General features: G+C 69.8%; 48 protein-coding genes, 1 pseudogene and 1 riboswitch. Of the genes and pseudogenes, 28 read left to right on the top strand and 21 right to left on the bottom strand.

All coding sequences use genetic code 11. The features are described 5' to 3' along the window. Positions 1-333: 333 nt before the first annotated feature. Positions 334-1,512 carry an NAD(P)/FAD-dependent oxidoreductase gene (locus ID574_RS49040; protein ID WP_188195956.1) on the bottom strand — a complete coding sequence of 393 codons (1,179 nt, stop codon included), beginning with the start codon at positions 1,510-1,512 and terminating at the stop codon, positions 334-336. A gap of 222 nt (positions 1,513-1,734) precedes the next feature. Between ID574_RS49040 and ID574_RS49035 the strand changes: the two genes are divergently transcribed. Both ID574_RS49035 and ID574_RS49030 read left to right on the top strand, forming a co-directional pair. Next, positions 1,735-2,169: a DUF6153 family protein gene (locus ID574_RS49035; protein ID WP_188195955.1), complete on the top strand. Its 435-nt coding sequence runs from the start codon at positions 1,735-1,737 to the stop codon at positions 2,167-2,169. Positions 2,170-2,249: 80 nt separating this feature from the next. Then, entirely contained in the window at positions 2,250-2,858 is a 609-nt protein-coding gene (locus ID574_RS49030; protein WP_188195954.1) for a DUF305 domain-containing protein, read from the top strand. A 216-nt stretch (positions 2,859-3,074) separates the two neighbouring features. Here ID574_RS49030 and ID574_RS63150 read toward each other — a convergent pair. The 3 genes and pseudogenes from ID574_RS63150 to ID574_RS49015 all read right to left on the bottom strand — a co-directional run. Beyond that, positions 3,075-3,194 (bottom strand): annotated as a pseudogene (locus ID574_RS63150) (molybdopterin cofactor-binding domain-containing protein); the annotation flags it as partial. Positions 3,195-3,388: 194 nt separating this feature from the next. After that, the gene (locus ID574_RS49020) at positions 3,389-3,694 is read right to left on the bottom strand and encodes a molybdopterin cofactor-binding domain-containing protein (RefSeq protein WP_223167865.1); all 306 of its coding nucleotides are present in this window, start codon (positions 3,692-3,694) and stop codon (positions 3,389-3,391) included. A 658-nt stretch (positions 3,695-4,352) separates the two neighbouring features. Beyond that, positions 4,353-5,129: a glycoside hydrolase family 25 protein gene (locus tag ID574_RS49015; protein WP_188195952.1), complete on the bottom strand. Its 777-nt coding sequence runs from the start codon at positions 5,127-5,129 to the stop codon at positions 4,353-4,355. Between the two features lie 12 nt (positions 5,130-5,141). Beyond that, positions 5,142-5,286, bottom strand: a riboswitch (cyclic di-AMP (ydaO/yuaA leader). 613 nt (positions 5,287-5,899) lie between these two features. Between ID574_RS49015 and ID574_RS49010 the strand changes: the two genes are divergently transcribed. Beyond that, positions 5,900-9,613 (top strand): S8 family peptidase, encoded by a 3,714-nt coding sequence (locus ID574_RS49010; protein ID WP_188195951.1) that lies wholly within the window; start codon positions 5,900-5,902, stop codon positions 9,611-9,613. A 432-nt stretch (positions 9,614-10,045) separates the two neighbouring features. Here ID574_RS49010 and ID574_RS49005 read toward each other — a convergent pair whose 3' ends face one another. Then, the gene (locus ID574_RS49005) at positions 10,046-10,282 is read right to left on the bottom strand and encodes a hypothetical protein (protein WP_188195950.1); all 237 of its coding nucleotides are present in this window, start codon (positions 10,280-10,282) and stop codon (positions 10,046-10,048) included. 225 nt (positions 10,283-10,507) lie between these two features. On the opposite strand from ID574_RS49005, the gene ID574_RS49000 reads away from it, so the two are divergent. Then, a complete protein-coding gene (locus ID574_RS49000; RefSeq protein WP_188195949.1) occupies positions 10,508-11,152 on the top strand; it encodes a VOC family protein in 645 nt (214 codons plus the stop codon). A 609-nt stretch (positions 11,153-11,761) separates the two neighbouring features. Here the strand turns inward: ID574_RS49000 and ID574_RS48995 are convergent. The 3 genes from ID574_RS48995 to ID574_RS48985 form a co-directional block, all read right to left on the bottom strand. Further along, the gene (locus ID574_RS48995; RefSeq protein WP_188195948.1) at positions 11,762-11,947 is read right to left on the bottom strand and encodes a hypothetical protein; all 186 of its coding nucleotides are present in this window, start codon (positions 11,945-11,947) and stop codon (positions 11,762-11,764) included. Positions 11,948-12,637: 690 nt separating this feature from the next. Beyond that, positions 12,638-13,210: a flavin monoamine oxidase family protein gene (locus ID574_RS48990; RefSeq protein ID WP_188195947.1), complete on the bottom strand. Its 573-nt coding sequence runs from the start codon at positions 13,208-13,210 to the stop codon at positions 12,638-12,640. Positions 13,211-13,382: 172 nt separating this feature from the next. After that, on the bottom strand, positions 13,383-14,246 hold the full coding sequence (locus ID574_RS48985; RefSeq protein WP_188195946.1) for a CPBP family intramembrane glutamic endopeptidase: 864 nt from the start codon (positions 14,244-14,246) through the stop codon (positions 13,383-13,385). Between the two features lie 168 nt (positions 14,247-14,414). On the opposite strand from ID574_RS48985, the gene ID574_RS48980 reads away from it, so the two are divergent. Both ID574_RS48980 and ID574_RS48975 read left to right on the top strand, forming a co-directional pair. Continuing rightward, positions 14,415-15,065, top strand: a complete 651-nt coding sequence (locus ID574_RS48980; RefSeq protein ID WP_336245628.1) for a DUF6069 family protein — start codon at positions 14,415-14,417, stop codon at positions 15,063-15,065. 250 nt (positions 15,066-15,315) lie between these two features. Next, complete coding sequence (locus ID574_RS48975) at positions 15,316-16,419, top strand: cysteine desulfurase family protein (protein WP_223167877.1); 1,104 nt, start codon at positions 15,316-15,318, stop codon at positions 16,417-16,419. 6 nt (positions 16,420-16,425) lie between these two features. Here ID574_RS48975 and ID574_RS48970 read toward each other — a convergent pair whose 3' ends face one another. From ID574_RS48970 to ID574_RS48955, 4 genes are all read right to left on the bottom strand, one after another. After that, positions 16,426-16,611 carry a hypothetical protein gene (locus ID574_RS48970; RefSeq protein WP_188195944.1) on the bottom strand — a complete coding sequence of 62 codons (186 nt, stop codon included), beginning with the start codon at positions 16,609-16,611 and terminating at the stop codon, positions 16,426-16,428. A 35-nt stretch (positions 16,612-16,646) separates the two neighbouring features. Next, the gene (locus ID574_RS48965) at positions 16,647-17,087 is read right to left on the bottom strand and encodes a VOC family protein (RefSeq protein ID WP_223167876.1); all 441 of its coding nucleotides are present in this window, start codon (positions 17,085-17,087) and stop codon (positions 16,647-16,649) included. Between the two features lie 299 nt (positions 17,088-17,386). After that, positions 17,387-17,869 (bottom strand): quercetin 2,3-dioxygenase, encoded by a 483-nt coding sequence (locus ID574_RS48960; protein WP_188195942.1) that lies wholly within the window; start codon positions 17,867-17,869, stop codon positions 17,387-17,389. Beyond that, positions 17,866-18,276: a VOC family protein gene (locus ID574_RS48955; RefSeq protein WP_188195941.1), complete on the bottom strand. Its 411-nt coding sequence runs from the start codon at positions 18,274-18,276 to the stop codon at positions 17,866-17,868. The genes ID574_RS48960 and ID574_RS48955 overlap by 4 nt, the downstream gene beginning before the upstream one ends. Positions 18,277-18,341: 65 nt before the next feature. Here ID574_RS48955 and ID574_RS48950 point away from each other — a divergent pair, with 65 nt between their 5' ends. Continuing rightward, positions 18,342-18,986, top strand: a complete 645-nt coding sequence (locus ID574_RS48950; protein ID WP_188195940.1) for a TetR/AcrR family transcriptional regulator — start codon at positions 18,342-18,344, stop codon at positions 18,984-18,986. Positions 18,987-19,053: 67 nt separating this feature from the next. On the opposite strand, the gene ID574_RS48945 is transcribed toward ID574_RS48950, so the two are convergent. Next, positions 19,054-19,962 carry a LysR family transcriptional regulator gene (locus ID574_RS48945; protein WP_188195939.1) on the bottom strand — a complete coding sequence of 303 codons (909 nt, stop codon included), beginning with the start codon at positions 19,960-19,962 and terminating at the stop codon, positions 19,054-19,056. Positions 19,963-20,039: 77 nt separating this feature from the next. On the opposite strand from ID574_RS48945, the gene ID574_RS48940 reads away from it, so the two are divergent. Next, entirely contained in the window at positions 20,040-20,744 is a 705-nt protein-coding gene (locus ID574_RS48940) for an aspartate/glutamate racemase family protein (protein ID WP_223167863.1), read from the top strand. Positions 20,745-20,856: 112 nt separating this feature from the next. Here ID574_RS48940 and ID574_RS48935 read toward each other — a convergent pair whose 3' ends face one another. Beyond that, positions 20,857-22,260: an MFS transporter gene (locus ID574_RS48935; RefSeq protein ID WP_223167862.1), complete on the bottom strand. Its 1,404-nt coding sequence runs from the start codon at positions 22,258-22,260 to the stop codon at positions 20,857-20,859. 26 nt (positions 22,261-22,286) lie between these two features. Between ID574_RS48935 and ID574_RS48930 the strand changes: the two genes are divergently transcribed. The 5 genes from ID574_RS48930 (at position 22,287) to ID574_RS48910 (ending at position 27,599) form a co-directional block, all read left to right on the top strand. Beyond that, entirely contained in the window at positions 22,287-22,829 is a 543-nt protein-coding gene (locus ID574_RS48930) for a MarR family winged helix-turn-helix transcriptional regulator (protein ID WP_223167861.1), read from the top strand. A 47-nt stretch (positions 22,830-22,876) separates the two neighbouring features. Continuing rightward, a complete protein-coding gene (locus tag ID574_RS48925; RefSeq protein ID WP_188195938.1) occupies positions 22,877-23,653 on the top strand; it encodes a DinB family protein in 777 nt (258 codons plus the stop codon). A 126-nt stretch (positions 23,654-23,779) separates the two neighbouring features. Beyond that, complete coding sequence (locus ID574_RS48920) at positions 23,780-24,085, top strand: hypothetical protein (protein WP_188195937.1); 306 nt, start codon at positions 23,780-23,782, stop codon at positions 24,083-24,085. 362 nt (positions 24,086-24,447) lie between these two features. Next, positions 24,448-26,823, top strand: coding sequence for an ATP-binding protein (locus ID574_RS48915; RefSeq protein ID WP_188195936.1), 2,376 nt, complete (start codon positions 24,448-24,450; stop codon positions 26,821-26,823). Then, entirely contained in the window at positions 26,820-27,599 is a 780-nt protein-coding gene (locus ID574_RS48910) for an SDR family NAD(P)-dependent oxidoreductase (RefSeq protein WP_188195935.1), read from the top strand. Before ID574_RS48915 ends, ID574_RS48910 begins: the two co-directional genes overlap by 4 nt. A 30-nt stretch (positions 27,600-27,629) precedes the next feature. Here the strand turns inward: ID574_RS48910 and ID574_RS48905 are convergent, their stop codons facing one another. Then, positions 27,630-28,190 (bottom strand): GNAT family N-acetyltransferase, encoded by a 561-nt coding sequence (locus ID574_RS48905; protein ID WP_188196026.1) that lies wholly within the window; start codon positions 28,188-28,190, stop codon positions 27,630-27,632. Between the two features lie 206 nt (positions 28,191-28,396). Here ID574_RS48905 and ID574_RS48900 point away from each other — a divergent pair, with 206 nt between their 5' ends. Beyond that, positions 28,397-29,572: a cytochrome P450 family protein gene (locus tag ID574_RS48900; RefSeq protein ID WP_188195934.1), complete on the top strand. Its 1,176-nt coding sequence runs from the start codon at positions 28,397-28,399 to the stop codon at positions 29,570-29,572. A 16-nt stretch (positions 29,573-29,588) separates the two neighbouring features. On the opposite strand, the gene ID574_RS48895 is transcribed toward ID574_RS48900, so the two are convergent. Together ID574_RS48895 and ID574_RS48890 are read right to left on the bottom strand one after the other, a co-directional pair. After that, on the bottom strand, positions 29,589-31,052 hold the full coding sequence (locus ID574_RS48895; RefSeq protein ID WP_188195933.1) for a hypothetical protein: 1,464 nt from the start codon (positions 31,050-31,052) through the stop codon (positions 29,589-29,591). Positions 31,053-31,211: 159 nt separating this feature from the next. Further along, positions 31,212-32,012 (bottom strand): glycerophosphodiester phosphodiesterase, encoded by an 801-nt coding sequence (locus ID574_RS48890; RefSeq protein ID WP_223167860.1) that lies wholly within the window; start codon positions 32,010-32,012, stop codon positions 31,212-31,214. Between the two features lie 150 nt (positions 32,013-32,162). Between ID574_RS48890 and ID574_RS48885 the strand changes: the two genes are divergently transcribed. Next, the gene (locus ID574_RS48885) at positions 32,163-33,590 is read left to right on the top strand and encodes a glycoside hydrolase family 28 protein (RefSeq protein ID WP_188195932.1); all 1,428 of its coding nucleotides are present in this window, start codon (positions 32,163-32,165) and stop codon (positions 33,588-33,590) included. Beyond that, positions 33,587-35,335: a hypothetical protein gene (locus ID574_RS48880; RefSeq protein ID WP_188195931.1), complete on the top strand. Its 1,749-nt coding sequence runs from the start codon at positions 33,587-33,589 to the stop codon at positions 35,333-35,335. The genes ID574_RS48885 and ID574_RS48880 overlap by 4 nt, the downstream gene beginning before the upstream one ends. Before the next feature lie 36 nt (positions 35,336-35,371). On the opposite strand, the gene ID574_RS48875 is transcribed toward ID574_RS48880, so the two are convergent. Continuing rightward, on the bottom strand, positions 35,372-36,364 hold the full coding sequence (locus ID574_RS48875; RefSeq protein ID WP_223167859.1) for a hydroxyacid dehydrogenase: 993 nt from the start codon (positions 36,362-36,364) through the stop codon (positions 35,372-35,374). Between the two features lie 258 nt (positions 36,365-36,622). Here ID574_RS48875 and ID574_RS48870 point away from each other — a divergent pair, with 258 nt between their 5' ends. The 5 genes from ID574_RS48870 (at position 36,623) to ID574_RS48850 (ending at position 45,406) form a co-directional block, all read left to right on the top strand. After that, entirely contained in the window at positions 36,623-37,612 is a 990-nt protein-coding gene (locus tag ID574_RS48870) for an ABC transporter permease (protein WP_188195929.1), read from the top strand. Beyond that, complete coding sequence (locus tag ID574_RS48865) at positions 37,609-38,472, top strand: carbohydrate ABC transporter permease (protein WP_188195928.1); 864 nt, start codon at positions 37,609-37,611, stop codon at positions 38,470-38,472. Before ID574_RS48870 ends, ID574_RS48865 begins: the two co-directional genes overlap by 4 nt. Positions 38,473-38,505: 33 nt before the next feature. Continuing rightward, positions 38,506-40,074, top strand: coding sequence for an extracellular solute-binding protein (locus tag ID574_RS48860; RefSeq protein ID WP_188195927.1), 1,569 nt, complete (start codon positions 38,506-38,508; stop codon positions 40,072-40,074). 72 nt (positions 40,075-40,146) lie between these two features. Beyond that, positions 40,147-43,044, top strand: coding sequence for a carbohydrate binding domain-containing protein (locus ID574_RS48855; protein ID WP_188195926.1), 2,898 nt, complete (start codon positions 40,147-40,149; stop codon positions 43,042-43,044). A gap of 715 nt (positions 43,045-43,759) precedes the next feature. Next, on the top strand, positions 43,760-45,406 hold the full coding sequence (locus ID574_RS48850; RefSeq protein WP_188195925.1) for an AbfB domain-containing protein: 1,647 nt from the start codon (positions 43,760-43,762) through the stop codon (positions 45,404-45,406). Between the two features lie 297 nt (positions 45,407-45,703). Here ID574_RS48850 and ID574_RS48845 read toward each other — a convergent pair whose 3' ends face one another. Continuing rightward, positions 45,704-47,170 (bottom strand): extracellular solute-binding protein, encoded by a 1,467-nt coding sequence (locus ID574_RS48845; protein WP_188195924.1) that lies wholly within the window; start codon positions 47,168-47,170, stop codon positions 45,704-45,706. A gap of 124 nt (positions 47,171-47,294) precedes the next feature. Here ID574_RS48845 and ID574_RS48840 point away from each other — a divergent pair, with 124 nt between their 5' ends. The 6 genes from ID574_RS48840 (at position 47,295) to ID574_RS48815 (ending at position 54,385) form a co-directional block, all read left to right on the top strand. Then, on the top strand, positions 47,295-48,692 hold the full coding sequence (locus ID574_RS48840) for a hypothetical protein (RefSeq protein WP_188195923.1): 1,398 nt from the start codon (positions 47,295-47,297) through the stop codon (positions 48,690-48,692). Positions 48,693-48,915: 223 nt separating this feature from the next. Then, positions 48,916-50,610 carry a hypothetical protein gene (locus ID574_RS48835; protein WP_223167858.1) on the top strand — a complete coding sequence of 565 codons (1,695 nt, stop codon included), beginning with the start codon at positions 48,916-48,918 and terminating at the stop codon, positions 50,608-50,610. A gap of 136 nt (positions 50,611-50,746) precedes the next feature. Further along, on the top strand, positions 50,747-52,051 hold the full coding sequence (locus ID574_RS48830; protein WP_188195922.1) for an ABC transporter substrate-binding protein: 1,305 nt from the start codon (positions 50,747-50,749) through the stop codon (positions 52,049-52,051). 75 nt (positions 52,052-52,126) lie between these two features. Continuing rightward, the gene (locus tag ID574_RS48825) at positions 52,127-53,083 is read left to right on the top strand and encodes a carbohydrate ABC transporter permease (RefSeq protein ID WP_188195921.1); all 957 of its coding nucleotides are present in this window, start codon (positions 52,127-52,129) and stop codon (positions 53,081-53,083) included. A gap of 1 nt (position 53,084) precedes the next feature. Continuing rightward, positions 53,085-53,909 (top strand): carbohydrate ABC transporter permease, encoded by an 825-nt coding sequence (locus ID574_RS48820; RefSeq protein ID WP_188195920.1) that lies wholly within the window; start codon positions 53,085-53,087, stop codon positions 53,907-53,909. 260 nt (positions 53,910-54,169) lie between these two features. Beyond that, the gene (locus ID574_RS48815; RefSeq protein WP_223167857.1) at positions 54,170-54,385 is read left to right on the top strand and encodes a DUF427 domain-containing protein; all 216 of its coding nucleotides are present in this window, start codon (positions 54,170-54,172) and stop codon (positions 54,383-54,385) included. Between the two features lie 62 nt (positions 54,386-54,447). On the opposite strand, the gene ID574_RS48810 is transcribed toward ID574_RS48815, so the two are convergent. Then, on the bottom strand, positions 54,448-55,155 hold the full coding sequence (locus tag ID574_RS48810) for a DUF2267 domain-containing protein (protein ID WP_223167856.1): 708 nt from the start codon (positions 55,153-55,155) through the stop codon (positions 54,448-54,450). Positions 55,156-55,402: 247 nt separating this feature from the next. Continuing rightward, on the bottom strand, positions 55,403-56,824 hold the full coding sequence (locus tag ID574_RS48805; protein WP_188195917.1) for an MFS transporter: 1,422 nt from the start codon (positions 56,822-56,824) through the stop codon (positions 55,403-55,405). Between the two features lie 176 nt (positions 56,825-57,000). Between ID574_RS48805 and ID574_RS48800 the strand changes: the two genes are divergently transcribed. Continuing rightward, positions 57,001-57,213, top strand: a complete 213-nt coding sequence (locus ID574_RS48800; protein ID WP_188195916.1) for a heavy-metal-associated domain-containing protein — start codon at positions 57,001-57,003, stop codon at positions 57,211-57,213. Positions 57,214-57,274: the final 61 nt, after the last annotated feature.

Genomic DNA, 57,274 nt, shown 5'->3' with positions numbered 1-57,274 from the left:
GCCAGGCGCTCCTCGTACCGGCCAGGCCATGCCCCATGCCCCACCACGGAGGCGGGCACGGCGACGGCGAACGCGGACAGCAGCGCCGAGGCGACCACCGTCACGCGCTGCGTCCCCTCGGCGGGCACCCCCGCAGCGCCGCCTCCAAGGCGCTCGTAGATGTAGGCCCGTCCGGATGTCCCTGACCGAGGTGGGGGCGTTGGTGGCCCACATGCGATCCATGATCGCGGACTCGAGCTCTCCCAAGCCACGCGCCATCTACCGGTCTCCTCTGCCCGCAGTTCACTCGCTGCTACCGGCGGTCGTAGGCGCGCGGGCAGAGGTGTCTTGACGTCACGCCAGGGCGTCCAGGCGGTCGCCGGCCAGGATGGCGCGCTTGACGCGGATCAGGTCCTTGGGCGAGTTCACCGCGACCGCGCCGACGAGCACCCCGTCCCGGGCGAAGGCGATCGCGAAGCGGCCCTCCTCCGGTGACCCGGTGACGACGCGGCTGGCGTCGGCGAGGTGGGGCAGGCCGGCGGTCTGGATGCGGGCACCGTGCACGTGGGTGGCGAAGGAGGGCAGATCGGCGTAGGGCTTGGCGTTGTCCGGCCCGGCGAGCAGGTTGAGCGCGGCGATGCCGCCCTGGTCATTGGCGTTCGACCAGTGCTCGATGCGGACGAGCGCGCCGCCGTACAGGCCATGTGGCCAGCGGGCGACGTCGCCGGCGGCCACCACGTCCGCCGTGCCGAGGGCGAAGAGGCGCTCGTCGCAGACCACGCCGTCGCTCACCGTCAGCCCGCTGCCCTCCAGCCATTCGGTGTTCGGCACCACTCCCATGCCCGCGATCACCAGGTCGGCGGGCAGCGTCCGGCCGTTGCTCAGCCGTACGCCCCTCACGCGGCCGGTCCCGTCGAATCCGGTCACGCGGGTCTCGCTGACCAGCTCGACGCCGTTGTTCCGGTGGTGGCGGGCGAGCCAGCGCGCCGCCTCGGCGCCAAGAACGTTCTTCATCGGGTACGGGGAGGCGTCGACGAGAGTGACCGGCAGGCCGAGGGAACGGGCGGTCGAGGCGACCTCGCCGCCGATGAACCCGCCGCCGATGACCACCACGCTGCCGGGTCCGGCGGCCAGCTCGGCGCGCAAGGCGAGGGAGTCCTCGATCGTGCGCAGGGTGTGCACGCCTTCCGGATGTTCGGGCAGCCGCCGAGGACGGGCGCCCGTGGCGATGACGAGGCCGTCGTAGCGGACCTCTGAGCCGTCGTCCAGGGTGAGTCGCCGCTCCGAGGCGTTCAGCCGTACCGCGTGACGAGCCTTCAGCCATTCGTCGCCGAGCTCCTCGGCGCCGGGGAGCGTGACCTCGTCGTCGCCCTTCAGCATGCTCTTCGACAGCGGCGGGCGGTTGTAGGGAAGATGCCGCTCCGCGCCGATCAGCGTGATCGTGCCGTCGAACCCTTCTCGTCGCAGCGCCTGGACGGCACGGAGACCGGCCAGCGACGCTCCGACGACCGCGATTGCGTTCAGCTCTCTCATGCGAGGCAGAATATACCCACTGGGGGTATATTACGGAGTGAAATGGATCACATATACCCTTAGGGGGTTAGGGTTGCCGGACCAGAGTTCGCGTGGCCACCGGCGAGAAAGCGCTTCTTGGGTGAACCGCCCAGGGCGGGCGCCGTACCTCCCCATGGGGACACCCGGCCGGCTTGGGCGGGTACTACGAGGCTCATTAGTACACTGATGGGGGCTCGTGACATGTCGATCGCCAAGAGAGTGCCGATGGGAGTGGCGCGGCGCCGCCTCGCGTTGCGAGCCGCGCGCGGCCTCCTGCTCGTCATCCTCGCCCTGGGCATATGCGGCATGCACACCCTGGGGCACGTCGATGGCGGGCATGGTGGCTCTCCATCGACTGCACACGGCATGGGCGTTACTCAAGAGCCCCTTGTGGCTGTTCCGCCGGGGCTCCGGGCATTCGTTCCCGAGCGTGAGGCGCCCGGGTTCGACCCGGCCGGCGTCTGCCTGGCCATCCTGACCTCGTTCATCGTCGTGCTGCTGATCGCCGCGTGGGTGAGAACGGGGCAACGATCCGATGGCGGCGGTGGGGCGCCGTCACCCGTCCAGCGGGTCGCCCGACCACCGCCGAAGCCCACGTCCCTGCGGCTGGCACGTCTCTCGATCTTGCGCATATAGGCCGATGACCCGTGCGGACGGGCCTTCGGGGACGTCCGCGAACCGGCCGATGATTCCGACGATTCGAGAGACCAGCAACCATGCGTATCAACCGCACGATCTCCCTCGCGGCCGCCACGAGCGCGCTCGCTCTGCTGACCGCCTGTGGCGGGGGCAACGGCGACTCCATGGCCGGGCATGAGGAGATGAGCAGCAGCGCGCCTACCGCCACCACTGCCGGCGCTTCGCCGTCGGCGACCTTCAACGACGGCGACGTCATGTTCGCGCAGATGATGATCCCGCACCACGAGCAGGCGGTCGAGATGGCCGACCTGGCGGCGACCCGCGCGAGCGACCCGGAGGTCAAGGAGCTCGCCACCAAGATCAAGGCGGCTCAGGCGCCGGAGATCCAGACCATGAAGGACTGGCTGACCGACTGGGGCGTGCACCCGGATTCCGGTGGGATGGGGCACAGCATGCCGGGTGTCATGTCCGACGAGGACATGAAGAAGCTCGAGGCCGCCAAGGGCAAGGCGTTCGACAAGCTGTTCGTCCAGCAGATGATCGCCCATCACAACGGGGCGATCGAGATGGCCGGGACCGAGCAGGCCAACGGCTCGAACCCCACGGTCAAGGAGCTGGCCAAGACCATCGAGACCACGCAGCAGGCCGAGGTGGAGCAGCTGCGGAGAATTCTCGACCGGCTCTGATGCCATGACTCGCCCGGGTGGGATTGCACCTGGGCGAGTCCCGCCTCGTTCGGCCGGACGATGCGGCGCGCGGCTCCCAGAGCGCGCGGCCTGGGCGGCTTCGGCGAGCATGCTGGTAGGCCGCTCGGCGGTGAGCAGCAGGCCGCATGTCGGCATGGGTGGGAATGTGGTACTCGGCCAGACTGGCGTTGACCACCCGGCCGAGCGCTCGTCGAGTAGCGTCTCCTCCAACAGCGCCATGCCGATGCCCTGGATGACACCGCCGCGCATCTGACTGGCGGCCTGCCTCGGCGACACGATCCGGCCGCCGTCGAACGCGCCGACCCAGCGCGAGACGCGTACTTCGCCTCGTCCATCCGCACCTCCACGAAGTGCACGCCGTAGGAGAAGGTGCCCCGCTTGATGGTCTGGTACGGCACCGCCGACCTGCCGGTCACCTCGACGTGGTCGCGTCCGGCGCGTTCAAGGATGTGTCGGTAGGTCTCCCCGCGGCCGCCCATGGTGAACAGCCCCTCGTCACGCGTCTCCACCTAGTCGGGTCGGCGGCCGGTCAGCGGGGACCCGGTGGCTTCGGCGAGCGTGAGCAGCTCGCGTACCAGCCGGTCGCGGGCGTTCCAGATGGCCGAGGCGAGGGTGGTGGTGGCCGAGGCGCCGGGGATGCGGGTCTTGGCCACGTCGGAGTCGCCCTGCAGGAAGCGGATCTTGTCCATCGGCACGCCCAGACGCTGGGCCGCCGCCTGGGTCGGGGCGTTCGAGGTGCCGGCGCCCAGCTCGTTCGTGCTGCTGCGGATGGTGATGGTGCCGTCGGCGCCGAGCCGGAGCCGGGTCCGCAGCACGACCGTGCGCGTCAGAATGAGCGACAGCGGAGGCGGGCCGCGAAGCGGCCGTCGTACGCGCCATCCGGGATGCGATCGCGGCCAGGCAACGGCCAGGCCTGCGATGCGCGAGCCCAGCGGTGCCAGGACGAGGAGAGCGGCCAAGATCGCCAGGCACATGGACGCCGCGTCGGATGTCCCGCTCGGCGCATCGCGCCACGCCCAGCACGAGGAGGACGAGGAGCAGCAGCCGCGGCAGCATGCCCGCCGGCCGTCTTCTGCCTGGCTGACGGCCGGCCAATACAGGTACGCGCCGTCGGTCCTCTGCCGATGGGAGCAGCCCGGCGCGGTTCAGGGGCTTTGAAGCCCAGACGGGTAGCGTGCTGCCTCCAGCTCGCCCAACCCTCTCACCAGACCGCCTCATGTAAGGGGTCCTATGAAACATAGTCGACCTTGTGTGCGATCCGGCCGTTCCGAAGGAGCTGAAAGGGCGGCCAGGACCGGCCGCGTCCTGTCCGCCGGCAGGCGATCGACCGGCAGGACGTGCCGGACTCACCATCGGGGACCGGCAAGGCAAGCGAAGGGAATTCGGTAGAGGTCGAAGGGGGTGAACTGCCTTCGACCTCTACCGATCCCACCATCGTTGAGTGATCGACTGGTGCTGTATCCGTCTCCTCGGTCAGACCGCGGGGCGACCCAGCTCGCGCAGCTGGTCAGGGGTCAGCACGGAGACGTTCTGGTCGACGGGGGAGTCGGTGTACTGGTGGATGGCCCAGGACTTCCAGTCGGCGGGCGGGGTGACCGTGCCCTTGGCCTTGCTGTAGTGGGCGACCCACAGCGGGTATTCGGCCAGTCCCTTGCCGTAGGTGTTGGCGAAGTTCCAGCCGCTGTAGAGCATCGGGGTGACCCCGGTCTTGGCCTTCACGTGCGACAGCCATGCCTTGGCCCACGCGTTGACCTCGGCGACGGACTCGCCGTCGGTGGTCTCCAGGTCGAGGACGAGCAGGTCGCCGGGCTTGGCGGGCTGGGAGTTCACCATGGACAGGAAGTGCTCGGCCTCGGCGATGGGGTCGTTGCTGGGGTGGCCGTAGTGGTAGGCGCCGCGCACGATTCCCTTCTTGTCCATCTCGCGCCAGTGCCGGGCGAACGAGGCGTCGCGGAAGCTCGTGCCCTCGGTGGCCTTGATGATGCCGAACTTGGCCGGGCTGGCGTTCCAGTCGTAGTCGGACTCGTATCGGGAGACGTCCACGCCGTAGGTGAGCGGTGCGGCTTCCGGGTGAACTGCGTGCACCGAGCTGTGCTGGGCGGACGAGGCGATCGCCGGGCCGGCTACGCCTGTGATGACGGTGGCTCCGGCCAGGATCACACCGCCGATCGCGAGGCTGAAGTGCTTGCTGAAGAGATCGAAATGGTTCTTGAAAGTATGGGCGATTGTGGCAAGCCGGGGCTTGGGCATGAGGGCATTGACTCCTTGCTTCCATGCCGCCTACCGGGTTAGCTGACGGGTTCGGGCCTGGAAGTGCCCTACGGGCGCAGCCTGAGCTGGCGTCCGATTCACCCCGAAGAGGATGGGTCCCCGGTTCCGCGAGGCGCGGATTCGGCGGCCGGGCGCTGCCCTGCAGATCTCCAGGACAACGCACGGTCCGGTCAACGATGCGGCAACGATGTGACGAGAAGCTCGCCAAAACGTGGGCCACGATTACGCAAAAGGTACATATATCCCAAAGGGTGCGCAAGATGGGCAAATCGGATCTCGGTATATCCAGCTGAGGGGAGGTCTGAAATGCCGTGCCGGCGGCGGGATCGGGGTTGGGTAAAGGTTTTGGCCGGCCGCTTCCACTCTCGGCTCCCATCGCGTACGAGAAGGCGATTCGACCCCGTCCTTTCGGTTCCGCGGTGCGAGGATCGCTTTCGGTTCCGCGGTGCGAGGATCAATTGCTGGGGCTGGTGACGCTCAGGTTGTGGCTGGACATCATGGGTGGATGACTTCATGCGTTGAGGCGATGCTGCCGGCCGCCGCCTCGCCCGGGGGATCGTGCGAGCTCACTGATCGAGCCGGGTGCTGACTGCGGTGCGCATGATGTGACGCGGTCACCCGGCGCCCGGATGAGCCGCCCGCTGACCGACGGCGATTTGAATATCGTTATCGTTTCGTCCAGGATGATCCATGCTGTCCGCGGTGGGGGATTTGGGCGGTTGTGGAGTCATCCGTGGAGAGGAACGTACGTGAAATCAGTCGCGCGAGCGGCTCAGTTAGGCATGGCGGGGATCACGCTCGCCGCCCTGCTCGCCAGCCCCGCGGCCGCGGAGGAGCTTGCGGCCCCCGCGAAGAGCCAGGCCGCCGCGAAGAGCCAGGCCGCACCCGCCTCCACCCGCACGATCACCCTGGTCACCGGCGACGTCGTGCGGTTGACCACGTTCGCCGACGGCCGCCAGGGCGCGGTGGTCGACAACGACACCGACAGCTGGCAGATCACCGAGCAGGACGGTGCGGTCTACGCGATCCCGGGCAAGGCCCAGCCGTACTTGGCGGCCGGGGTGCTGGACGAGGAATTGTTCAACGTCACCGAGCTTGCCGCATCCCGCTACGACGACGCGTCCCGGCAGAGCCTGCCCGTCCTGGTGACGTACGGCAGGAGCGTCAAGGCGGCCACGGCGGACGAGCCCGCGGGCGCCGACAAGGAGCAGAGCCTGCCCAGCGTCAACGGCGCCGCCCTGGAAGTGGACAAGAAGCGGGCCGATGACTTCTGGGACTCGGTCGTCCGCGAGGGCACGGCCAGGCTCGACGGAGGCCTGTCGGGGATCTGGCTGGACGGCAAGGTGAAGGCAATCCTGGACCAGAGCGTGCCGCAGGTCGGGGCGCCGCAGGTCTGGGCCGCCGGCTTCGACGGCACCGGTGTGCAGGTCGCGGTCCTGGACACCGGCATCGACGACACTCATCCGGATCTGGCCGGGAGGGTGAAGAAGAGCAAGAACTTCACTGAGGATCCGGACGTCTACGACGATCACTTCCACGGCACGCATGTCGCCTCGACGATCGCCGGGAACGGCAACACGCACAAGGGCGTGGCGCCGAAGGCAGACCTGCTCATCGGCAAGGTGCTCAACCACGACGGAGACGGCACGGAATCCGACATCATCGCCGGGATGGAGTGGGCGGTCGCGGAGGGCGCCGACATCGTGAACATGAGCCTCGGTGGCGACCCGACCGACGGGACCGACCCCTTGGCGCAGGCCGTGAACCGGCTGTCGGCCTCCGGCACGCTGTTCGTCATCGCGGCGGGCAACAGCGGCAGGAATCAGACCGTCACCACGCCCGCCTCAGCCTCGGCCGCGCTGAGCGTGGGGGCCGTCGACGGGGCGGACGCGCTGGCCTCCTTCTCCAGCCGCGGCCCCAGGCTCGGCGACTACGCGATCAAGCCGGAGATCACGGCGCCGGGCGTGGACATCGACGCGGCCAATCCGCATCCCCGTGATGCGAGCCAGCCGTGGAACCCCTACCGCAGGTCCAGGGGGACCTCGATGGCGAGCCCGCATGTCGCCGGCGCCGCGGCGCTGCTGAAGCAGCAGCACCCGGAGTGGACCGGGGAGCGCCTCAAGGCGGCGCTGGTGAGCACCGCCCGGCCCAACGCCGCGAACTCGATCTACGAGCAGGGTGCCGGCCGCCTCGATGTGGAGCGGGCGCACCGGCAGAGCGTGCAGGTGTCGCACGGAGTGGTGGATTTCGGGTTCCTGCCCTGGCCGCACGAGGCGGTACAGCAGCCGGTTGAGAAGACGCTCACGTACACCAACACCGGCGCCCAGCCCGTGACCCTCACGCTCGCGCTGGACAAGGTCACCGGGCCCTTCACTCTGTCGGGGTCGTCTCTCGAGGTGCCGGCACAGGGCTCGGCGGAGGCGAAGGTCACCTACACCCCGGCAGGCGCCGACCCGGGAACCCTTGGCGGGTGGGTGACCGCGACTGCGGGCGACGGCACCGAGCTGCGTACCGCCATCGGCGCCACCAAGGAGCAGGAGATGTACGACCTCCGAGTCCCCGTGCTCGGCAGGGACGGCAAGCCGGCCGTCTCGGGGTCGGTGACGCTGTGGGGCATCGACTCCCGCTACACCAAAGAGGTGCGGCTGGCCGACGACCCGGAGCCGGTCTTCCACGTCCCGCCGGGCCGCTACAACCTGATGGCCATGGTCTCGACATCGGACGCCTCCGGTAAGTGGGTGCTCGAAGTGTCCGCGCTGGGCAACCCCGAGCTCAGCGTCACCGGCGACGCCACCGTGACGCTGGATGCCCGCCAGGCGAAGGAGATCAAGATATCCACGCCGCGAGAGAGTGCGGTGCAGGATTCCGTGCTGGGCTACCGGCGCGAGGCAGGCGGTCGCACCTTGACCCGCATGGTCGCGCCCCTAGGCTCCACCGAGCGGGTTTACGCCACCCCCACGCCCAAGGTCACCCAGGGCTTCTTCGAGTTCTTCACCCAGGTCGACCTGCTGGCCCCGAGGATTCGGGCCACCGACGCGGGCCGTCCCATCCCGATGCGGGTCATGGGCCTGGGCGAGCACGCCGGCTTCGACGGGAGGCATCTGCTGAGGGTCGTGGACGCCGGATCGGGCCAGCCCCAGGACTTCCCCGGCAGGAAGACCAAGGGCGCCATCGCGCTGATCAAACACACCGACGGTATCGAGTACGCCGACCAGATCGCAAGCGCCAAGAAGGCCGGGGCGGCGGTCGCGCTGATCTACAACGACCGCCCCGGGCAACTGGCGCAGACGGTCCCAGAGGCCGCGCTGCCCGCCTTCTCCACCAGCCAGGACGAGGGAGAACGCCTGCTCCAACGCGCCAGGATCGGGGCGCTGAGGCTGCAGTTGCGGGGTACGACGTACAGTCCGTACTCCTACGACGTCATGATCCCGATGCAGGGCGGCATCCCCGAAAACCTCGACTTCAAAGTCGACCGCACCAACGCCGCCAGGACGATCAGCCGCTACACCGCCTCCGGCACAGGGAATGACACCTACACCTCCACCCGCTTCTTCTTCCGCCCGTGGGATTTCCCGCTCTCCGTGGACAGCTCCGATCAGTTCCCGGCGCCCTTCGTCAGGGAGGAGTGGGTCTCCGCCGGCGACACCCGCTGGCAGCATGACGCCGCCGAAGGCGACTACTTCACCGAACCCTCCTACATGTACGAGGTCGACCGTGTCTACCGGCCAGGCCAGGAGCTCAGCCAGACCTTCTTCGGCGCCGTGCTGCATCCTGGCACGACCCGCGGCAGCGGCCATTCCATCTGCAACTGCACCGGCGCGTACTGGGACGGCGACGGCCTGTTCTTCACCATCGCCCCCGCGCTCGACGGAGACGCCAACCACGCCACGAACTATATGGATCACGGTTTGCAGGTGGACGAAAGCGAATACCAGGCACGCGTCTATCGCAACGGCCAACTGATCGCCGAGGAGTTCGGCTTGAACGGGGTGTATGCCCCGGCGCAGCCGGAACGGGCCACCTACCGAGCGGAGCTCGTCCAGGCCCGGAATCCGGCGTCGTGGGCGCTGTCGACGAAGACGAGCACCGCGTGGACGTTCACCACCGAGAAACCCGCCTCGGACGAGCAGCGCATGCTGCCGCTCGTCATGGTGGACTACGACCTCGACCTGGACCTGTACAACAGGGCACCGCGCGGGCGGTACTCGTTCGGGATCTCGCTTCGCCAGACCGATCCGCAGGGGCCGCGGATCGCGCAGGCGAAGGTGTGGACGTCCGTCGACGACGGGGCCACCTGGAAGGCGGCCGAGGTCTCCGGCGGGAACGGCTCGTATACGGTGCGGCCGCACCACCCGAGCCGGGGTGGGACCGGGTTCGTCTCGCTGCGCGTGCAGGGGCGTGACGCGGCGGGCAACGCCGTGGAGCAGACGATCACCCGCGCGTATGGCTTGACCGGACGATGATGAGGTCCGCGGGGCGGGAGCCGGTGGCGCCCGCCCCGCGAGGCCGGTCAACGGGGATCGTGGCGGGCACCCGTTCCGAATCGCCGAGCACCGGCTGCACTACCTGAACGGTCTCGCCCACGCAACCAGCATCGACCACGACGCCGCCCCCGGGCCCGGCGCCGACCACGACGCTGCTCCGTCCGGGACTGGTTCGACGCTGCGCGGTATTGGTGTGGAGGGCGTGCAACGGCAGCTGTTCACCGACAGCGTCGAGGCCGAACGCCTCGTCGTCGCGGCGGCCAGGCTCAGCGGCCGGCCCGGCCCTTCAAACTCTGTACGGCCTTCCATATCTAACCAACCAATATCGCAATTTATGGCGGTAACGTTAATGAGGACAGCGACCTCCGATAAGGGATCTTCGGTGACGAAGCCATAAGGAGTCTGGCCATGTCAGTGGCTGCCGAACACCGCCAGCACATCGATCACACGCACACCCATGGGCCCGCCTGCGGACATGTAGCGGTGCCGCATGACGATCACGTTGACTACGTCCATGACGGTTGCCTGCATCGCATCCACGACGATCACGTGGACGAATGTGAGCCGCAGTCCCATGCCGCGCACGACGCCCACGATCACCAGCACGGGCCGGAGTGCGGGCATGTGGCCGTGCCGCACGGCGATCATGTCGACTATGTGCACGACGGGCACCGCCACGCCTCCCATGAAGGGCACTGGGACGACCACTGAGCCGGTTCCCATCGATGATCTACGCCAACGGAGGCTGGTCCCGCCGTTGGCAGGCGGTCAGGTGATTTCCGCGCGAGTGACGTCCGCAGTGTGCTGATCGATGTGGTCTGGTTCCGCCTCCCTGGTGGAAAATGGTTATCATTTGACCTTTCAGGAGGCGGCGTGGAAATCGATCATGTGGTGCTCGCGGCCCGGACTCGGGAGCAAGCCGAGCAGGCGCTGCGGGAGCACGGGCTGGGGATCGCGCGGGGACGTGTGCTGCCCGGCTTCGGATTGTCGAACCTCGTCGTGCCGCTGGGCCGGTCGTTCTTGGAGATCCACTACCCGGACGGTGGTGAGACGGATCCGGCCCTTCCGCCGATCGGCGAAGTCCAGCGAAGGGCACTCGACAGGTGCCCGGCTCCGCTGGTCCCGGTCGCCTGGCTGGCAGGATGTGAGGACGCGGCGTTGCTGCGCAGGCTGGCCGCGGAAAACGATCTGGCGGTCAGCGAGGTGCCTGGGGAGGGGCCCGGATATGCACCGTACGTGCTGGCGGGCTTCGGTCCGAACCTCATCCGGCCGTGGTTGCCGGCTCTGATCCACTGGCCCGTCCCGTACGAGGAGAGGCCGGGCGCGCTCACGGCGCGGCACGCCCGTCGCCCGGCCGGCATCGTCGGCCTCGACGTGGCGGGCTCCGAAGAGGACGTCAAGCGTTGGTGCGGCGGGTTGCCCGAAGGGGCGCGCGTCGTGGAAGGCGACACGGGGCCGCTACGCGTACGGATCGGATTCGACGACGGCCCGCCGGTCACCCTGGGTGACGTGGAGTGAGGGCAGGGCCATCCGAGCCCCGCACCGCCCGGCAGGGCAGGCGCCGGCATTGACCTGGTGGCCTTCCTGCTCTCTCCCTGCCTGCCGGAACCCGTAACGGCTGATGCGGAACAGTGGCGTGGACATCAGATGGTGGAGCAGACCGCTCGCTGGCGAAAGCAACCAAAAGTGCGGCGGCCAAGCGCCGGCTTAGTTGAGGCGTGCCGCTCTGAACCCGTCCTGTAGCGCAGACGGGGGTTGGGAGAGGTGCCCTTGCCTCAGCCATCTGCACAGCGTTTCCACCTGCTCCTCGCTGTGGATCGGGCCGATGGGGATCGCGGCGCCGGACGGTTGGCGGTTGTCGCCGCATGGCTGCACCACGAGAAAGGCGCCGCCCTTTTCGCCGCTTCCCCCGCAGGAGAGCGGCCCTCGCAGGCAGCCTGTCGCCACCAGGACTCCGCCGGGACTCTTACGCACCGTCTCCCGGAGTCGGTCGAGCAGGTCGTCGGCACACTGACCGGCGCAGCCGTCCGCCCGGCATAGGGCGACGGTGAAGGGTGATCGAGATGTCACCGTCGCACCTCCGCACAAATGATAACGATATTCATCGTCGCCACGATAGAGCGGTCTTCAGGTCGCCCACAAGGTCTGGATGGTGACAGACCGCTTCGCAAGGGCCGTGCGGCCGCGGCGCTCGGCCGCGCCACCACAGGCGGGGTGCTCGATCTGCTCGACGAGCTGCGTCATGGAACCGGCCTGGCCGTCACCCACGACCCGTCGCTGACCGACCGGGCCCAGCGCGTCCTTACCGTCCATGACCCCCTGACTCCCCATGACCGGAGGCGATCTGCGGATGTCCGATGAACCCGGACGTCGCCCACCCTTGGATCGCGCGTGCGGACCGTGCCGGCACCGGACTCACCCCTCGCGATGGGGCGCCGCACCCGCTGGCGGTCCGCCAGTACGCGGCAACCGCCCGAGCTGGGAGGCCTCGTACGGGAGCACCTGGAGCACTGGGGCTGCCGTTCAGGAAACGGGGCGCACGTGGCCGGAGTATGTCTGCCGGCTCCTGAGCGCCGAAGTGTGGGCGCGAGTGTGAAGCCAATCAGGCGACATCGATCGCCAAGCAGGTGATACTGCCATCGCGGGTGGCGACCACCAGGTGATGCGTGTCCGGCCACGCCAGAGCGGTGATCTCTGATTCCCCTGCCCAGGTGCGCAGGGGAGAGGCGGACTCGCCGGGGCGTCCGGCGGCCGGCCGCCACAGGCGGACGCCGCCCTCGAGCCCACCCGTGGCCAGGATCGCCGAGCCGCCCGGGCGCCAGGCCAGGGGGGCGATGCCGTCATGGCCGGGAAGGAGCCGGGGGTGCTGCCCCCGCGAGCGTGCACTCGAAGCCGGTAGAAGCCCTTCCCCCGCCAGGCGAGGTTCGGCAGGCGGGGGAGGTCCCCATCGAGCCCGCACACGATGGGTGATCCGCTCGTGGATTCGATGGAGACCTCGACGATTCACGTGAACAGTGCGGGCAACAGCGACAGCTCGCTCGGTTCGCAGGCCCAGATCGCCCGGCAGGCGAGGGCGAGGAACCGGCGCCCGCCTCGGGTCTTGAGCGTGCTGTTGATCCAGGACTCCATCGTTTGCCCGTCGAGGGCAGCCGCGTCAGGGCTGCGCCATGGGGCTTCGGCGTCGACGGTGCGGGCGAGCCGGTCGAGGCGGAACTGGGCGTGGGCCACATCCGCGAGAGTCAGCGGTCCGAGTCTCGGCACTGTGCCGTGAAACCGGCGCAGCCGTCCTGGGGCGGTCTCGAGCACGCTCGCGCCCACGGTGTGCGTCGGGACGGTGTCCACGCCGCATTCGGCGGCCAGCGCGTACATCCGGTCCTGGCCCGGTCCGACGAACTGGCCACCGAGGTCGACGGTCTCGCCGTCGACCTCGATGCCGACCGTACGGCCACCGACCCGGTCGCGGGCCTCGATGAGAAGGACTTCGGCCCCGTGGTGACGGAGGTGGTCCGCGCAGACAAGGCCGGCCATGCCGGCACCGACCACGATGACGTCAACGTGGGGATGTTGGTGGGACATGTGGTCTCCTGGGGTGTTGGTCGTGCTCGCGACATGCGCGAACACGCCAGCGCACCCACCAACCACCACGGCGCTGACTTCTTGGGTTCACTTGTGTGCGTAGATCATTTCCTGGGTGCCGCCGGGGCGTCAACCGGACGAGAGCGCCCGTCGCCACGGCGTTCGTCGACGGTCAGAGCCGGCCGAGGAGCATCGGGACGTAGACGAGGTTGATGATCACGTGCATGAAGATGATCATCCAGACGTTCCGGTAGCGGGCCCACAGGTAGCCCTGCATCAGCCCGAACATCCCCTGGAACGCGACGATCGTCGCCATGCCCAGCAGCGGATCGCCGGCGTCTATCCGGGAGGAGTGCATGAACGCGAACAACAGCGCTGACGCCATGATCGCCGGCCCGCCGCCATACAGAACCTCCAGCCGGGTCTGCAGCCAGGCCCGGTAGAAGACCTCCTCCAGGACGCCGGCGGTCAGCAGCGTGACCAGCGAGGCGACGGCCAGGGTGAGGGGGTCGGGCAGGTCCTGCGTCAGCGGGACGGCCAGCGGGCTCACCTCCGAGAGCAGGAACCAGGCCAGGACCGCGGGCAGCGGAGCCAGCCAGGTCACAGGGGCGATGATGGTCCTGGCCCGGGGGCCGTCCCCTCGGATCAGGCGGAACGCCGCCAGCGGGAGGACGAGCAGTACCAGCACCTTCACGATCACGTGCAGTTCGCCCCGAGCCAGCGGGCCGATCATCGCCATGAGCACGGCCGCCGCCACCAGCGTCCACGCCTCCCGCCGCAACCGCGGTCTCGGCAGGTCCGCCGTGGGGAGTGGCACCTCAATCCTGGCGGGGACCAGGCGGGCCAGGACGATGGCGGCCAGCGGCGGCAGCGCCGCGGCCCAGAGGGATGCCGGCGTCGCGCCGGGGTCGGCCGATTGGGCGACCTCCGTGTTGCCTGTGACGATCAGCCATGCGTAGGCGAGTGCGAACACCGCCACGCCCGCACCCGTCATCAACAGGACCGACGGGGCGCGGCGGGAATCGGTAGGGGCCATGCACATCATGGTCTCGGCTGCTCGGCCCCGCCCAGTCGTCCGGTCGCATGATCCGGCCGTCGATCGTTCGGTGTATCCGGACCTCCTTCGCAGGTCGGGTGCCACGCGTGGCTCCGCTGCCGCTCTTGACAGCACCTGTAGGGTTCTGTAAATGCTTGATCAGCGTTCATGACAAAGGTGATTCGCATGTCATACCCCTCCCATGACCGCCACGGTCGCCGCCCAGGGTCGCCCCGAGTGAGGGTCAACCCGGCGCGAGTGTGGGGAGGCGGTGTGGCGGCAGCCGTGGTCGCGGCACTGGTCGTGGTGGTCGGAGTCATGATCAGCAGTCGGCTCCTGGGCATCCGCGTGCTCAGCCCGGGCGGCGCCTCCGTATACGGCAGCGCGGCGACGACGAGCTATGCGATCTCGGCCGCTGTCGCCGCTCTTGTCGCCACGCTCCTGCTCTACGTGCTCATGCTGTCGACGCCGGAGCCGGCCAAGTTCTTCGGCTGGATCGCCGGGCTCTTCACCGTCATCATCACGATCCTGCCGTTCATGTACTCCGCCGACATCATCCGGCAGATCGCCACAGCCGCCATCAACGTCGTCATCGGCATCGCCATCGCCTCTCTGCTGGCGTCGATCGGGCGCACGGCCATCGAGGAGGTGGCGGACTCCGAGCCGTACCCGTACGAACAGCCCCGCGGGTACGAGGCGCGAGGATACGAGCAGGCCCAAGGGTATGAGCCGCGAGGATACGAGCAGCAGCGCAGCTATGACCGTCCCCGTGGGTACGAGCAGCGCGGGTACGAGCGCCGGGAACACCCGTACGACTGACCTGGTTCAGGTGGCCACCGGCAGGCCGGCCGGCCGCCACTCCAGCATGCCGTCGGCCAGCTGGGCCGCTGAGCGGCCGCCGGCGGACCGCCGCTGCCTTTGCGTGAAATCCTGACCAGGACGACCATGACGAGCATGGCGCGATGATCGGCCAGGAGGACACCGTGACTCATCCCGCGCTCGCCGGTGGGCCGATTTACCTGGACTACAACGCCACCACGCCGGTCGACCCCGCCGCAGGGAGGCGGCGCTGCCGTACCTGAGCACGCACTTCGGCAATCCCTCCAGCGGTCACGCCTATGCCCGTGCCCCACGTGAGGCCCTCGACCGGGCGCGTGGTCAGGTGGCCGCGCTGCTCGGCGCCGCCCCGAGCGAGATCGTCTTCACCGGCGGCGGATCGGAGGCCGACACCCTGGCCATCCGCGGCGCGGCCCTCGCCGTACGGGAGCCGAGCAGGCGGCAGATCATCACGCTGGCCACCGAACACCCCGCCGTGCTGGAGTCCTGCCGCAGCCTGCGCGATCAAGGGTTCACCGTGCATCTGCTGCCGGTGGACCGCTTCGGCCGCGCCGACCTCGCCGACCTGCGCACCGCGCTGGCCGAGCGGCCGACCGCGCTGGTGTCGATCGCGTACGGCAACAGCGAGACCGGCACCCTCCAGCCGATCGCCGAACTGGCCGCCCTGGCGCGCGCCGCCGGGGCGTTGTTTCACACCGACGCCGCCCAGGCGGCCGGGAAGCTCCCGATCGATGTGGCCACGGTGGGGGTGGACCTGCTGACCGTGGCCGGCCACAAGATGTACGCCCCGAAAGGGGTGGGCGCGCTCTACGTGCGCGTCGGCACCCCGCTGGAGCCGGTCGTCCACGGCGGCGGCCAGGAGGCGGGGCTGCGGGCCGGGACGGAGAACGTCGCCTTCATCGCCGCCCTCGGCCGCGCCGCCGAACTCGCCCGGCGCGAGCTGCCCGAAAGCGCCACCCGGCTGGCAGGCCTACGTGACCTGCTGCAGACCGAGCTCGAGGCGCTGCTGCCGGGCAGGGTGCGGCTCAACGGCCATCCCACCGAACGCCTGCCCGGCACGCTGAACGTCAGCATCGACGGCATCACCGGCCGGGCGCTGCTCGCGGCCGTACCGGAGGTCGCCGCCTCCACCGGCTCGGCCTGCCACGAAGGCGACGACACCCCCTCGCCCGTGCTGACCGCCATGGGCCTGCCCGCACACCGGGCGCGCGCGGCGCTGCGGCTGTCGCTGGGCCGCTGGAGCACCGCAGCGGAGGTACGGCGCGCAGCCCGGCTCATCGCCCAGGCCGCTGCCGCTGCCGCAGCCCAGCCCTCGTCCTCGGCAGGAACGATGTGACGATCCTCAGCCGCTCGCTGCCGGGCGCTCCGGACCGGCGTCCCCGGCCTGCTCACGCGCCAAGTACTGCGCGTACCAGTCCGGCCAGTCGGGGTCGGGGTGGCCGATCTCCTGCTCGTACCGGCCGTGCGCGGCCTCCGCGCGGCGCAGGGCCTCGGCCAGGTCGGCCACGGAGTCGTAGGTCAGGTTCATCACGGTACTCCTGCCGCGAGGACGGTCATCCGGGCTCACACCCGTCCCGGGAGGCGGGTGGTGACCTCCTGGAGGATCCAGGTGTTGCCGTCGGGGTCGTTGAACGCGGCGAAAGAGCCGTAGCTCTTGCGGTCCGGAGCCGGGCCGGGCACCCGCCCCTCGGTCCCGGCGTGGTGCCACACCCCGCCCTCGTCATGGAACACCTCGCCGACGTCGGCCCCGCGGTCGATGAGCTCTGACCGCGCCGCCTCGATGTCGTCGACGATCAGGTACAGGCCCTGCATCGAGCCCGGCGCGGCCGAGGTGATCTCGCTGCCGAAGATGACCGAGCACCCTGAGCCGGGCGGAGTCACCTGCACCACCCGGAAGCCGTCACCGGCGGCGAAGTCGATGTCCTCCCGCCATCCGAGCGCCTTGTAGAAGTCCTTGGCCCGGTCCACGTCGGCGACCGGCACCACCACGACCTCGAGCTTCATGTCCACGGCCTTCGGCTCCTCCCCCTCCGATGCCGGTGGCCCGCATCGGCCACCGGGCTGCTGTTGTGGCATGGGGGGCGTCCCTTCCACACTCGGGCTCCCGGCCGCCTCCGTCCAGGAGGCGCAGATTCAAATGTCGGCAGGCGGTCGTCCATCAGGCGGTGGGGGTGGGTCAGGAAATGGCTCGAGATGGGACAAGGCACGGCCTGGATCGTCGACCGTTCCGGTCCGGCTGCGTCACGTGCCCGGGACCGGCGCCACGACGATCCCGGCGTCCGGTGTCGTTGGGCAGGTGGCCGTCAAGCGGTGGCGGGCGGGCCGAGGATCTCGTGGCCGTACCGCCGGCCCGTCTCGATCAGGCGCGGGATGTCGGGCGGGGTCGGGTCCGGCAGGCCGGGGCGCTCGGCGGGGCGGCCGAGCTCGGCGATGAACTGCTCGAATCCGGACGGGGTGGTGATCTGCAGGCCGCGTACCGGTCCTTCGGTGACGACGAAGGCGTGCGGGATGTCGCGGGGCAGGAACGCGAAGTCGCCCGGTCCGGCGGTCCAGCGGTGGTCGCCGCAGTTGATGTCGATCTTTCCGTCGAGGATGTAGAACGCCTCGTCCTCGCGGCCGTGGATGTGCATGGGCGGTCCGAAGCCGACGGGTGCCGACCATTCGATGAGGGTGAAGGCGCCGCCGGTCTGGTCGGCGCCGGCCTTGACGCTCATCCGGGTGTCCAGGAACCACAGGTGCGGGCCGTCGGCGGGAGTGAGCAGGTAGCCGGTGGGGTCGAAGCTCATCGGGTCTCCTCGGGCGTGCTCTGCGTGGGCTGGTAGAAGCGGATCTCGATGCCGTCGGGGTCGTGCAGGCCGACGAGCACCTGGCCGACGTGCCCGGTGACGATGCCGCCGTGGGGCTCGCCCAGATCCTCCAGTCGCTGCTGCCAGGCCTTCAGGGCCTCGCGGGTGGGCACGCATAAGGCCATCGGGTCGAATCCGGCCAGTGCGGCGGCCCGTACCGGATCGTGGCGCAGGGCCACGTCGAGGGTGTCGTCCGCGTCCCGTAGAGCGACCCCCATGAGCGTGCCTTCTTCGACGAACTCGATGAAGGTGCGCAGGCCCAGCACGCGCTGGTACCAGGCGCGGCTGCGTCCGACGTCGGTGACCGGGAGTTTGACGTGGTGAAAGCCGCTGAGGGCGGGATCCATGACTACCTCCAGAGCATCTCACTAGAGTCGACTCTAGTGACCTTCCCTAGAGTAGGCTCTAGCGAATGAGTGATCGTGTCAAGACCACAACCGGAGGCGGCACCCGCCGGGCCGCCCAGGCGCGCGCCACCCGGCGACGGATCCTCGACGCCGCGCTGGAGCTGTTTCTGCGGCAGGGGTACGCCTCGACCACTCTGGATCAGATCGCCGCTGCGGCCGGCGTCGCGGTGCAGACGGTGTACTTCCACTTCGGCAACAAGGCCACGGTCCTCAATGAGATCATCGACGTGCAGTCCGTCGGCGACGACGAGCCGATACCGATGCTGGAGCGCCCCTGGGTGAGGCAGGTACGCGAGGAGCCCGGCGGCCGCGAGGCCCTGGCGATCTGGCTGTCCAACAGCCGCGCCGTCTTCGCCCGCGTGGCCCCGATCATGAAGATCGTCCGCGACGCCGCGGGCGCCGACCCCGCGATGGCCGCCCAGTACGAGACCAACCAGCAGCAGCGCTTCCTCGCCCACCAGGTCCTCGCCCGGCAACTGGCCGAAAAGCAGGCCCTGCGCCCGGAGCTGACCGTCGAGGAGGCGGCCGACATCATCTTCACCCTGATCAGCTTCGAGGTGTACCTGCTGCTCACCGACGTCCGCGGATGGACTCCCGACCGGTGGGAACGCTGGGCCCACACGACCCTCGCCGAGACGATCCTGCGATGAGAACGCCGCCGGGCTCAGGCCTGCGGCGGTGGAATCCTTCCCGGCCGCCGGGGCGTGATGGCAGAGGTCAGAACGGGACGCGGCCGGCGGCGGTGTCCTGGAGGGCTCGTAGGGCGCTGCGGACGGCGGGGATCTGGTCGGCCTCCCGATGGTGGAGGACGTACAGCGCTCTGGGCCGTATCCCCGTGGCCGGGCGGACGGCGACGCCCGGGTCGCGGGCCGCGTCCAAGGCGAGCTGCGGGAGCAGGCCCACGGCCAGTCCGCGAGCGATGAGCGCCTGGGTCAGCACGTAGTCGTCCGTCCCGTGGCGGATGTCCGGTGCGAACCCGGCGGCCTCGCATGCCTGGCGCAGGTGGGCCGTGCACCGTTCGCACCCTCCGACCCATTTCTCGTGCGCCAGCGCCCGCAGGTCCAGCGGCGTGTCCGAGGGGTGCGCGGACGGGTGGGAGGAGGGCAGAACGAGCCGCAGCGGATCCCCGCCGATCGGCACCCGCGCCAGCTCCCCGGTGCCGGGCGGCTCCTCGCCGGCGTGGGCGAACGTCACGGCCACGTCCACGTCCCCGGCGGCGAGCAGGCCGAGGGCTTGCGGGGGCTCGGCCTCGCGCAGCCGTACGTCGAGACCGGGGTGACGGCGGGCGAGCAGGCTCATCGCGGCGGGGACGAGGGTGGCACCCGCCGAGGGGAATGCGGCCAGCCGTACGGTGCCCGCACGCAACTGGACCAGCGCGTCCAGGTCCGCGGTCGCGGCCTCCACGCGGGTGGCGATGGCGTCGGCGTGCCGCAGCAGCGCGCGTCCCGCCTCCGTGAGCTGGACACCGCGTGGCCGGCGCAGCACGAGAGGGGTGCCCGCCTGGCGCTCGAGGTGGCGCAGGTGCTGGCTGACCGCCGGCTGCGTCCAGCCGAGCGACCTTGCGGCGCTCGCGATCGATCCGGTACGGGCGATCTCACGGAAGATCAGCAACCGCTGCACGTCCATGCCATAAGTATTGCTTGGGGGTCGGCCAAGAAGGCCAGGCCTACCTATGAGCCCGGCGCCCCGGCACGCTGGAGGCCATGATGCGAACCATCGGACTGCTCGGCGGCATGAGCTGGGAATCCTCCGCCGAGTACTACCGGCTGCTGAACGAGGAGACGCGGCGGCGCCTGGGCGGGCACCACTGCGCCAGGAGCGTCCTGCTGACCGTCGACTTCGCCGAGATCGAGGCCATGCAGCGTGCGGGGGAGTGGCACGAGGCCGGCCGGCTCCTCGCCGAGGCTGCCACGACCCTGGAACGAGCGGGTGCCGACATGGTGCTGCTGTGCACCAACACCATGCACCGGGTGGCCGACGCGATCGAGGCGGCGATCGGTGTGCCGTTCGTGCATCTCGTCGACGCCACGGCGCGGCGCGTCGCCGCCGCGGGGCTCACCACGGTGGGCCTGCTGGCCACCCGGTTCACGATGGAGATGGACTTCTACCGCTCGCGCATGCGCCGGCACGGCGTGGAGGTCGTGGTGCCGGAAGAACCGGACCGTACGCTCGTCCACGACGTGATCTACCAGGAGCTCACCAGGAACCGGATCGAGAGCTCCTCACGGGAGGAGTACCGGCGGGTCATCGCCGGGCTCGCGGGGCGGGGCGCTCAGGGGGTGATCCTCGGATGCACCGAGATCACCCTGCTGGTCGGCCAGGAGGACAGTCCGGTCCCGGTGTTCGACTCCACCCGCATCCACGTCGAGACGGCCGTCGAGCTGGCTCTGCGCCCCGTCCGGTCGTAGCCGGCGACACGGCCGTGCTCAGCTCGTGCCGCACCGCTCCCCGCCGTGCCCCGCACGTCGGCGCCCGACGTTGACGTGCGCCAGCGGTGCGTCGAGCGGGGACGTCCGTCGGTCAGGTTTGTACGCCCGGGTCGTCCTTGGTGCGTGGTGCCACGACGAACGCCGCCGCGAGGCAGGCGGCGGCCGTGGCCAGGGCGACGGTCACGCCGCCGCGTGGGTCGGCCGCGCTGAGGAGGACCCACCCGAACGCCGCGGTGCCGAACGAACCGCCGAGCTGGCGGGCGAAGGTGAGTGTGCCCATGGTGGCGCCGATCTGGTCGGGTCGGGCGCGCCCCTGGGCGATGAGCGTGTAGGCCTGCATGGACAGTCCCAGAGCGGCACCTGCCAAGGCCATGCCGGCGATGGCCACCGCGACGCTGCCCGCGCGGGGAAGGTCGTGGAGAGCGGGCAGGCAGGCCAGGGCGGTCATGCCGGCGATGCCCATCACGAGTGCCAGGCGGCCCCAGCGGGGCAGGCCGGGAAAACGGCGGGCCAGGACGGAGAAGGCGGTGGTGGCGGCCAACTGGCCCCCGGTCAGCGCCAGCAGGAGCACGCCCGTCTGGCCGCTGCCGGCGCCGGTTCCCTGCTGGACGGCCAGCGGGATGAACGTGAACGTACCGAACAGGGCGATGCCGCTCAAGCCGGTGGAGATGACGCTCCGGGCCACCGCGCGGTCCTGGAACAGCGACAGCGGGATCAGCGGTGCGGTGGCACGCCGCGCGACGCGGATGAACAGCCAGGTGCCGGCGGCGGTGACCGCGAGCACGGCTGCCGTGGCGGGGAGGTCGCGGGCCAGGGGCCCTACGGCGCCGAGGGCCACCACGCCGCCGCCCACGACGGTGATGAGCAGGGCGCCGCGGATGTCAAAGGAGGCGCGGGCGCGCGGTTTCGGCCCGCGGGGCAGACCGCGCTGAGCGAGCAACGCGGCAATGGCGCACAGGGGCAGATTGACCAGGAAGATCCAGCGCCAGCCCGGGCCGGCGGCCAGCAGGCCGCCCAGGGGCGGTCCGGCCAGCGCGGACAGCGCGAAGACACCGGTGAGATGCCCTTGCCGCCTGATCAGCTCTTCGCGGGTGAACATCTGCGCCAGGGCGCTGATGGCGGTGACGACCAGGCCGCCACCGCCGACGCCCTGAACGGCTCGCGCCGCGACGAGCGCGGGCATCGACGGCGCGAGAGCGCAGGCGAGCGATCCGGCGGCGAAGACGGCCAGGGCGGCGTTGAACACCGTCCGGCGGCCCAGCAGGTCGCCGAGTGTGCCGGATACGGGGGTGGAAACGGTGACGGTGAGCAGGTAGGCGGCGGTGACGCCGGCGATGGCGCCGCCGGCCGCCATCCCCGTGGCGACGCTGGGCAGGGCGGCGACGACGACGGTGGTGTCGAGCTGGGCCATGAGCATGCCCAGGAGCAGGGCGGCGAAGGCCTGGCCGATGGCGCGGGAGGACATGGCGGGCTCCGCCGGCGTAGACGTGTGCATATCGCACACGTTAAGATGCTTGCGAAATGCACGCAAGTTTGGAGTCGCAGCTCATGATCGAAGAACCGCACGACCGGCACGAACCCGTCTCCGCTTCGGAGCAGGATCCGTCCCGGGCGCACCTCGCGGGGGCGGGAACGGCCTTGTTCCGGCTGGTGCGCTTCTGGTCACGCCGCTGGGTGATGGCCGCCGCCGGCGAGGTCACCGGGGACATGAGCCGCGTACAGGACATCCTGGTGCTGGAGGCGATCGACGCCGCCTCATCGAGGCTCGGCGAGGTGTCGGTCACCGACGTCGCCCACGAGCTCGGGCTCGACAGATCCGGCGCCAGCCGGATGATCGGCGAGGCGGTCAAGCACGGCTACGTCACCCGGGCCTCGTCCGAGCAGGACGGCAGACGGGCGACTCTCTCCATCACCCCGGCCGGCGCGGAGATCCTGACCGGCGCCCACGCCTTTCAGGAAGAGGTCTTCGCCCGCCTCACGGCCACCTGGGACGCCCAGGACGCCACCCGACTGGCGGCATACCTGCGCCGCCTGGCCACCGAGACCGGAACACACCCGTCATGAGGCCGAAGGGTGGACGGACTGACGGACCGTGACGTTACTGTCCCGGCATGGCTGATTTCATCGGTGATGACCTCAAGGGTTCGCGGTTCGAACGCGTCGACCTCAGCGGCGCGAAGTTCTTCGCCGGCGACCTGTCCGGTGCCGACTTCCGCGGCATGCGGATGAGCGGTGTCGTGATGCGCGGAGTCGAGCTGGTCGACGTCGACATCTACGGCGAGATCGTCCACCTGACGATCAACGGTGTCGACGTCGGGCCGCTCATCGACGCCGAGCTCGACCGGCGACACCCCGACCGGCCCAAGATGCGCCCGGCCACGCCCGCCGGCTTCCGGGAGGCCTGGGACACCGTCGAGCGGCTCTGGGACGGCACCGTCCAGCGGGCCCGCCGCCTGGATCCCGCGCTGCTGCACGAGTCCGTCGGCGGCGAGTGGTCCTTCATCGAAACCCTGCGTCACCTCGTGTTCGCCACCGACGCCTGGGTCAGGAGGGCCGTTCTCGGAGATCCGGCTCCGTGGCATCCGCTGGACCTGCCGTGGGACGAGATGCCGGACATCCCGGGGATACCCCGCGACCGCAGCGCACGACCGTCGCTGGACACGGTGCTCGAGCTCCGTCGTGACCGGATGTCCACCGTGCGGGAGGTCGTCGACGGCCTCACCGACGAGTCGCTGGACGCCCACACCGAACCGGTCGAGGGGCCGGGATGGCCGCCGTCGCGCAGTTTCCCGGTGCGTGAGTGCCTGCTGTGCATTCTCGGCGAGGAATGGGAACACCGGCTCTACGCCGAACGGGATCTTGCCGCTCTGGAGGCCCGCCGCCCATAGTGCCTCGCCGGCAGGGTTGGTGCTCATGAGCCGAAGGACGTTTATCCAGCTCGCTGGGGAAATTCTCCTTGGACGAGTCCGTGTCGGGAGGGTCGTTGCCGATCGGCTGTCACGCGAGGAGAAACCATGAAACCGATCTTGTTCCGCGCCCTTCTCACCCTTGACCCGTCGGCGTATCCCGCCACTGGCACGTCGGAGACGATCCGCACCGGGGTGATACGCGTGCCCGACGAGAGAGAGCGGCAGTTCCATGCCCTGGTCGCCACAGCGGACAACGAGCCCTTCCGCCCCGAGGAACACTCCCGGGAGGTGAGCATCAGCATCTCCGACGAAGCCGCACCCGACTACCTGGCCACCGGCGTCGGCTTCGAGTTGTGGACGAGTCACCGGCGGATCGGCCACGGTGTCATCACCCGCCGGGCGTTCGTCTGAGCCCGCGACCCTTCCGGGCGTGCCGGCGGCGGAAGCGAAGCGGCAGGTTGCGGCGGTCGGATGCTGCCGTACGCGGTCGCCGACGCCTTGCCGTGGACCATGGAGACCGGCCTTGAGCTGCGGTTACCGCTCGCCTTGAGCTCGGCCCGGATCATGCGGCGGGCGTTCAAGAACGGTTCGACCGGGCCTCGATAACGTCGCATGCAGGGCACACATCGCACCGTGACGAAAGGACGCCGCATCTTGATGCCAGCGGGGGCCGGCTCGTGGAGCCGTATCGGCAGCGCATTCCCGGAGATGGGGTGATGGCCTCAAGAACGCGAAACGATGGCCATGACGGGCCGCCCGGTGCGGAGCCGACCTTGGGGACGCTGGTACGGGCCTGGCGGGAGCGGGCGCTGCTGACCCAGGAGCAACTGGCCCAGCGGGCCGGGCTGAACGTCCGCACCATTCGCCGGATGGAGCTCGGCACGCTGCACCGCCCGCGCGGGACGTCCGTGTCCATGCTGGCCGAGGCGCTGAACCTGGACACCGGCGAACAGGAGCGACTGTTCGCGGCGGCTCGCGGGGTCCCGGCCCGCCCCGCCCGAGACGGTTCCGAGTCCGTCGCGAACGTGCCGCCGAACGTGCTGGCCGTGCCGCGGCAACTCCCGCCCGGCGCCGCCCATTTCGTGGGCCGCCGCAAGGAACTGTCCACGCTGGACGCCATCCTCTCGGTCGAGTCGCCGGACCCCAGGGTGATGGTCATCGTCGGATGCGCCGGAATCGGCAAGACGACGCTGGCCGTCCAGTGGTGCTCAGCGGTCGCCGGCGAGTTCCCCGACGGGCAGCTGTACGTCAACCTCAGAGGCTTCGGCACGCTCAATCCGGTCGAACCGGCGAGCGCGCTGAACACGCTGCTCCGCGGCATGGGCGTGGCGCCCGAAGAGATCCCGGAGGACCAGGCCGCCGCGTCGGCGCTGTTCCGGACCCGTACGGCGGGCCGCCGCCTGCTCATCCTGCTGGACAACGCGCTCAACAGCGAACAGGTCCGCCCGCTCCTGCCCGCCCGCGGCTGCGTCGCCGTGGTCACCAGCCGCGACCAGTTGCGGAGCCTGACCACGCACGAGGCCACCACCCGCATCAGCCTATCGCCGCTCGAACCGCCGGACTCCGCGGAACTGCTGAGCAGGATCTCCGGCCGGGCCGTGACAGGCCGCGAGGAGCCGGTACGCGACCTCATGAAGCTGTGCGACAACTCGCCCCTCGCGTTGCGGATCATCGGCGAACGTCTCGCCAGGCAACCGGACGTCCCGCTCCTCGACCTCGTCGACGAGCTCGCCGGCGGCCATGAAGGGCTCGACGCGTTCTCCGGCGGCGACGACGCCTACTCGGACCTGCGCACGGTGTTGTCGTGGTCGTACCGGAATCTCCCCCCGGAGACCGCGTGGGTGTTGCGCGCGGTGGGCGGCCTGTATCCCGGCGCGGACTTCTGCACGGCGGCGGCGAGCGCTCTCGCCGGGTTGCCCGTCCGGCGGACGCGACAGCACCTGGACCGGCTGGTCTCCACCCATCTGGTCGAACAGCACGGCGGCGACCGGTTCTCCCTGCACGATCTGGTCCGCGCCTACGCCGCGGAGGAGAGCCGCCGCAACGACACGCCGTCCGCCCGCGAAGCCGCCGTCTCACGGCTGCTGACCTGGTTCATCCACTGCCTGTACGCGGCCGACGCGGCCTTCGCGCCCGACCGCATGCGCGAACCGATGGTCCGCCTCGGCGAACTGGAGGAATCGATCGAACCGGTCGCCTTCTCCGACCTGTCCGCGGCCCTGCGCTGGTGTGAACGCGAACATCAGACCATCACCGCGCTGCCCGCCTGGGCCCACGCCCACGGGGCCGAGCGCGCCGCCTGCCAGATCGCCTACCTGCTGGAAAGCTTCCTGGCCCACTACAAGCACTACCACGAGCTCCTCGACAGCCACAAAGCCGTGCTCCAGATCGACGATCTCCAGCTGCGCGGCCATCTGCTCAGCGCGATGGGCAACGCCAGCGACGAACTCCTCCGCAGCGAGGACGCCGACCGCTACCTCCATCATGCGCTGCGGGCGTTCCGGGAGTGCGGCGACCGCCGCGGCGAGGCCAAGGTGCTGAGCAACCTCGCCGCGAACGCCATCAGGCGCGGGAAGTACCACATCGCCCGCACCCGATGCGAGCAGGCGCTGGCCGTGGCGGTGGAGGCGGGCTATCTCCGTGGCCGCGCCCACACCCTGGACACCCTCGGCGAGGCCCATTTCGGTCTCGGCGACTACGAGTCGGCCATCGAGTGCTGGCGTCTGGCACTCGACATCAACCGGCGAAGCGGCGCCCACTTCGTCCAGGCCACGAACCTCACCAACGTGGGACGCGCCTACTCCGCCTCCGGGCACCACGAAAGCGCGATCGAGCACCACCGGGAGGCGATCGCCATGTTCCGGGAGATCGAAAGCCTGCGGGGCGAGGCGATGGCCCTGCTCAACCTGGGCTCCGCCTACCACGCCCAAGGCGCCGCCGCCGAGGCCAAGGCGGCCTGGCTGCAGGCGTGGGCCATGCTCTCCGAGCTCGGCGACGCCAAGGCCGCGGAGGCATGGGCGCTGGGAACCCAAGATGAGCGCCAAGGGCACCCGACGTCCTGCGAGCGGCCCCATGCCTCGCACGGCGACGCCGGGCGCGTGCCCCGGCTCGCCTCGCCCCCGAGCGCCTGCCCTAGAGTGCGGCCATGAACCCACCGGCATATCTTTCCGAACTGTTCTCCCTCGAGGACCGGGTGGCCGTGGTGACGGGCGGCAGCTCCGGCATCGGCCGGGCCATCGCCGAGGCCCTCGCCCGGGCGGGAGCGGGCGTCGTGATCGTGGCGCGTAAGGAGGCGCAGCTGGCGGCCACGGTCGCCGAGCTGGAGGCGCACGGTTGCCGGGCGGCCTGGGTGAGCGCCGACCTCAGCAGTCGTGACGGCGTCCGCACCGCTGCCGAGGAGGCGGCGGCGGTGTTCGGGGAGCCCGACATCCTGGTCAACTCCGCGGGGGTCAACCTGCGGCCGCCTATGGGCGAGCTGACCGACGAGGTCTGGGACACGACGATGGCGGTGAATCTGGAGGCGCCCTACCTGCTGGGGCAGCGGTTCGGTCCCGGCATGGCCGAACGGGGCTTCGGACGGATCATCCACATCAGCTCCCAGCAGGCGCACCGGGCGTTCGTGCAGAGCGGCGCCTACGGCGTGTCCAAGGGAGGGCTGGAGTCGCTGGCGCGTTCGCAGGCCGAGGCGTGGTCGCCGCACGGCGTCACGTGCAACACGCTCGTCCCCGGGTTCGTGATGACGCCGCTGAACGCGCGGCTGTCATCGGATCCGGAGAGAGTGGCGGCGCTGGCGGCACGCACGATGATCGGGCGTAACGGGCTGGCCGAGGACTTCGCCGGTGCGGCGGTGTTCCTGGCCGGCCGCGCCTCCGCGTACATCACCGGGCAGTCGATCTTCGTCGACGGCGGTTTCTCCGTTCACTGAGCCGCCACGTCCATGTCTGGCGGGTGAGCCCTACGACGTCTGCCTGCGCGCTCGCCACTCCGGCGCCAGCACCGACCAGACCTCGAGGTCATGGCGCTTGCCCCGGTGCGGGTAGCTCTCGCGCAGCACGCCGTCCTTCGTCATCCCGAGCCGCCTGGCCACGGCGATGCTGGCCTCGTTCGCCGACGAGGCCAGCCACTCAACGCGGTGGATGCCCCGCTGCTCGACGGCCCAGTCGATCAGCACGCGCACGGCCCTGGTCACCAGGCCCCTTCCCACCGCCGACGGCTCCAGCCAGCAGCCCACCTCGGCGGTGCCGCGCTCGACGTCCATCGTCCGGAGGACGACTCCGCCGACCAGCTTGCCGTCCGTCCAGATGCCCTCCATCCGCCCGGTGTCGGCCGCCGCCTTCTCCGCGTACGACCGGAGGTAGAAGCGGCTCGACTCCAGGTCCGTGACGACGTCGGCGAGCGGGACGTGCCGCCCGATGAACTCCCTGGCCCGGTCGATGTGCGCCAGGAACTCCCCGGCCCGCCACGGCTCGAGCGGACGCAGCTCCGCGCCGTCGTCACCCAGGGATATTGCGTACATCATCGCCCTCCACGCTCCCAACCAGCGCAAAAACAGCGAACGGATCCTCTCATGTAGGGCCTTCGCCGTGCACACCTGGCACAGTATCTTCAGAAATTACTGAAGATTCGATATGTTGGTCGCGTTCGAGTGGCTCGCGGCGGCTCGATGGTGTGCCGGGAAGCCTGGTCGGCGGCGATGAAGGCAAGTATCTGGAGGACCCCTGTATGACCATCGATCTCATGGGCCTGTTCACCGCGCCCGACCGCGACGCCTTCCTGGCCGAGCTCGCCAAGGCGGGACCGGTCACCCGTGCGCGCTACCTCGACGGCACCCCAGTCTGGCTCGTCAGCGGCTACGAGGAGAGCCGGGCCGCGCTGACCGACCCCAGGCTGAGCAGCGACATCGCCCGCCAGTCCAGGGTGGACGTGGCCGCCGCCGCCGGGCTTCCCGAGGACGTGCGCCCGTACCTGATGAAGACGCTCGGCGCCTACGACCCGCCGGACCACACCCGCCTGCGCAGGCTGGTCTCCCGCGAGTTCACCGCCCGCAGGGTGGAGCTGCTGCGGCCGCGGATCCAGCAGATCGCCGACGAGCTGCTGGACGGCCTCGCCGGCCAGGAGGAGGCCGACCTCATCGCGTCGTTCGCCTACCCGCTGCCGGTCACGGTCATCTGCGAGCTGCTCGGCGTGCCCGAGGCCGACCACGACACCTGGGGCGCCTGGTCGCGGGCGCTGACCGCGCCCGATCCGGACGCCATCGCCACCGGCGCCCGGAACCTCATCGGCTACATGGCGAAGCTGATCGAGGCCAAGCGCGCCGACCCGGGGGAGGACCTGCTGTCCGCGCTGGTCCAGGCCCGGGACCGGCTCAGCGACGAGGAGCCGATTTCGGTCGCGATCACCATCCTGCTCGCCGGGCACGAGACCACCGTCAACCTGATCGGCAACGGCGCGCTGCATCTGCTCACCCACCCGGACCAGGCCGACCGCCTGCGCGGCGACGCCGCGGCCATGAGCGTGGCCGTGGAGGAGCTGCTGCGCCACAGCGGCCCGGCCGACATCGCCCCGATGCGCTACACCCTCGAACCCGTCGAGATCGCCGGCGTCGTCATCCCCGCGGGAGAGGCGGTGCAGATCGTCTACGCCACCGCCAACCGCGACCCACGCCGTTTCGCCGACCCGGACCGGCTGCAGTCCGACCGGCGGGACAACCCGCACCTCGGCTTCGGCCACGGCATCCACTACTGCCTGGGCGCGCCCCTGGCCAGGGCCGAGGCGCAGATCGCGCTGCACACCCTGCTCGTTCGCCTGCCGCGGCTGCGCCTGGCGGTCCGGGCCGAGCAGATCACCTGGCGGCCCGGCGTCATGCGGGCACTGGCCGCGCTGCCCGTCCGGCCGTGATCCCCGGCGCCCGCGATCAGGGGATCCGGCCGGCGGCGGGCCGGGCCGGGCTTCCGGGCGGCAGGAACACGTACCGCTTCTTGCCGCCGCTCAGGCGGAGCTCGACCGGCGTCCATGAGATGAGGAAGCGGGCCGGCGGCTCGCGCGAGGTCGTGAGGACGCCGACCCGGTCGCCCCGGCTCATCGCGGCCCTGATGGAGGACGGCACGGACAACGTGCCGCCATAGTGCCTGAAGACCCCGTGCGAGCCGCACCGGGCCAGATAGGCGACCTGTACGGCGTCGTGGCCGTACAGGAAACACGGAGGGCTCAACCCCAGCCGCTGGAGCCGGGAGGCGACCTCGGCGGTGACGGCGCGTGCGGCGTGGACCTGCCTGCCGAAGACGTAGGCGGATCTGGCCTGCACCACGAAGTAGCACAGCAGCCCGATGACGGCGAGCACCGCGGTGGCGCGCCGCCGGCACAGCCGGGCGATGCCCGCGGCCACCGGGAGCGCGAGCAGCGCGTAGGCGGGGAGCAGGAAGCGCGGGGCGGCGTAGCCGACGGTGAAGAGGTAGACGAGGGCGAGCGACAGGCCGCAGGCGAGGGCCGCCACGAGAGCGCGCCCCCTGGGCCGCCACACACCCAGCACCGCGAACACGGGCACGGCCGCGAACCAGGCGATCTGCGCCGGCGGGAAACCCCCGCATTCGACGCCGAAGCGGCACAGCAGAGGGCCGTCCAGCGCACGGAGATGGTCGGGCAGGCTGAAGTGCAGCCCGGTCGCGTTCTCCGCCCCCGCCGCCCGCAGGCGCGCGAGCGGCCCGCCGAACCGGAGGACGGCCTCGGCCGTCCACTGCGCCCAGCCGATCGCGAGCCCGCCGGCCGTGGCCAGCGCCAGCCGCGGTCGCCTGCCCGCGATCCCGTACGCGAGCAGCGGCAGCGCCAGCCACGTCGCGTCCGAGGGACGGGCCAGCGAAGCGACCGCGAACGCCGCCACCGCCCCCGCCGTGGCCAGGCGGGGCCTGGGGCGCGTCTCGGCCAGGCAGGCCAGGCCGACCCCGGCGACGCCGCTGTAGGCGACCCACATGTTCGGCATGGCCTCGTTGGCGTAGAAGAGGGACAACCACAGGCCCGCGAAGAGCGCGGCGGCGAGCGGTGCGACCGGCCTGGGCTGCAGGCGGATCCAGGGTGCGTAGGCGAGGAACAGCGCGAGGCCGGACAGCAGGCTGAGATAGACCCGGATGGCGGTCACCGAGGGCGTGATCAGCGCGATCGGGGCCACGAGGAGCTGGACCCCCCGGGCGCGCGGCGCCGTGAACTCGGCCGCGGGCACGCCGCGGGCGACCTGGCTGAGGTAAACGCTCTCGTCCCAGCCCAGCCCGAACCTGGCCGTGAACACCAGCTGGACCGCCGTGTACCCGGCGGCCACCAGCGCCAGCGCCAGGTACGCGGCCGGCCGTGCCCGCGGACTTCCGACGTCCGGAGAACCCTCATGCATGGCTCTCACGCTACGAATGGCGAGGTCAGAGCCGGTTCAGGGCACGGTCGGCGCCCCGTATTCCCTTGGCGTGCGTCTCATGGGCCGGACGGCGACGGCCGGTGCAGACCCCAGGCGCCGGAGGTCCGGTTGGCCAGGACGTAGACGAGTCGACTGGGATCAGCTCCGCGTGCACTTGCCCGCCAGCCAGGCGCGGTACTCCTTCGTGTAGTTCGTCATGACGCTCTTCGGCGCCTGGTCTAGCACGGCCTGCCACTGGCGGGTGTTGCCGGTCCAGGCGGGGGCGGGCTCGTCCCAGGCCACGCCGTCGGTCCAGCGGGCGGCGGATCCCTTGAGGAGCCCCGGGTGGCGCTCGGCGAGCTGACCCTGGATCCAGGCGTCCTGCGAGTAGACCATGATCTGCTGCGCGCCCTGCCGCTCCTTGATGGGGTCCGAGATCTCTTTCCAGGCTTGTGCCGCGTACGCGGGGTCGGACAGGATGCTTCTCGTCTCCGGCTTGACCTCCACGAGCGCGATCAACCCGCGCGATTTCACGTGATCCAGCCACTGCCGCAGCGTGTAGACCTGCTCTCCCTTGTACGGGCCGCGCGCGATGCGGCGATCCTGCAGATTGTGCGCCCCGGCCGTCCACCAGATGTCGGTGATGTTCTGCTTTTCGCCTGTTAGCCCGTTGGTGGAGGTGTTGTGCCACATCACGGCCTTGGTGCCGTTCCTGGTCAGCTGGACGTCACCCTCCACCCCGTCCGCGCCCCAGGTCTTCTGGTCGTTCACGCCGCGCGGATGGTTGGGCTGGCGTACCTGGTCCTTGGACCAGGCGTTCGCCCCCGTGGGATAGCCGCCGTGCCCGAAGACCAGGGGGCAGGCCGCCAGGCGGGCCGCCTCCGCGGGCGTGACGGTCACGAGCCCGGCGGCGGCCGCCAGGGTCGCCATCGACACCGTGAGCGTCGCCTTCATCGTCATGCGTGGAAACCCCATCCGTGTTGGCCGGCAGAAGCGATCATTCGCACAAGGCAGGGTATGGGCGATCAACGCCACCGCGAAGCGATCTTCACAATTAACTTCGTCAAGAATTGAATTCTGGCGTAAGGGCGTTTACGCTCCAGAGATCCGATGTCTCCACACCTCTCGGTGGTGACGATGCCGTCTCGACGATCCCTGCTGAAGGCCGGCGGAGCTCTCGCCGGAGCCGCGTTCGTCTCCGGCGCCGGGCCCGCGCGGGCCGAGTCCGGCGCGCCCGACCCCTGGCAACAGGTTCCCCAGATTCTCCGTAAGATCCGACCTCCTCGTTTCCCTCGCCGAAGCTGGGACGTCACCGTCTTCGGCGCCGTAGGGGACGGCACGACCGACTGCACGGCGGCGTTCAAGGCGGCGATCGCCGAATGCCATCGCAGAGGCGGCGGCCGGGTCGTGGTCCCGCCCGGGCGGTTCCTCACCGGCGCCGTCCACTTGCTCAGCGACGTCGAACTGCACGTGTCCGAGGGCGGCGTGATCGCCTTCAGCACCGACCCGAACGCCTACCTCCCGGTCGTCTTCACCCGGTGGGAGGGCACCGAATGCTATAACTACAGCCCTTTCGTCTACGCCCACGGCCAGCGGAACATCGCGATCACGGGCATGGGCACGCTCGACGGCCAGGCCAGGCAGGGCCCCTGGGAGAGCTGGTACGCCAATGGCGGGCCCCAGGGCGGCGACCAGCGGATGCTGCGCAAGATGGGCGACGACGGCGTGCCGGTCGAGCAGCGCGTGTTCGGGGCGGGCCACTACCTGCGGCCCGCCATGATCCAGTTCGTGAAATGCCAGAACATCCTGGTCAGCGACGTCACGATCCTCGAGCCGCCCATGTGGACGGTGAACCCGGTCCTGTCCAGGAACGTCACCGTGCGCGGCATCACCGTCGTCAGCACGCTGTACAACACCGACGGCTGCGACCCCGAGGCGTCGTCGTACGTGCACATCCACGGCTGCCGCTTCAACACCAACGACGACTGTGTAGCGGTCAAGTCGGGACGTGACGCCGACGGCCGCAGGGTCGGCGTGCTCAGCGAGAACATCGTCGTCCAGGACTGCCTCTTCTCCGGCCGCTGGGGCGGCATCACGGTCGGCAGCGAGATGTCGGGCGGCGTGCGCAACGTCTTCGCCGAGCGATGCGCGATCAACTCGCCGGACTTCCCCGGCAACCACCCGGTGAAGTATCCCGTCTACATCAAGGCCAGTAAGAAGCGCGGCGGCTTCGTCGAGGGCGTCTACGTGCGCGGCTTCACCGGCCAGAACGTGGACCGGGAAGTCATGTTCGTCAACATGGCCTACGCGAGCAACGAGCAGGGCACCGAGCCGGTGTCGGTCCGCGACATCCGGATGGAGCGGACCCGGCTCGACGGCGCCGACGCGGTGCTCAACCTCGTCGGCCTGGAGACCGACCACCTGGTCGGGGTGCGCCTGGAGAAGTGCGCGTTCACGAACGTCGCAGGGCCGAACAAGATCGCATTCACGGACGACCTGGTCATGCGGAAGGTGTTCGTGAACGGGGTGGAGCAATGAGACGCCTCGTGACCGCCCTGATCCTGCTGGTGGCGGCCGGGGTGACGGCGGTGCCCGCCGAGGCTCGGGCCGAGGCGGTGCGCGGATGGACGATCCTGTCCGGCAGCGACGCCGGGGCCGACGCCGTCATCGCCGCCGCGCGGCCGTACCGGATCAATCATCTGCAGCTGAGCCACCAGATCGTCCACGACCTGCGCGAGGTGCGCGAGCCCGCCAAGCAGGCGCAGGTCAACCGGCTCACCGAGGCGGCCCACGACGCCGGGATCGCGGAGGTGGCGGTCTGGGACCACTCGCTGTACGACCTGAGCCACTACCCCGAGGAGTTCCGCACCGGGCCCGGCGGCACGATCGACCTGGACGATCCGGCCTTCTGGGAGTGGTTCAAGCAGGACTACCGGGAGATGCTCGATCTGGTGCCGGACATCGACTCGGTCGTGCTGACCTTCATCGAGACCGGCGCGCGGGTGGAGCGGCAGCACTCGGCGCGGCTCGCCACTGCCGAGCAGAAGCTGGCCTACCTGGTCGACCAGGTAGCCGAGGTCATCGTCGGCGAACGCGGGCTCGGGCTCTACCTGCGGACCTTCGGCTACTTCCCGGAGGAGATGGAGCGCACGATCGGCGCGATCACGCTCGTGCGCAACCCGTACGTCAAAGTGATGGCCAAGGCCACACCGCACGACTTCTTCCTCACCCACCCGAACGACGCCACGATCACGCGGATCGGTCGGCCCGTCCTCGTCGAGTACGACGCGGCGGGAGAGTACAACGGTCAGGGGAAGATCGCCAACGCCTGGCCGGAGGAGCACGTCAAGCGGCTGCGTCACTACCAGACGCTGCCGAACGTGATCGGCTACGTGGCCAGGACCGACCGCTACGACGACTCGCGCATCATCGGCACGCCCACCGAGATCAACCTGTACGCGCTGGCCCGCGCCGCAGAGGACCCCCGGGTGAGCGTGGAGACGATCTATCGCGAGTTCACGGCCAGGACGTACGGGCCGCGTGCCGCCCATGCGGTCGCCTCGGCGCTGTCGAAGTCGTACGAGATCGTCACCTCGGTGCTCTACAGCCTGGGCACGAACACCGCCAACCACTCCCGGCTGGACTACGAGCCGTACTGTTCGAGCTATCACCGCAGCGTGTCCGGCAAGTGGATCGACCCGCCCGTCACGTACGTCCGGCACGGCGTGAACCGGCGCCTGCACTTCTGGATCGACGTGGTCAACCACCTGTCGCCGGCCGCCTGCAAGGCCGACCCGACGCTGGCCCGGGAGGCGCAGTACGTGCTGGACCGGGGATGGGTGACCCCGGGCGACCAGATGACGCCCGCGTACCTGCGCTACGTGCTCACTGAGAAGGACCACGGGGTACGGCTGGCGGACAGCGCCCTGCGCGAGGTCGTCAGAGCGCGGAAGGACCTGTCCCCGGAGCACTTCCAGCAGCTCAAGGCGTATTTCGAGAGGACGGTCCTGACCGCGAGGCTGCAGCGGGCCGTCGCCGCGGCCTACTTCGGGTACCGGATCTACGTGCGCGACGAGGAGCAGCGGAGCCCGCGGATGCGGCGGCTCATCTGGGACGGGCTCGACGACGCCCAGCGCATCGCCGAACAGATCCGGACCTATCCGGTGCCGGCGGCGAGTGGCGAGTGGGACTGGGTCAGGGACGCGGCCGAGGCCGCCAAGTACCACGAGCGGATCTCCCAGGGCTGGGACCGGTACGGCGGCGTCGCGGTTCCCCGGCCCTGAGTCGGCGTCCCCGGCGGCGTCCCCGGCACCGCCTGGTCAGGCCACTCTTTCGAGGTCGTCGTGGGTCACCTGGTGGGCCAGCGGCAGCCCGGTGATCAGCCGCTCCAGTTCGTCCAGCACGGCGGCGCCCATGCGGGACAGCTCGTTGCCGTGTGAGCCCGCGATGTGCGGGGTGAGGAAGGCGTTCGGCAGGTCGAACAGGGGCGAGCTCGCCGGCAGCGGCTCCGGCTCGGTGACGTCCAGGACGGCCGACAGCCGGCCCGACTTGAGCTCGGCGACGAGGGCCTCGGTGTCGACCAGCGATCCCCTGGCCGTGTTGATCAGCACCGCGCCGTCCGCCAGCAGCGCCAGCCGCTCGCGGTCCAGCATGTGCCTGGTCTCCGGGGTGGCCGGGGCGTGCAGGCTGACGATGTCGCTGCGGCGCAGCAACTCCTCCAGCGACACCTGCCGTACGCCCGGCACGCGGGTGTACGGGTCGTAGAGGCACAGGTCGAGGTCGTACGGCGCGAGCAGCTCGATCACCTTGCGCCCGATGCGCGAAGCGCCGACGATGCCCACCTTCCGGCCGTTGTTGCCGATGGACGGCTGGATCTCGGCGAGGGTGAAGGAGCGCTCGCGGCGGTAGCGCTCGTTCAGAGCGAAGACTCCCTTGCCGGCCATCAGGACGGCGGCGACCGTGTACTCCGCCACCGGGACCGCGTTGGCCGCGGCCGCCGAGGAGATCAGCAGGCCGCGCTCCCAGCAGGCGGGCGTGACCAGGGCCTTCACCGAGCCGGCGGCGTGGAGCACGCCCCGCAGGCGCGGCGCCGCGGCCAGGACCGCCTCATCGAGCGGCGGGCAGCCCCAACTGCTGATCAGGATCTCGGTCTCGGCGAGGGCGAGGGCGAGGCGCGGATCGTCGAAGCGCTCGGCGACCAGGGTCACGTCGATGTCGGCCAGCGTGTCCAGCCGCCGCAGCAAGGGCGCGGGGAAGAGCAGAGCGAGGTGTTCCTCGCGCATGGCGAACAGCGCCTTCGGGCGTGGGGACACGGGTGGAGCCTCCATTCATAGACATCGGTTTCTAAAGGTAGGAGCACAACCGTTGCCGGTCAATGGTGCGCCTGCGGTAACCGTGATGATCGACGTTCACGCAGCAGAGGAGGGCTTTCCCTAGGTTGAAGCGCACTCTTGTGTAACGTATCCGTAACGCCGCCTTGTGGTCATTGCCGCTCCGCCGTAGCGTTCGCAGCTACCGGTTTCTATCCAACCTTGAGCGCACCTTCTGCCGCCTCAGACGGGACTTCGGTGATGAGCACGCTACAGACGAGGCAAGAACCTCAGACCAGACCGCCTTCAGCGCCACCCCGGCGCAGACGCCGGACCCGAGGGCCGGCGGCCCGCGCGGCCTGGTCGGTCGGGCTGCTCGCGCTGCCGGCGGTCGTCTACTTCGTGGTCTTCAACTACCTGCCGATGGCCGGCCTGGTGGTGGCGTTCAAGGAGTTCGACGTCAACCTGGGGATCTTCGACAGCCCGTGGAACGGGCTGGAGAACTTCCGCTACTTCCTGGAGTCCGGGGACGCGGCGAGGATCCTGTTCAACACCCTCTTCCTCAACGTCCTGTTCCTGGGCGCGACGCTGGCCGCCGGGATCCTCCTGGCGATCATGCTGAACGAGATCCGCAGCACCTTCTTCAAGCGGGTCTCCCAGTCCGTCGTCTTCTTCCCCTACTTCGTCTCCCCGGTCGTGATCAGCATCATCCTTCAGGTGCTGCTCGCCGGGGCGACCGGCGGGGGAGGGGCGGTCAACGACGCCATGAGCGTCTTCGGCCTGCCCTCGGTGGACTGGTACACCGAGCCGGGGCCGTGGCCGTGGATCCTCACCGTGGTGAAGATCTGGCAGCTCGGCGGCTACCTGAGCGTCATCTTCCTCGCCGCCATCACGGGCATCCCCGAGGAGGTCTACGAGGCCGGCATGATCGACGGCGCCTCGCGCGCCCAGATGGCCTGGCGCATCACCCTCCCGCTGCTGAAGCCCACCGCGGCGGTGCTGCTGGTGCTGGGGGTCGGCCGGATCTTCTACGGCGACTTCGGCACCATCTACGCCATCATCGGCGACAACGGCACCCTGTTCGAGAACACCGACGTCATCGACACCTACGTCTTCCGCGCCCTGCGCCAGCTCGGCGACTTCGGCACCACGGCCGCGATCGGCCTGTTCCAGTCGGTGGTCGGCTTCATCCTCGTGGTGATCGCCGTCATGATCCAGCGCAAGTACTCCAAGGAGACCAGCATCCTATGAGCACCAGAAAGCTGGAACCGTTCACGATCGTCAGCATCATCGGCGTCTCGTTCGCCGTGCTGGCCTGCGCCATCCCCTTCTGGATGATCATCTCAGGGTCGTTCACGAGCGAGACGAAGCTGGCCACGACCGGCTACAGCCTCTTCCCCGACTTCGACTTCACCGCCTACAAGATGATCCTCACGGGTCCGGCGGTGCTCGACGCCTACCTCGCCAGCCTCTTCATCACGGGCGTCGGCACGGCGCTGTCGCTGGCGGTGACCTCGGGGCTGAGCTGGGCGATCGCCCGCCGCCTGCCCGGCATCAGCCGGCCGCTGACCATCTTCTCCTACCTGCCGATGCTGTTCTCCGGCGGCCTGGTGCCCCTCTATCTGCTCGTCACGCAGTACCTCCACCTGCAGAACAGCTACTTCTCGGTCATCCTGCCGCTGCTGGTCATGCCGTTCCTGGTCTTCGTCCAGGTCAGCGCCTTCCGCCAGTTGCCGGAGTCGATCTTCGAATCAGCCAAGATCGACGGTGCGGGCGAGCTGCGCATCTTCTTCACGATCGCGCTGCCGCTGTCCAAGCCGATCCTGGCCGTCGTCGGCCTCTTCTACGCCGTGCACTACTGGAACGACTGGTTCATGGCGCTGTTGTTCATCGACGACCCGCACAAGGCCCCGCTCCCGCTCGTCCTGCAGAACCTGATCTCCAACATCTCGTTCACGCAGATGTTGCCGCAGCTCGCGGAGGCGGCCACCCCCGTCTACCAGCTCCGGCTGGCCCTCACCGCCGTCGCCATCGGCCCGATCCTGCTCGCCTACCCCTTCGCCCAGCGCTACTTCGTCAAGGGCATCACCCTCGGTGCCACCAAGGGCTGAATTCCGCTCCCCCCACCCCTTTATGGAGTTACCGTGTCCAACCCCATGATGTCGCGGCGCGGCCTGCTGGCCGCCGGCGGCGGTCTGTCCCTCGCCGCGCTCCTCGCCGCCTGCGCCGACGACTCCCCCTCGCCCCAGGCCAGCAGCAGCCAGGGCAGCGGCCCGCTCACGATGAGCATGCTGCTGCCCGGCGACGTGCCGGCCGGCTGGGACCCCGTCCTGGCCGAGGTCAACAAGAAGCTCCAGGCCGACCTGGGCTTCACCATCAAGCCGCAGTTCATCCCGTGGACCAGCTACGGCCAGCAGGCGCTGCTGAAGTTCACCGCCGGTGAGAAGTTCGACACCGCGCTGCAGGCACGCTGGCTCAACATGACCCAGCTGGCGGCCAGCGGTTCGATCGTCGAGCTGAGCAGCCTGCTGTCCAGCGGCAAGTACCCCAACCTGACCGCCACCATCGACCCGAAGATCATCGAGCTGAACCGGTGGAGCGGCAAGCTCTACGGCCTGCCCCAGATCAACTCGGTCGCCCGCTTCCACCACTTCAGCATCCGCCAGGACCTCGCCGACAAGCTCGGCATGAGCGACATCACCGACTTCGCGGGCCTGGAGAAGTTCTGGTACGACGTCAAGCAGAAGAACAAGGACATCATCCCGATCGGGATCAGCTCCCGGATGCCCAAGCTGCTGGTGGCGTGGAACCCGGTCGGCTGGCTCAACCCCGCCATGTGGGACAACCCCGCCGTGAGCGTCGCCTCCTTCACCGGCGACTCGCTCAACTTCGTCCTGGCCGCCGACGGCAAGACGACCGGGTCGTCCAACCCGATCCCGTGGTGGGAGGCCCCGGGCATGGTGGACGCGCTGCGCCTGATCCGCAAGTACTACCAGGACGGGCTGATCAACAAGAACGCCCTCACCCTCGACTCTAAGGCGCTCGACTCCCAGTTCAAGGCCGGCCGCGTCGCCACCGGCTGGGCGATGACCGACGGCCTGTCCTCCACGGCGCTGCCCGAGCTGACCAAGAACGTGCCGGGCGCGATGCTCTCGAACGTGATGCCGCTCAAGGGCGGCGAGAACGCCAAGCCCTACCAGACCTTCCAGAGCGACAACTTCGTCGTCCTCAACGCCAAGGGCCAGAGCAACGAGAAGGCCATGCAGCTGCAGGACTGGGTGTCCATCAAGGAGAACCACGACCTGCTCAACTACGGCATCCCCGGCAAGGACTGGAACGCCATCGGCGAGGACAAGTACGAGAAGCTGTCCACCTACACCTTCCCCGGCTTCGCCCTCGCGTGGCGGGCCAAGCTCGAGCGCCGGATCAAGGACATGACCGAGTCCGAGACCAAGTGGTTCGACTGGGCTCAGAACATTGACAACTTCACCGTCGACCCGTACGCCAGCTTCGTCCCCGACCCCGAGCCGGTGAAGCGGGAGAACACCCAGGTGACCGCGGCCATGACGCAGTTCGCCAACCCGCTGTTCATCGGCGCGGTGGACGTCGACCAGGGCCTCGACAAGCTGAAGAAGGCGCTGGACCGGGCCGGCCTGGCCAAGCTCCAGGCGGAGATGGCCAAGCAGGCCGACGCCTACCTCAAGGGCCAGTAGGACACGAGCACGCCGGGGCAGCGGCTCGGCCGCCTTACGGGGGATCTCACACCGAGAAAGGAAACACCTCCCATGAAGCATGAGCTGTCCCGGCGTGCCGTTTTACGGGCGACCGGCGCCGGAGTCGCGGTCGCCGCGAGCGGGAACTGGCTGGCCGGCCCCGCGTCGGCCGCCACGACCGGCGCCGGCCGCCGGCCGCTGGATGTGGTGGTCTTCGGCGACGCGGCGTCGGAGGCCGCCCACGCGGTGACCCCGACCGGGTCGGACGTGGTGGCGGGGGCGCTCGGCCAGAGCGCCCGCGTGCTCAACCCCCAGACGCCGGCGAGCGCCTGGGGCGGCACCGTCGCCTGCACGGTCAAGTGCGCGCCCAAGGGCACCACGTACGTGACCATCAAGCTCTGGGGCGGCGACCGCGCCCCGACCGAGGCCGACCAGTCCCGGCTGCAGCTCTTCTGCGAGGGCGAGCAGGTCGGCCACTACCACCTGGGCGCGGTCGACCCGCTCGACATCCTCAGCCTGGACGCCCACTCGCCGGGCCGCTTCCACTACCACACCCTGCCGCTGCCCGAGGCGATGACCAAGGACAAGGAGCAGGTCACGCTGGAGATCCGGGGCATGGGCCGGGTCTGGGGGTACGGGCAGAACGCCGCGGAGTTCTACCGCACGCTGAACCGGCCGACCCGCCCCTTCTACCGGATCTACACGCACCAGGAGCCGTACTTCCCGGGAGACGACATCCAGGGCCCCGCGCCCGAGGTGGCCTCCCGGCCCGCGCCGGGCCCCGAGGTCCTGGACAAGATCAAGGCCAGGGTGCTCAACGAGCACCGCAACTGGCTGGGCGGCAACGCCGCGTCGATGGACTCCTGGGCCTACCTGAGTCTGGCCGAGGGCTACTTCTACCCGGACAGCCCCGCCTACCGGAACCCGGACGCCATCGACCAGGTGCTGGGCGCCATCGACGCCCGCTACACCAGGTGGCTCAAGGACCCCACCGTGCTCACCGCCTCGGACCAGCAGTGGGAGGGCTTCGGCAAGGTCGGGCACGTGCTGGTCCTGCTCAAGGACGTCCTGGGCGACCGGCTGGAGCGGCGGATCGGGGCCAGGACCGTCGGCGCGCCCAACCCCGGCTTCGAGCGCGGCGGCACCGCGCCCGCCTCCTGGACCACCGCCCGATGGGCCGGCACGGCCACCTGGCTCTGGGACGACACCGTCAAGCGCGGCGGCCTCCGCTCGGTCAAGATCGTCGCCGACGCGGGCGCGGCGGCCGGGTGGAGCACCTCGCAGAACCGCACGCTGATCGGCCAGGGCAGGCACCGCTACAGCGTCTGGGTCAAGACCGAGAGCGTCGTCGCCCCCGGCGCCTACCTCGACGTGCTCTTCTACGACTCCGCCGGGAAGATCGTCGGCACCGACAACAAGTTCTACGCGCCCACCGGCACGCGGGACTGGACGCAGATCACGGCCGAGCTCACCACCCCGGCCACCGCCACCGAGCTCCGGCTGGACGTGCGGGTCCAGGGCGGCGGCACCGCCTGGTTCGACGACGTCGAGGTCACCCCGCTGGACGGCGCCACCGAGCCCGACCAGGGGGACCTGCCGGTCCGGCGGGAGGCGTACACGAAGATGATGGCCGAGTCCGTCTCCTACTGGCGGCAGCACATGCCGCACTACAGCAACCAGGTGCAGATCTGTGCGCTCGGCATCTACCGCTGCAACCGCGGCCTGATGCTGATAAATCCAGACAAAGCGCCGTTGACCGAGGAGAAGGCCCGCGACTACATCCACCAGGCCGTCGGGCTCAAGCCCTTCGTCGGCAGGGAGGACGCCTCCGGCACCCCCAGCAAGCCGCTGGGCGAGCACTTCTACCAGACCACCAGGAAGGGGCTGACCAAGGAACTCGGCTACGTCGGCAGCTACGGCGAGGTCACCTGCTGGCTCGTGCAGCTGTACGAGGCGGTCACCCGCTTCGACGGCGTCAAGGACCCCGAGCTCGAGGCCCAGCTGGTCAAGATGATCAATGCGCGGGCCGTCTTCCGCTACCCCGACGTCGACAACGACGGCTACCGCACCATGCGCCTGGAGGCGGCGGTCGGCTGGCGGGACGACCACTATCCCGGCATCGTCACCTACGCCCAGCGGGTGGACTGGGACGGCCACCCGCTCATGGCCTCCGGCGTCTTCTCCGACCCCGCCATCGTCGGCCGAGGCCGGCGCATGGTGGCGGACAACCAGTTCTTCGGCAGCCTCGACCTCCTGCAGAACCACACCTGGTCGCGGGTCGGGGTGGTCGCCCTGCGGCTGCTCGCACGGGACTGGCCCGCCTTCAGCGCGCGTGCGGGCGAGCCCCACGGGTTCCCGATGGACTGGGACGCGCCCGGCTTCGTCTTCTCCGACGAGGAGAACGGCGTCGTCGCGATCAAGAACGGGAAGGAGATCCTCTTCGCCTCGCTCTACTGGAGGGCCCGGCAGGCCGTCAACAACCTGGCCAGGGTCCACCACATCACCCCCGACACCCACCGGGTCGCCACCCTCCGCCAGCAGAGCTCCGTCACCCCGACCGGCGACACCTGGACCGAGCAGGACTGGGTCTGCTTCAACTTCGCCATCAACGACCCGGCCGCCTCGCACATCCCACCCGGCGGCTTCCCACCGCCCGGACCGGAGCTGCACCAGGCGTTCGCCGGGGAGGTGCTCAAGGTCGCGCCACACCCCGCCGACGTGCCCGACCCGGCGCTCGGCGTGGACTTCCCCGGCGTCGAGACGCTGTTCGTCGGCAAGGCGCAGTTCTACCGGTGCGCGTACGGGCGGTATCTGATCGGCATGAACACCGACGCCGAGCGCTCCCGTCGCCTCTACACCACGGGCCCCGGCCGCGCCCGCGACCTCGTCACCGGGCAGGAGATCCGGCTCGGCGGCTTGGTCGAGGTCAAGCCCCTCAGCACCGTGGTCCTCCACCTCCTGGAGGACTGACCAGGGGACGAGCTCAAGGCCCTGCGCCGCGCCGGATGCCGCACCGCCGCCGTCGAGAAGATGCACCTGCCGCCGGCCGACCTGGACGTCGGCTACGTCACCATGGACCTGGCCGACAGGACGGCCTCGGCCGCTACGAGGACGACCACCTCGTGAGCTGGCCGAGGCCGGGTTGACGCCGGTGACCGGCCTCGTCGACCAGGAGCAGGAGTTCCGGGCCGGCGCGCGGCGCCTTTCGCGTGGCCCGCGGTTCGTGTCAACGGTTTCTATGCCATGCCACATGGCAAAGGTGGACTGGTCCGGTGAAAGGGCGGGTCGGCGGCTCCAGGTCGCGGCGAGCGCCGAGACCGCGGGGGAGCGCCGTCGTCTGGAGCGTGCCATATGGGCGCTGGCATGCGGAAATGTAGGCATTCCAGTGCCGCATCCGTCGGTTTCGCGTTTTGTAACGCTGGTATAACGAGGGCTTGTGGTGGTCAGGGAGTGGATCTAGCCTCTAGGCACCGGTTTCTATCACACGGGCCGATGGTGCCCCGTGCAGCCCCTCACCCCTCGAATCCGGCCATCGAGAGCCCTTCTCTCCGCCTTGGCCGATCCCTGGAGAACCAAGCGATGCGAAACGCCTTATAAGGCCACCTGAGCTCCCGGGTGTGCGGCGGCTTTCACCTAGCACACACCCGCCGCACACCCGGGTCCCCAACCAGAGGAGAGGTATGGCATGACATCCCCCCACCTGCTCAGCCGCAGAAACCTCCTCAAAACAGGACTCGCCGCCGGCGTCGGCGCGGCCGTGCTCTCCAGAACCGGCACCGCGCTGGCGGCCGTCCACCCCGGCCTCCTGCACACCCAGGCCGACTTCGACCGGATGCGTTCCATGGTCAACGCCGGAGCGCAGCCGTGGAAGGCGGGCTGGGACCGGCTGGTCGCCAACCCCCACTCCCAGAGCGCCTGGACGCCCCGCCCCACCGCGACGATCATCCGGGGCGGCGACGGCCAGAACTATCCCCAGCTCTACAACGACATCCACGCCGCCTACCAGAACGCGTTGCGCTGGAAGGTCAGCGGCAGCACCGCGCACGGCGACAAGGCCCGCGACATCCTCAACGCCTGGTCGAACACGCTCACCACGGTCACCGGCAACGCCGACCGCTTCCTGGCCGCGGGAATCTACGGCTACCAGTTCGCCAACGTGGGCGAGATCATGCGGGGTTACGGCGGCTTCGACCTGGCCAGGTTCCAGCGGATGATGCTGAACGTCTTCTACCCGCTCAACGACTCCTTCCTGCGCAACCACAACGACGCCTGCATCACCAACTACTGGGCCAACTGGGATCTGTGCACCATGAACTCGATCCTGGCCATCGGGGTCCTCTGCGACCGCCAGGACCTGATCGACCGGGCCGTCGACTACTTCAAGAACGGGGCGGGCAACGGCTCGATCATGCACGCCATCCCGTTCCTGCACAGCGGCGGGCTGGCCCAGTGGCAGGAGAGCGGCCGCGACCAGGGCCACACCATGATGGGCGTCGGCCAGATGGGCGCCTTCTGCGAGATGGCCTGGAACCAGGGCATCGACCTGTACGGGTACGCCGACAACCGGTTCATGAAGGCGTGCGAGTACATCGCCACGTACAACCTCGGCGAGGACGTCCCGTTCACCCCCTACACCTGGGGCACCGGCCAGAACTGCGCCCAGCAGACCCACACCGTGATCTCCGCGGCCGGCCGGGGCCAGGTGCGGCCCGTCTGGGAGACGGTCTACCACCACTACGCCATCAGGCGCGGCCTGCCCATGCCGAACTCCGCCGCATTCGTCGCCCAGATCCGGCCGGAAGGCGGCGGCGGGGATTACGGCACCACCAGCGGCGGCTTCGACCAGCTCGGCTTCGGCACCCTCACCTGCACCCGCTCCCCGGGCACGGCCGGTCTGCCCACCGGGGGCGCCCGATCGCTCCAGTCGGTGAACTTCTCCACCCGCTACATCAGGCACCAGAACCACCTCGGCTACCTGCACGAGGTCACCGCCGCCAGCGACGCGCAGACCAGGCAGGACGCCACCTTCACCATCGTCCCCGGCCTGGCCGCCCCGAACGGCTACTCCTTCCGCGCCGCCAACGGCCAGTACCTGCGTCACTCCGACTACCGGGTCCGCCTGGCCGCCGACGACGGCACGGCCACCTTCAAGGCCGACGCCACCTTCTACGCCCACCCGGGCACGGCGAGCGGCACGGTCCGCCTCGAGGCGTCCAACTTCCCCGGCCGCTACCTCCGCCACCGCAACTATGAGCTGTGGGTGGACGCCTACGACGGCACCGCCCTGTTCCGCGACGACAGCTCCTTCAGAGCGGCCACCGCCTGGGCGTGACGCCACCCCCGGGCGGCACCACGTCCCCGCGAGCCGAGGCCACCCGGAAACCGAAACCGAACCTGCACCGGCCTCGGCCCGCGCCCAGCCCCGCCCCATGCCGTGCCCGCCCCATGCCGTGCCCGCCCCATGCCGTGCCCGCCCCATGCCGTGCCCGCCCCATGCCGTGCCCGCCCCATGCCGTGCCCGGCGGCCTGGAGGCGGTGGGTTCGGTGGTGGCGGGCCGGAGCCGGTCGTGTGGTCGGCGTGGTGGCCGCGCCGAGGGGCGTGTGGCGCGGCCGGTGCGCGGTCACCGTCTCAGGCACGCAGCCCGTCCGCCGCGGGCCGTGACGCGTCCGGGGGCATGGTGATGGCGCGGATCAGGTCCGCGGTGCGGGAGACGGCGGCCGACGGGCTGCGCGCCCCGCGGAGCACGTCCTCGATCATGAGCTGGAGCTGGGCGGACACGAGCGCGTACACAGGGCTCGTCGGACGCAGGACGGCGCCGTCGAGGAGTGCGGCGGTCTGGGAGTGGAAGGCGGACACCGCGGCGGCCGCCTGCAGAGAGGTCCGCCGCGGCGGCAGCTGCCCGGTGATGAGGCACAGCCGCGCCAGGGCGTCGGGAGCCATGGCCGCACGCAGCAGCCGCATGGCGGCCAGGGGACGGCGGGCCTGCCGCGGGATGGCGTAGACCATCCCGCCGCACATGACGGCGGAGCGGCCTTCCGGGCCCCGAGGCATCGGGGCGAAGCCGAACCTGCCGTGCAGCCGGTCGAGCGAGAGCCCTGTCACCTTCGCCAGGACCCCGGCCTGGTAACTCGCCCCGACGCACATCTCGGTCCCGCCCGCGCCCAGCAGCGTGACGGCCTCGTCCTTGCCGTAGTCGACGACGCCGGACGCCAGCACGCCGTCGTCGGCCAGCTCGCGGAGCAGGCGCATGGTGTCCACGGCCGCCGGGCTGTCCAGGACCACCTCGCCCTCCTGGTCCAGGACCAGGGCGCCGTTGGCGGCGAGCAGCCCGGTCAGCGCATACGTGGTCTCTTCTCCTGCCCCGCGTCCCCCCGGCATCACCAGGGCGGTACCCCCTCCGGCCAGCAGCCGGCCGGTGGCACGCAGCTCCTCCCACGTCCCGGGCGGCCGGAGCCCGAGACGTTCGAACGTGTCACGCCGGTACCACAGCCCCGTGACGTCGGCCGGCGCCTGCACCGCCAGCGTGTGCCCGCCTAACCGGTGGGAGAAGGGTGGCAGCAGGTCGCGGGTGTACTCGTTGGCCAGCCAGCCGTCGGCGTCGAGCTCCTCCAGCGGGGTCAGGAAGCCCGCCCTGGCGAACTCGGCCACCCAGACGGAGTCGAGGACGGCCAGGTCGGGGCCGCGCCCTTCGGCGATGGCCCGCAGGAAGGCCGCGTGGAGCTCGTCGAACCGCACCGTGCGGATCCGCGGCCGGGCGGCCGCGCCGGCCGCCGCCGTCCGCAAGTGGTCGACGCTGACCGTGCCGGTCGCCAGGACGGTCAGCTCGGACGTCTCCTGCTCCTCCTCCGCCGGAGCCGCCCCGCAGGCCCACGCGGGGTTGACGAACGTGCCGCGTCGCCGCTGCCGCAGGACGATCCCCTCCTGGGCCAGCTCGGTCAGCGCCCTGGCCACCGGGGTGCGGCTCAGCCCGAACTCCTCACACAGCTCCTGCTCGGTGGGGATCCTGCCGTCCGGGCCGAAGCGCCCCGCCCGGATGTCCGCTACCAGACGTGCCTTGAGCTGCTCGTACAGCGGAGGCGGCTGACTGGGCGACATCACGCTCCCTTGGTCGACTCTGTCGATGCCGTTCTTTTGCCATCCTATTTGCCACTATTGACACTATGCATCTCCCTCAGGTCTAATCACCGAATGTCATGACAACAGGTGAAAGGTAGATCCTGTGAGTGGACCAGGGCACCAGCTCGCGGCGCGGGCCATGGCGTGGATGGACTCGCTGTGGGACCCCGAAGTGCGGCTCCTGCGCTACCCCGCGATCTCCCTCGCCAGGTCCTCACACGCCTGGCGGACCCATGGCGTCAGGGAGACCTCCTGGTACGCGCTCGGCCTGCTCATGAGGGCCGACACCGAGCGGGCCGCCGAGGCCCTGGCGTCGGTCCTGACGCACCAGTACATGGCGCCGGGGACGCCGTACGACGGAACCTGGCGGCGCTCGCCCCAGGAGCCGCAGCCCCCCGCCGACCCGGTCCTGTGGAATGACTACGACCCGAACTGGCGCGAGTTCGTCGGCTGCACGCTCCTGCTCGTCCTGCGCGAGTACGGCGAGAAGCTGCCGGACGACCTGGTCCGGCGGATCACGGGTGCGCTGGCCCTGGCGGCCGGCAGCGCCAGAGAACGCGCGGTGTCGCCGCACTACAGCAACATCGCCCTGATGAGCGCCCATCTCATGCACGAGGTCGGCGTCCGGAGCGGGGATCCCGCGCTGGCCGCGGCCGGCGAGAGCCTGGGACGGCAGGTCTTCGACATCTGGCGGCGGACGCGGACGTTCGCCGAGTTCAACTCGCCCACCTACTACGGAGTGGACCTGTTCGCGCTGGCCCTCTGGCGCGGCAGCGCCTCGCCGGTGCTGCGCGAACTCGGCGACGAGATGGAGGTCGGCCTCTGGACGGAGATCGGCAGGCGCTACCATCCCGGCCTGCGCAACCTGGCGGGTCCGTACGACCGCTCGTACGGCATGGACCTGTCCGGCTACGTGTCCCTGCTCGGCCAGTGGATCGCGCTGGCCGACGGCCTGGAGCGCGCGCCGCTGCCCGCCGGCGACCCCTCGCAGGCGGTCCACGCGCACGACCTGTGCTTCGCCCCCTGCTTCGCCCTGCTCGGCGCCCACCCCAAAGCCGCCGCGCTGCTCGCCCCGGCCCCGGAGGAGCCCCGCTGGGTCAGCACCACTGTCACCGAGTCCCCGAGGCGGATCGCCACGTCGTGGCTCGGGCCGCACCACATGATCGGCGCCCAGGACACCGGCGGCGCCAAGACCGGTGCGGACGATCAGTACCACCCGGTCACCGTGCACTGGCGCGGTGACGACGGCGCGCCGCACTGGCTGCGGGTCATGCCGTCCGCCGGCGTCGACGCCACCGTGACCAAGGACGGCGTGCTCGAGGTCACCGCCGCGGGCGACCTGGAGTTCGAGTCGGACTGCCGGGCCGACGTCGGCGCGGGCCGCTGGCTCCTGCCGGGCCTGTCGGTGACCGTCTCCACCGGCGCCGCCGCCACCCCCGACCCCTTCCGGATCCGCTATCCGGGCCCCCTCCACCTCACCCTCGAGGTCTCGCCGCTCTGAAGGAGATCAGCATGAACCGGCCACTGTCCCGCCCATCTGCCCGCCTTCCTGCTTGAGGTCAGGCCGGCGCGCTGGAGAAGCACGGGCTCTACGAGCTGCTCCGGGCGGCCGGCATCGTCGCCCTCCGACGACAGTGGAACGCCCGTGGAGTACGGCACGCACATCTACGCCGCGGCCCGCTACAGCTTCCAGATGAACCTGCTCATGGCTGATCGATGCAGAGATGAACGACGAACATGTTGACGCCGCGTTCACCGCGGCGGTCCAGGCTGCCCTGGCCGGCCAGGTCAAGGCGATTCTCAACGAGGGCGATGGCGGGGGTCACCTGCAACACCGCCGGCTGGCCGAGCGGATCCTGGCCCTCGTCGCGTACGGGCGGGACGGCCGGCTGCTCGATCACGCGGCCCGGCTCGCCGCCCGGCTGCGCGAGCTACAGGGCCCCGGCGGGTTGTTCACCGGCGGCGACAACGTCGACTCCCCGCCGGACTCCGCGTTCAGCGTCAACGATCTGGCCGACGCCCTGCGGCTGCTGCGGCGCGACCCTCCCGGCGCTGCCGGGCACAGGCTGGCGGACCTGCTCGACGACCTGCTGACGGCGGTCACCCCGGCCTTGGCGCGGGGCGGAGTGCACACTCCCAACCACCGCTGGGAGATCTCGGCCGCCCTGGCCAGGCTGCACCGGCTCGCGCCCGATCGGGCGCTGGCGGAACGGGTCGGCCAGTGGCTGGCCGAGGGAGTCGACATCGACGACGACGGGCTCTACTCCGAACGCAGCGCCAACTACGCCGCGTACGTGTCGAACCCGTCGCTGCTCGTCATCGCCGAGGTGTTCGACCGTCCCGACCTGGTCGACGCCGTCGAACGGAACCTGGACGCCACGCTCGATCTGCTGCTGCCGGACGGGTCGGTCGAGACGGTGCTGTCGCGCCGCCAGGACCAGCGGCAGCCGCTGCCCCTGGCGCCCTACCTGCTCCCGCTGCGCCGGATCGCGCTGCTGCGCGGCCGGGGCGACCTCGCCTGGGCGGCCGGGCTCGCGTTGTCCCAGGGGGTCGTCACACCGGCGCGCGCGGCCACGGAACTGATCCTCGACCCCGGCATCGGGCGGGAACTGCCGGAACCCGTCCCGCCCCGGAGACCGCGGCAACGCGTCTTCGGCGCCGCGGGACTGCTCGTCGACCATCGGCCCGCGACGACGACCGTGGTCTTCGGCGGTTCCGACTATCCGCGCCACAGACGCATCCGTTCCGGGCTGGCGAACTCCCCGACGTTTCTACGCCTGTTCGCCGGGGCGGCCGTCCTGGGGGACGTGCGTCTGTCGCGTGTCTTCTTCGGCCTGGGGCCGTTCCGCGCCGCCCGATTGCTGGTCGAGCGCGATCAGGAGGGCACGACCGCGACGCTCACGGAATCCGTGTCGGCCTCCTACTACCAGCCGATGACGGATCAGAACCGCGACGCGCGCGGCCACTACGGGCTGGTGGACGATGGCCGGTTCAGCTCGGCGATGGACTTCGACCTGCGCACGCGGGACGAGGTGACGCTGACCACCGCCGTCCACGTCGACATCACGGACACCGGGGCCGAGCTGACCGTCGACCTGGCGGGCCCGGCCGTGGACTGGGCGCTGGAGCTGGCCTTCCGGCCCGGCGGGCGGATGACGGGCGCCATGGCCCTGGACGAGCACGCCTGGCAGCTCGACCCGGGCGAGCCCGCGGTCTACCGCGTCGGCGACGACTCGATCACGGTCACGGTGCCCGCCATGTCGATGGCCGCTTCCCATTCGGCTCCCGGCTACGAGCCCGGCGAGGAGTACCGGTTCCTCGGAGGCACCGACGCCGTGTCGGGAGAGCGGCTTTACGTCGCCGGAAGGGTCCCGGGAAGGTTGCGTTTACGTCTCGCAGCCACCCATCACTCGGGATAAAACCGCAGCTCATGTAATTTGTCCTGATGTATGTATGTCAGAAGATCTTAAAGGACTTACATACTGACTATTGACCCGGCAAACGCTTTCCAGTTACCGTCCCACGCCACAGGCAGACAACGTTCAAGGAGACGCCATGACGACTTCTGCGACAGCCCGGAGACGACTCATGCGCTGGCGTTGGCTGCCAGTGACCGTCGCCGCGGCGATCGCCCTCACCGCGTGCGGTTCGAGCTCCGGCGGGGACTCGGGCGGGGGCTCCGGCGCCAAGAGCATCACCTTCTGGCTCTCGGCGAGCGCGGCCCAGGCGCAGGGCTACCACGACCTGGCCAAGGAGTTCGAAGCCAAGGAGGGCGTCAAGGTCGAGATCGTCAACGTCCCCTACGACGGCTACCAGGACAAGCTGCGCCAGGCGGCGCAGGCCAACTCCCTGCCCGACGCGGCCAGCGTGCCCTCGCTCGACCCCATCTGGATCAACCAGCTCCAGGACCTCGCCGCGACGGCGAACGCCCCGGCCAACAAGATCAACAAAGACCTGCTCACCGTCCAGGACGGCAAGGTGCTCTGCATCCCCTCCGACCTGACGGCTGCCGGACTGTTCGTCAACAAGACCCTGTTCGAGAAGGCCAAGGTCAAGATTCCGGCCGACCCGAGCCAGACCTGGACCTGGGACGAGTTCCTGGCCGCCGCCAAGAAGGTCCGCACCGCCACGGGCGCCAAGTACGACCTGGTCTACGACCAGTCCCCCGCGCGCATCAGGGCCTTCATCTACGGCCACGGCGGCAAGGGCTTCCAGCTCGGCGCGGACAACAAGTACGCCACCCCCGACGACGCCACCGTGCAGGCGCTGTCGAAGTTCGCCTCGCTGAACGACGACAAGGTCATGCCGAAGTCCGTCTGGGGCGCGGGCGCCGACCCGAACGCCCTGTTCAAGAGCGGCCAGGTCGTCGCGTACTTCTCCGGCGTCTGGCAGGTGGCGGACTTCGCGGAGAGCATCACGAGCTTCGACTGGGCCAGCGCGCCGACGCCGGGCCCCGTCCACGCCACCGACATCAACCTCGGCGGCAAGGTGGTCGCCTTCAACAACGGCGACAAGGCCGAGCCCGCCAAGAAGTGGGTGGACTACGTCTTCCAGCCCGCGAACTACACGAAGCTCGCGCAGATCAACGGCTACCTGCCGGTGGAGTCCGGTCTCACGCTGAACTACCCGTTCAAGAACCAGGCGGCCCTGGACGCGTTCCAGCTCTACCTCAAGGAGCTCGAGCTGGCGGACCCGATCTCCTCCTCAGGACACCAGAACGGGACGAAGCTCCTGCTCGCCGGCAAGGCCCTCCAGGACGACCCGACCAAGGACGAGATGGCCAAGCTGATCAACGGTCAGCAGGACATCAAGCAGACCGTCGACAACATCGTGTCGGGACTCAACCAGCAGATCGGCTGATCGTCCGGCCCGCCGGCACTTTTCCCGCGCCGGCGGGCCGAGCGCTGAAGAACGCGGAAGAAGGAGGAGAGCGCAATGGCGGAGAGTGTGCCGCAATCGGCGGGGCGCGCCAACGAGACGCCGGCCCGGACCGCATCGCGGCGGTGGTCCCGCCGACGGACCCGGCGGCATGACCGCTACACCCTGGCGCCCCTGCTGCTCATCTCGTCCAACCTCGCCCTGTTCCTGCTCTTCTTCGTCTGGCCGGCCGTCATCGGCCTGGGATACTCCTTCACCAGCTACACGGGCGTCGGCTCGGCGCCGTTCGTGGGCCTGGACAACTACCAGCGGCTGCTGAACGACGAGGCGTTCTACGCGGCGCTGGTCCGTACCCTGATCTTCACGGCGGCCGTCGTCCCGCTGACGTACGTCGCCTCGCTGAGCGCGGCCGTGCTGCTCGTCAGCCCGTACAGCCGTGGCAAGCCGGTCGCGCGGGTGATCTTCTTCGTGCCCTGGCTCATCTCCCCGATCATCGCCGGTGTCATCTGGCGCTGGATCTTCGGTGAGAACTTCGGGCTCGTCAACTACGTCATCATCGCGCTCGGCGGCGAGGCGGTGCCGTGGCAGTCCAACGCGAACCTGTCCCTGATCATCGTGATCATCGCCGCGGCCTGGGGCAGCACCGCGGTCAACATGCTGATGTTCGTCGCGGCCATCAAGAACGTGCCGACCGCGTACTACGAAGCCGCGTCCCTGGACGGCGCGGGCTCGTGGGCCAAGTTCCGCCACATCACGCTGCCCTCGATCGCGCCCACGTCCTTCATCGTGATCCTGCTCACCACCCTGCACTCGATGAAGGAGTACGCGCTCATCCAGGCGGTCAACGCCGGAGGTCCGGGCACCGAAAACAACCTGCTCATCCAGTACATCTTCACGACCGGCTTCCGCCGCGCCCAGATCGGCTACGCGAGCGCGGCGTCCTTCGTGCTCATGCTGCTTCTGATGATCATCGCTATCGCGCAGTTGGTCATCAACCGCCGGAAGGACTCCTGAGATGGACAACCTGCTGCCGAAGAAGGTCTGGGCGACGGCGGCCCTGTGGTTCATGGTCGCCCTGTACGGCATTCCCGTCCTGTGGTTCCTGCTCAGCTCCTTCAAACCGGCGGGAGAGCTGTTCTCCTATCCGCTGACCATCTTCCCGAAGCAGCCGACCATCTCCGGCTTCACCGAGGCCTGGACGAGCTTCGACTTCAGCCGCTACTTCGGCAACACCCTCATCGTGGCCGTGTCCGCGACCCTCATCACCATCGTGACAAGCGCCACCTGCGGGTACGCCCTGGCGAAATACAGCAACTGGTGGCTGCGGGCGTTCACCATCTGCATCCTGGCCACCACGATGCTGCCGGGCGAGGTCATCCTCTCTCCTCTGTTCCTCATCGTCCGCGATCTGGGCCTGTACAACAGTCTCGCCGGCGTGGTGGCCCCCTCGGTGATCACGGCGACGGGCACCTTCCTGTTCCGCCAGTTCTTCCTGAGCGTGCCGCGCGACCTGCTGGACGCGGCCCGCATCGACGGCAGCGGGGAGCTGTCGACCTTCATCCGGATCATGCTCCCGCTCTCCCGGCCGATCATCATGACCCTCGCGATCATGTCGTTCCAGTGGCGGTGGAACGACTACATCTGGCCCCTCGTGGTCCTCAACGACCCGAACGAGTTCACCCTGCAGATCGGCGTCGCGAGTATCGTGGGCGCGGAGAACGTCAACTGGTCGGTGCTGCTCGGGGCGTCGGTCCTGTCCATGATCCCCCTTGTCGTGATCTACCTGATCTTCCAGAAGTACGTGATGAACGCCGACCTCAGCGCGGGCCTGAAGGATTAATGCCGGTCTTCGATCCCGACCGTCAGGAGAAGCGGGGCATGGGCGCTTGATGAGCGGCCTTCTCGACGGGGAACGCGCCCGGTTCCCCGCGGTGCTGCAAGCAATCCGGACGGCCGGATCTGAACCGGGAGGGCGGGACCGACATGGCGAACATGTCCCCCAGGAGCGGCGTGGAGGCGTGCCGTTTCGGCCGCCTTCTGGTCGATCCGCGCCGGCGGCCGTACGGCGGAGGACGCGGCGTGGGCGTACGGTGAGCTGTGGTGGATGCGCGGCTACCTATTCCCGCACACGACGTCCGCAGGGAGTCGCTGGAGCCCAGCCCCACGCGGGCCGTCTGCCCGTACAAGGGCGAGGCCTCCTACCGGTCGCTCCGCCTGGAGGAGGAGCGCCTGGACGACGTCGCCTGGTCCTATCCCGACCCGCCGGAGGACGCGAGTAGGCGGCCGGATACGTGTGCTTCGCGCACGACCGGCTGACGATCGAGGAACTGCCCCGGTGACGGGCTGAGACGAGGTCACCCCGGCCGCCGCGGTGCCGGCTAGGGGGAGGCGATTCCGGCCGCCGCGGTGGTGATGAGGTCGTCCAGCCGCTCGGCCAGTTCGACGTCGAGCGCCGTGACCGCGTCGGCGGAGGCCGTGCGGAGCACGAGCTCGACGGAGTCGCCGCGCCGGATGACCTGCGGCCGGTGTGTTCCCGGCGGCAGCTCGATCCGCTGGATCCGGTGGAGCACCCGGTCCAGGTTGGCTGTCGGCAGCACGACGGTGCGCCGCAGCACCCTGTGATCGCCCGTCCAGTCCGGCAGACCGCGGAGCGCGGCCGCCACCTCCTCGTCCGTCAGCGGGGCGGGCCCTCCGCCCGGGCCCGTCGCGCCGCGCAGCCCGGGCGGCGCGACCAGTGCCCGCAGGTCGTCGGAGAGGTGCAGCTCGTCGATCAGCTCGGGATCCTGATCGGCGATGGCCACGAGCACGGCCTGGGCCCGGACCCGCGCCTGCTCCGGCGGCCGGCGGCCGAGCACGGACACTTCGCGGATGAACTCCGTCTCGTTCCAGTGCCGGGCTTCTCCGGCGATCGGGAAGTCGTCGTGCAGCTCGGCCGGCAGCTCTTCGAGCAAGTGCCGGCGATCGTCCTCCGGGAGGGCGCAGGCCAGCGCCGCGACCGTGGCCTCGGCCGCGGCCCTGGCCGAACCGGCATCCAGGCCCGTCATCTTCGAGACGGTGGCAAGCAGCTCTTTGTAGTGGACGACCATGATTCCCCCCGATGCGTGGGCGACGCTGAGGTGCCCAGCACAGCCGCCCTACCCAGCGGGCCCGGCCTGTCACATCCGGAGCAGGGGGCCTGCTCATGCGCGGACGGGAGTGGGATTGAGCGGGGGTGGGCGGGCGCTTTGTCCCTGTTCAACGCCGTGCGCCCGGCTCATGGAGCCGGGCGCGGTGGCCGCTTCGATCGGCGCGGCGATCGGCCGCGGGCCGGTTGGACGGGATGGTGGTGAGAGGTCAGCCCGCGATGGTGGCGGGCTCGTCGGCGGGGGCGGGCGCGTGGGTGCGCAGGGTGAGCGCGGCCAGCAGGGCGCTGGCGGCGGCGATGGCGGCGGCTCCGACGAAGGCGGCGGAGAAGCCGCTGGTCAGGGCGGGGAGGTTGCCGAGTTGGGCGGCGCCGTTGGCGGTGGCGATGGCGGTCATGGCGGCTAGGCCGAGGGCGGAGCCGATCTGGTAGCTGGTGTTGACGATGCCGGAGGCGAGGCCGCCTTCTTCGGGGCGTGCGGAGGAGATGGCGGTGCCGAGGGTCGGGATGAAGGCCAGCGACATGCCGAGGGCGGCGATGAGGCTGGCGGGCAGGACGTCGGTGGCGAAGCTGCCGTCGGGGCGGATGAATGCCAGCCAGGCCATGCCGGTGGTGAGCAGGATGAGGCCGGTGAGGGTCGTGGTCTTGGGGCCGAAGCGGTTGATGGTGCGGGGGGCCAGGACGATCATGCCGATCATGATGAGGATGGTCATGGGGAGCAGGGCGGCGCCGCTGGGGAAGGCGCTGTAGCCGAGGACTTGCTGCAGGTAGAGGTTGAGGAAGAACCACATCGGGATCCAGGCGCCGCCGAGCAGGAGTTGGGTGAGGTTGGCGGCGGCGAGGTTGGGGGTGCGGAAGATGGACAGTCGCATCAGCGGCTCGCGGCGGTGGGCCTGGATGGCGACGAATCCGGCCAGCAGTGCCGCTGCACCGGCCAGAACCAGCCAGGTGTGCGCGGAGCTCCAGCCGGCCTCCGGCGCGCGCACGATGGCGTAGACGGCGGCGGCCAGTCCGGCGGTGACGGTGAGCGCGCCGGTGATGTCGATGGAGCCGCGCTGGGTGGGGGCGGCGGGCATCAGCGCCCTGTTGGCGAACAGGGCGATGAGGGCGATGGGGATGTTGATGTGGAAGACCCAGGGCCAGCTCAGGTATTCGGTGATCACGCCGCCGAGGAACACCCCGGCGGTGCCGCCGGCGGGGGCGGCGGCGCCGTACAAGGCCATGGCTTTGGTGAGCTCCTTGGGGTCGTGGCCGAACAGCATCATGAGCAGGGTGAGCGCTGACGGGGCGATCAGAGCCGCCCCGGCGCCCTGGATGAGGCGACCGGCCAGCTCGACCCACACCTCGGGGGCGATGCCGGCCGCGAACGAGCCGATGAGCAGGATCAGCCAGCCGGCGCCGAAGAGGCGGCGGGCGCCGAACAGGTCGGACAGGCGGCCGCCGAGCAGGAGGAGCCCGCCGAAGGCGACGACGTAGGCGTTGAAGACCCAGGAGAGGTTTTCCTGGGTGAAGCCGAGGTCTTCCTGGATGCGGGGGAGGGCCACGCCGATGATCGACGTGTCCATGATGACGATGAACTGGGCGGTGGCGATCAGGGCCAGGGCGGTCCAGCGCCGGGGGGATGGTGCGGACATGAGTCTCTCCAGTCAGTAAGCCTTACCCCCGTAGGGTATAGGCGGGTATGCCTGGAGAGATTTATACGGCCAGGGGGTATATGTCAAGCGGCTGTGAGCTGTCTTGAGTACGGTAGGGGGGTATAGTACGTTGAGGCTTCGTTCCTGACGAACATCACTGGAAAGGGTTGATTGACATGGCTACCGCTACCTACACCGTCAAGGGCATGACCTGCGGCCACTGCGTGAGCTCGGTGAAGGAGGAGGTCGGTGAGGTCGCGGGGGTCACCTCGGTGGAGGTGGACCTGGCCAGCGGCCTGCTGACGGTCGGCAGCGACGGGCCGGTCGACGCGGCGGAGATCGTGGCCGCGGTCGAGGAGGCCGGCTATGAGGTGGCGTCTTCGGCATGAACACCGTAACCAGGCTGGGCGCCTATGTCGTGGGGCTGACCGCCGTCTTCGGCGGCGCCCT

Source organism: Nonomuraea sp. SYSU D8015 (genome assembly GCF_008065375.1).
In the GTDB taxonomy this organism is placed as follows: Bacteria; Actinomycetota; Actinomycetes; order Streptosporangiales; family Streptosporangiaceae; genus Nonomuraea.
Note: the sequence above shows the minus strand (reverse complement) of the source record. Positions and strands in the feature narration are given on the sequence as shown.

What these genes read in the sequence shown, in the direction of transcription:
- ID574_RS49005 (WP_188195950.1), bottom strand. Translation starts at nt 10,282, where the DNA reads ATGATCGCCGTGCGGCACGGCCACATGCCCGCACTCCGGCCCGTGCTG.
- ID574_RS48885 (WP_188195932.1), top strand. Translation starts at nt 32,163, where the DNA reads ATGTCTCCACACCTCTCGGTGGTGACGATGCCGTCTCGACGATCCCTG.
- ID574_RS48805 (WP_188195917.1), bottom strand. Translation starts at nt 56,824, where the DNA reads ATGTCCGCACCATCCCCCCGGCGCTGGACCGCCCTGGCCCTGATCGCC.
- ID574_RS48800 (WP_188195916.1), top strand. Translation starts at nt 57,001, where the DNA reads ATGGCTACCGCTACCTACACCGTCAAGGGCATGACCTGCGGCCACTGC.
- ID574_RS48905 (WP_188196026.1), bottom strand. Translation starts at nt 28,190, where the DNA reads ATGTACGCAATATCCCTGGGTGACGACGGCGCGGAGCTGCGTCCGCTC.
- ID574_RS49040 (WP_188195956.1), bottom strand. Translation starts at nt 1,512, where the DNA reads ATGAGAGAGCTGAACGCAATCGCGGTCGTCGGAGCGTCGCTGGCCGGT.
- ID574_RS48920 (WP_188195937.1), top strand. Translation starts at nt 23,780, where the DNA reads ATGAAACCGATCTTGTTCCGCGCCCTTCTCACCCTTGACCCGTCGGCG.
- ID574_RS48825 (WP_188195921.1), top strand. Translation starts at nt 52,127, where the DNA reads ATGGCGGAGAGTGTGCCGCAATCGGCGGGGCGCGCCAACGAGACGCCG.
- ID574_RS48940 (WP_223167863.1), top strand. Translation starts at nt 20,040, where the DNA reads ATGATGCGAACCATCGGACTGCTCGGCGGCATGAGCTGGGAATCCTCC.
- ID574_RS48955 (WP_188195941.1), bottom strand. Translation starts at nt 18,276, where the DNA reads ATGGATCCCGCCCTCAGCGGCTTTCACCACGTCAAACTCCCGGTCACC.
- ID574_RS48985 (WP_188195946.1), bottom strand. Translation starts at nt 14,246, where the DNA reads ATGGCCCCTACCGATTCCCGCCGCGCCCCGTCGGTCCTGTTGATGACG.
- ID574_RS48880 (WP_188195931.1), top strand. Translation starts at nt 33,587, where the DNA reads ATGAGACGCCTCGTGACCGCCCTGATCCTGCTGGTGGCGGCCGGGGTG.
- ID574_RS48830 (WP_188195922.1), top strand. Translation starts at nt 50,747, where the DNA reads ATGACGACTTCTGCGACAGCCCGGAGACGACTCATGCGCTGGCGTTGG.
- ID574_RS48910 (WP_188195935.1), top strand. Translation starts at nt 26,820, where the DNA reads ATGAACCCACCGGCATATCTTTCCGAACTGTTCTCCCTCGAGGACCGG.
- ID574_RS48845 (WP_188195924.1), bottom strand. Translation starts at nt 47,170, where the DNA reads ATGTCGCCCAGTCAGCCGCCTCCGCTGTACGAGCAGCTCAAGGCACGT.
- ID574_RS48960 (WP_188195942.1), bottom strand. Translation starts at nt 17,869, where the DNA reads ATGAGCTTCGACCCCACCGGCTACCTGCTCACTCCCGCCGACGGCCCG.
- ID574_RS48935 (WP_223167862.1), bottom strand. Translation starts at nt 22,260, where the DNA reads ATGCACACGTCTACGCCGGCGGAGCCCGCCATGTCCTCCCGCGCCATC.
- ID574_RS48895 (WP_188195933.1), bottom strand. Translation starts at nt 31,052, where the DNA reads ATGCATGAGGGTTCTCCGGACGTCGGAAGTCCGCGGGCACGGCCGGCC.
- ID574_RS48850 (WP_188195925.1), top strand. Translation starts at nt 43,760, where the DNA reads ATGACATCCCCCCACCTGCTCAGCCGCAGAAACCTCCTCAAAACAGGA.
- ID574_RS48990 (WP_188195947.1), bottom strand. Translation starts at nt 13,210, where the DNA reads ATGTCCCACCAACATCCCCACGTTGACGTCATCGTGGTCGGTGCCGGC.
- ID574_RS49015 (WP_188195952.1), bottom strand. Translation starts at nt 5,129, where the DNA reads ATGCCCAAGCCCCGGCTTGCCACAATCGCCCATACTTTCAAGAACCAT.
- ID574_RS48970 (WP_188195944.1), bottom strand. Translation starts at nt 16,611, where the DNA reads ATGAACCTGACCTACGACTCCGTGGCCGACCTGGCCGAGGCCCTGCGC.
- ID574_RS48980 (WP_336245628.1), top strand. Translation starts at nt 14,415, where the DNA reads ATGACAAAGGTGATTCGCATGTCATACCCCTCCCATGACCGCCACGGT.
- ID574_RS48925 (WP_188195938.1), top strand. Translation starts at nt 22,877, where the DNA reads ATGGCTGATTTCATCGGTGATGACCTCAAGGGTTCGCGGTTCGAACGC.
- ID574_RS48865 (WP_188195928.1), top strand. Translation starts at nt 37,609, where the DNA reads ATGAGCACCAGAAAGCTGGAACCGTTCACGATCGTCAGCATCATCGGC.
- ID574_RS48835 (WP_223167858.1), top strand. Translation starts at nt 48,916, where the DNA reads ATGAACGACGAACATGTTGACGCCGCGTTCACCGCGGCGGTCCAGGCT.
- ID574_RS48930 (WP_223167861.1), top strand. Translation starts at nt 22,287, where the DNA reads ATGCACGCAAGTTTGGAGTCGCAGCTCATGATCGAAGAACCGCACGAC.
- ID574_RS49030 (WP_188195954.1), top strand. Translation starts at nt 2,250, where the DNA reads ATGCGTATCAACCGCACGATCTCCCTCGCGGCCGCCACGAGCGCGCTC.
- ID574_RS48995 (WP_188195948.1), bottom strand. Translation starts at nt 11,947, where the DNA reads ATGGACGGTAAGGACGCGCTGGGCCCGGTCGGTCAGCGACGGGTCGTG.
- ID574_RS48890 (WP_223167860.1), bottom strand. Translation starts at nt 32,012, where the DNA reads ATGACGATGAAGGCGACGCTCACGGTGTCGATGGCGACCCTGGCGGCC.
- ID574_RS48810 (WP_223167856.1), bottom strand. Translation starts at nt 55,155, where the DNA reads ATGGTCGTCCACTACAAAGAGCTGCTTGCCACCGTCTCGAAGATGACG.
- ID574_RS48900 (WP_188195934.1), top strand. Translation starts at nt 28,397, where the DNA reads ATGACCATCGATCTCATGGGCCTGTTCACCGCGCCCGACCGCGACGCC.
- ID574_RS48950 (WP_188195940.1), top strand. Translation starts at nt 18,342, where the DNA reads ATGAGTGATCGTGTCAAGACCACAACCGGAGGCGGCACCCGCCGGGCC.
- ID574_RS48870 (WP_188195929.1), top strand. Translation starts at nt 36,623, where the DNA reads ATGAGCACGCTACAGACGAGGCAAGAACCTCAGACCAGACCGCCTTCA.
- ID574_RS48965 (WP_223167876.1), bottom strand. Translation starts at nt 17,087, where the DNA reads ATGAAGCTCGAGGTCGTGGTGGTGCCGGTCGCCGACGTGGACCGGGCC.
- ID574_RS48945 (WP_188195939.1), bottom strand. Translation starts at nt 19,962, where the DNA reads ATGGACGTGCAGCGGTTGCTGATCTTCCGTGAGATCGCCCGTACCGGA.
- ID574_RS48855 (WP_188195926.1), top strand. Translation starts at nt 40,147, where the DNA reads ATGAAGCATGAGCTGTCCCGGCGTGCCGTTTTACGGGCGACCGGCGCC.
- ID574_RS48820 (WP_188195920.1), top strand. Translation starts at nt 53,085, where the DNA reads ATGGACAACCTGCTGCCGAAGAAGGTCTGGGCGACGGCGGCCCTGTGG.
- ID574_RS49035 (WP_188195955.1), top strand. Translation starts at nt 1,735, where the DNA reads ATGTCGATCGCCAAGAGAGTGCCGATGGGAGTGGCGCGGCGCCGCCTC.